29 protein-coding genes and 1 pseudogene (1 of these 30 running past the window's edge) are annotated in these 57,671 nt (G+C 73.7%); 15 read left to right on the forward strand and 15 right to left on the reverse strand.

Going from position 1 to position 57,671, the window contains the following annotated elements:
• Positions 1-293: 293 nt before the first annotated feature.
• The 3 genes from ABD126_RS30065 (at position 294) to ABD126_RS30075 (ending at position 2,868) form a co-directional block, all read left to right on the forward strand.
• Complete coding sequence (locus ABD126_RS30065) at positions 294-704, forward strand: YybH family protein (RefSeq protein ID WP_343937357.1); 411 nt, start codon at positions 294-296, stop codon at positions 702-704.
• A gap of 68 nt (positions 705-772) precedes the next feature.
• Positions 773-1,294 (forward strand): flavin reductase family protein, encoded by a 522-nt coding sequence (locus ABD126_RS30070; RefSeq protein ID WP_343937358.1) that lies wholly within the window; start codon positions 773-775, stop codon positions 1,292-1,294.
• The gene (locus tag ABD126_RS30075; RefSeq protein WP_425542904.1) at positions 1,294-2,868 is read left to right on the forward strand and encodes an acyl-CoA carboxylase subunit beta; all 1,575 of its coding nucleotides are present in this window, start codon (positions 1,294-1,296) and stop codon (positions 2,866-2,868) included. Before ABD126_RS30070 ends, ABD126_RS30075 begins: the two co-directional genes overlap by 1 nt.
• 162 nt (positions 2,869-3,030) lie before the next feature.
• Here ABD126_RS30075 and ABD126_RS30080 read toward each other — a convergent pair whose 3' ends face one another.
• Positions 3,031-4,479 (reverse strand): aspartate aminotransferase family protein, encoded by a 1,449-nt coding sequence (locus tag ABD126_RS30080; RefSeq protein WP_343937359.1) that lies wholly within the window; start codon positions 4,477-4,479, stop codon positions 3,031-3,033.
• A gap of 1 nt (position 4,480) precedes the next feature.
• Positions 4,481-4,855 carry a YybH family protein gene (locus ABD126_RS30085; RefSeq protein WP_343937360.1) on the reverse strand — a complete coding sequence of 125 codons (375 nt, stop codon included), beginning with the start codon at positions 4,853-4,855 and terminating at the stop codon, positions 4,481-4,483.
• A gap of 181 nt (positions 4,856-5,036) precedes the next feature.
• Here ABD126_RS30085 and ABD126_RS30090 point away from each other — a divergent pair, with 181 nt between their 5' ends.
• From ABD126_RS30090 to ABD126_RS30100, 3 genes and pseudogenes are all read left to right on the forward strand, one after another.
• Entirely contained in the window at positions 5,037-17,663 is a 12,627-nt protein-coding gene (locus ABD126_RS30090; protein ID WP_343937361.1) for an SDR family NAD(P)-dependent oxidoreductase, read from the forward strand.
• A gap of 8 nt (positions 17,664-17,671) precedes the next feature.
• Entirely contained in the window at positions 17,672-26,584 is an 8,913-nt protein-coding gene (locus ABD126_RS30095; RefSeq protein ID WP_343937362.1) for a type I polyketide synthase, read from the forward strand.
• Positions 26,585-26,635: 51 nt separating this feature from the next.
• A pseudogene (locus ABD126_RS30100) lies at positions 26,636-32,551 on the forward strand (thioester reductase domain-containing protein); the annotation flags it as partial.
• Between the two features lie 93 nt (positions 32,552-32,644).
• Here the strand turns inward: ABD126_RS30100 and ABD126_RS30105 are convergent.
• Entirely contained in the window at positions 32,645-35,782 is a 3,138-nt protein-coding gene (locus tag ABD126_RS30105; RefSeq protein WP_343937364.1) for a S8 family peptidase, read from the reverse strand.
• Between the two features lie 581 nt (positions 35,783-36,363).
• Here ABD126_RS30105 and ABD126_RS30110 point away from each other — a divergent pair.
• Positions 36,364-37,647 (forward strand): FAD-dependent oxidoreductase, encoded by a 1,284-nt coding sequence (locus ABD126_RS30110; protein WP_343937365.1) that lies wholly within the window; start codon positions 36,364-36,366, stop codon positions 37,645-37,647.
• Between the two features lie 137 nt (positions 37,648-37,784).
• Positions 37,785-39,242, forward strand: a complete 1,458-nt coding sequence (locus ABD126_RS30115) for a DHA2 family efflux MFS transporter permease subunit (protein WP_343937366.1) — start codon at positions 37,785-37,787, stop codon at positions 39,240-39,242.
• A gap of 35 nt (positions 39,243-39,277) precedes the next feature.
• On the opposite strand, the gene ABD126_RS30120 is transcribed toward ABD126_RS30115, so the two are convergent.
• The 5 genes from ABD126_RS30120 to ABD126_RS30140 form a co-directional block, all read right to left on the reverse strand.
• A complete protein-coding gene (locus ABD126_RS30120) occupies positions 39,278-39,811 on the reverse strand; it encodes a GNAT family N-acetyltransferase (protein WP_343937533.1) in 534 nt (177 codons plus the stop codon).
• Between the two features lie 319 nt (positions 39,812-40,130).
• The gene (gene lexA, locus ABD126_RS30125) at positions 40,131-40,781 is read right to left on the reverse strand and encodes a transcriptional repressor LexA (RefSeq protein ID WP_343937367.1); all 651 of its coding nucleotides are present in this window, start codon (positions 40,779-40,781) and stop codon (positions 40,131-40,133) included.
• Between the two features lie 112 nt (positions 40,782-40,893).
• On the reverse strand, positions 40,894-41,829 hold the full coding sequence (locus ABD126_RS30130) for an LLM class flavin-dependent oxidoreductase (RefSeq protein ID WP_425542903.1): 936 nt from the start codon (positions 41,827-41,829) through the stop codon (positions 40,894-40,896).
• 11 nt (positions 41,830-41,840) lie between these two features.
• Entirely contained in the window at positions 41,841-42,911 is a 1,071-nt protein-coding gene (locus ABD126_RS30135) for an NAD(P)/FAD-dependent oxidoreductase (RefSeq protein ID WP_343937368.1), read from the reverse strand.
• A 76-nt stretch (positions 42,912-42,987) separates the two neighbouring features.
• Positions 42,988-43,437 (reverse strand): MarR family winged helix-turn-helix transcriptional regulator, encoded by a 450-nt coding sequence (locus tag ABD126_RS30140; RefSeq protein WP_343937369.1) that lies wholly within the window; start codon positions 43,435-43,437, stop codon positions 42,988-42,990.
• 210 nt (positions 43,438-43,647) lie between these two features.
• Here ABD126_RS30140 and argG point away from each other — a divergent pair, with 210 nt between their 5' ends.
• Positions 43,648-45,093: an argininosuccinate synthase gene (argG, locus tag ABD126_RS30145; RefSeq protein WP_343937370.1), complete on the forward strand. Its 1,446-nt coding sequence runs from the start codon at positions 43,648-43,650 to the stop codon at positions 45,091-45,093.
• Positions 45,094-45,169: 76 nt separating this feature from the next.
• Here argG and ABD126_RS30150 read toward each other — a convergent pair whose 3' ends face one another.
• The 4 genes from ABD126_RS30150 to ABD126_RS30165 are packed head-to-tail and all read right to left on the reverse strand — an operon-like array spanning position 45,170 to position 46,827.
• The gene (locus tag ABD126_RS30150; protein ID WP_343937371.1) at positions 45,170-45,454 is read right to left on the reverse strand and encodes an antibiotic biosynthesis monooxygenase family protein; all 285 of its coding nucleotides are present in this window, start codon (positions 45,452-45,454) and stop codon (positions 45,170-45,172) included.
• On the reverse strand, positions 45,454-46,023 hold the full coding sequence (locus ABD126_RS30155; protein WP_343937372.1) for a DUF2867 domain-containing protein: 570 nt from the start codon (positions 46,021-46,023) through the stop codon (positions 45,454-45,456). The genes ABD126_RS30150 and ABD126_RS30155 overlap by 1 nt, the downstream gene beginning before the upstream one ends.
• Positions 46,020-46,286: a hypothetical protein gene (locus ABD126_RS30160; protein ID WP_343937373.1), complete on the reverse strand. Its 267-nt coding sequence runs from the start codon at positions 46,284-46,286 to the stop codon at positions 46,020-46,022. The genes ABD126_RS30155 and ABD126_RS30160 overlap by 4 nt, the downstream gene beginning before the upstream one ends.
• A complete protein-coding gene (locus tag ABD126_RS30165) occupies positions 46,279-46,827 on the reverse strand; it encodes a fumarylacetoacetate hydrolase family protein (protein ID WP_343937374.1) in 549 nt (182 codons plus the stop codon). Before ABD126_RS30165 ends, ABD126_RS30160 begins: the two co-directional genes overlap by 8 nt.
• Positions 46,828-46,884: 57 nt before the next feature.
• Here ABD126_RS30165 and ABD126_RS30170 point away from each other — a divergent pair, with 57 nt between their 5' ends.
• The 4 genes from ABD126_RS30170 (at position 46,885) to ABD126_RS30185 (ending at position 50,840) form a co-directional block, all read left to right on the forward strand.
• Complete coding sequence (locus ABD126_RS30170) at positions 46,885-47,451, forward strand: TetR/AcrR family transcriptional regulator (protein WP_343937375.1); 567 nt, start codon at positions 46,885-46,887, stop codon at positions 47,449-47,451.
• A gap of 152 nt (positions 47,452-47,603) precedes the next feature.
• A complete protein-coding gene (locus tag ABD126_RS30175) occupies positions 47,604-48,164 on the forward strand; it encodes a TetR/AcrR family transcriptional regulator (RefSeq protein ID WP_343937376.1) in 561 nt (186 codons plus the stop codon).
• A gap of 3 nt (positions 48,165-48,167) precedes the next feature.
• The gene (locus ABD126_RS30180; protein WP_343937377.1) at positions 48,168-50,321 is read left to right on the forward strand and encodes an MMPL family transporter; all 2,154 of its coding nucleotides are present in this window, start codon (positions 48,168-48,170) and stop codon (positions 50,319-50,321) included.
• Between the two features lie 177 nt (positions 50,322-50,498).
• On the forward strand, positions 50,499-50,840 hold the full coding sequence (locus ABD126_RS30185) for a helix-turn-helix domain-containing protein (RefSeq protein ID WP_343937378.1): 342 nt from the start codon (positions 50,499-50,501) through the stop codon (positions 50,838-50,840).
• Between the two features lie 184 nt (positions 50,841-51,024).
• Here the strand turns inward: ABD126_RS30185 and ABD126_RS30190 are convergent, their stop codons facing one another.
• Positions 51,025-53,514: an ABC transporter permease gene (locus ABD126_RS30190; RefSeq protein WP_343937379.1), complete on the reverse strand. Its 2,490-nt coding sequence runs from the start codon at positions 53,512-53,514 to the stop codon at positions 51,025-51,027.
• 3 nt (positions 53,515-53,517) lie between these two features.
• Positions 53,518-54,264, reverse strand: coding sequence for an ABC transporter ATP-binding protein (locus ABD126_RS30195; protein ID WP_343937380.1), 747 nt, complete (start codon positions 54,262-54,264; stop codon positions 53,518-53,520).
• A 131-nt stretch (positions 54,265-54,395) separates the two neighbouring features.
• Here ABD126_RS30195 and ABD126_RS30200 point away from each other — a divergent pair, with 131 nt between their 5' ends.
• Entirely contained in the window at positions 54,396-55,613 is a 1,218-nt protein-coding gene (locus tag ABD126_RS30200; RefSeq protein WP_343937381.1) for a sensor histidine kinase, read from the forward strand.
• Positions 55,601-56,245: a response regulator gene (locus tag ABD126_RS30205; protein ID WP_343937382.1), complete on the forward strand. Its 645-nt coding sequence runs from the start codon at positions 55,601-55,603 to the stop codon at positions 56,243-56,245. Before ABD126_RS30200 ends, ABD126_RS30205 begins: the two co-directional genes overlap by 13 nt.
• 392 nt (positions 56,246-56,637) lie before the next feature.
• On the opposite strand, the gene ABD126_RS30210 is transcribed toward ABD126_RS30205, so the two are convergent.
• Positions 56,638-57,671 carry the 3' portion of an AAA family ATPase gene (locus tag ABD126_RS30210; RefSeq protein ID WP_343937383.1) on the reverse strand. The gene runs 220 nt beyond the window's last position, so the window shows 1,034 of its 1,254 coding nt (coding positions 221-1,254); its start codon lies beyond the right edge, outside the window; its stop codon occupies positions 56,638-56,640.

Here is a 57,671-nt window from a genome sequence, read left to right on the forward strand (position 1 = left end):
CCGACCCCGGCAATCTGTGGTAGCCCTTCGGGCAGGTCATACGGTGGGGAACACGGAGGCCCCTTGTGGCTGGGAGCCCAGCCCGCCGCTGCGCGGCGAACGCCGCTTGCGCGGCGAAGAACGTTGTTGCGGTGGGCGTCGCCGTGGGTGGTCATTGGCTGGACTTTGTTGTGCCGACCCCGCCCATCCCGCGATGAACGTCCGATTATTCCACGATGAGAGCCCCGCGAAGCGTGGTCGATAGCGTCGGACAAGGGCACTGCCCAATCCGCTTCGAAAGCGAGGACCCGCTCATGACCGCCCAGATCGACCTGGCGAACCTGGATCTCACCGACGACCCGGAGACGCAGAACGACGTGTTCCTGGTCGCCTTCAACTCCGGGCAGGGGGCCATCTTCGACAGCCTCTACCGGGACGACTCGATCTCCAACCTCTCCGGTGGGCCGCTCACCGGGGCCGCGCGCACCGAGGCGATCACCAAGCTGCTCGCCACGAAGCCCGAGCTGCAGTCGAAGGTCAAGTCCTACTACTCCACCGGTGACACCTCTTTGATCATCGTCGACTACGACCTGGTCATCACGCTGGAGGACGGGCGCAAGCAGCGCATCCTCGGCAAGTGCACCGACGTCCTCGTGCGCGGCGAGGACGGCAAGTGGGTCATGGCCGTCGACCGGCCGGTCGCCGATGAGGTCCACGACCTCTGAACCCCGGGCGTGGGCCGTGCGCGGGCGAAGCGCCCGGCCCACGCTCCCCTGAAGGGAAAGGACGTGCGATGGACCTGGCTCCCGAACTCTCGGCCGTGACGCCGGCCGAGATGCGTTCCACGCTGGGCCGGTTCGCCACCGGTGTGGTGGTGCTCAGCGTCGGTGGTGAGCACATCCACGGGATGACCGCCAACGCGTTCAGCTCCGTCTCCCTCGACCCCCCGCTCGTGCTCTGCTGCATCGCCCGCACCGCCACCATGCACCGCGCCATCACGGCCTCCGGGCACTTCGCGACCTCCGTGCTGCACGCGGACCAGGAGGGCAGCGCCCGGCACTTCGCCGACCGCACCCGGCCCGCCGGGCGGGCGCAGTTCGACGCCGTCGACTGGGTGCCCGGCCCGCACACCGGGGCGCCGGTGCTGGCCGACGCGCTGGCGTGGCTGGAGTGCGAGTTGACCGACGTCCACGAGGCCGGTGACCACTCGGTGTTCATCGGCCGGGTGCTGGCCACCGGCAAGGGGACGGGGCAGGCGGGGCTGTTGTTCTTCAACGGTGCGTACGGGCAGGTCGGGACTACCGAAGGGCCATGATGAGCATTTCCGAGATGGAGGTCCGGCCCGCATCACGGCCGACCCCGCCGCCGCGCACGATGAGGTCGCTGCGGGACCGGCGCGACGAGCTGACCAGCCGGGTCGCGCTGGGCAACCAGAAGGCCGTGGCGCGACAGCACGGGCTGGGCAAGCGGACGGCCCGGGAGCGGCTGGAACTGCTGCTGGACGAAGGGTCGTTCGTCGAGGTCGAGATGTTCCGGCGGGGGACCACGGGCGCGCACACCGACGGCGTGGTGGCGGGATCCGGGACGGTCGACGGGCGGCGGGTGTTCGTCTACGCGCAGGACTTCACCATCTCGGGTGGGTCGCTGGGCGCGGCGCACGCCGAGAAGATCCAGAAGGTGATGGACCTCGCCGTCGCGACCGGGTCGCCGATCGTTGCGCTCAACGACAGCGGCGGCGCGCGGATCCAGGAGGGGGTGATGGCGCTCAACGGGTACGGCGGGATCTTCCGCCGGCAGGTCGAGGCGTCCGGGATCGTCCCGCAGATCTCCGTGGTCCTCGGGCCGTGCGCGGGCGGTGCGGCGTACTCGCCGGCGTTGGCGGACTTCACGTTCATGGTGCGCGAGACCGCGCAGATGTACCTGACCGGCCCGGACGTGGTGGCCGCCGTGAGCGGCGAGCGGGTCACGCACGACCAGCTCGGTGGCGCGGACGTGCACGGCGGGATGTCCGGCGTGGCCACGTTCGTGCACGACGACGAGGAGAGCTGCTTCGCCGACGTCCGCCACCTGCTGTCCCTGTTGCCCGCCAACAACCTCGAACCCGCGCCGGGCTACGAGTGGACCGCCGGTGACCACCTGCGGCCCGCGCTGGCCGACCTGGTCCCGGTCGAGCCCAACCGGCCCTACGACATCCGCGCGGTGATCGCGGAACTGGTGGACGACGAGGACTTCCTGGAGGTCCACGAGGGGTGGGCGGCCAACGTGGTGTGCGCGTTGGCCCGCATGGGCGGCCAGGTGGTGGGCATCGTCGGCAACCAGCCGTTGATCCTGGCCGGGGTGCTGGACACGGCGGCGTCGCAGAAGGCCGCCCGATTCGTGCGGTTCTGCGACGCGTTCAACATCCCGCTGGTGACGCTGGTGGACGTGCCGGGGTTCCTGCCGGGCACCGACCAGGAGTACGGCGGGGCGATCCGGCACGGCGCGAAGCTGTTGTACGCCTACTGCGAGGCGTCCGTGCCGCGGGTGCAGGTGATCCTGCGCAAGGCCTACGGCGGCGCGTACATCGTGATGGACTCGCGGTCGATCGGCTGCGACCTGTCGCTGGCGTGGCCCACCAACGAGATCGCCGTGATGGGGGCGGAGGCGGCGGTGAACGTCATCCACCGCAAGGAACTCGCCGCCGCGGCCGACCCGGCCGAGCTGCGGGCCGCGCTGGTGGTCGAGTACGCCGAAGAGCTGGTGCACCCGTACTACGCGGCCGAGCGCGGCCTGGTGGACGACGTGATCGACCCGGCCGAGACCCGGGCCGCCGTGCTGCGCGGGCTGGCGATGCTGCGCGACAAGCGCCGCCGCACGCCGGCGCGCAAGCACGGCAACGTTCCGCTGTAAGCGCTTCTACTGGGGAGTTCGAGCACCGCGCCGGTCCACTGTGGACGGCGCGGTGTTTCCGCGTGCGCCGGGCAACGGGGTGGGCGCGTGAAGCGGCCCACCGACCGGGGGGCTGGTCGGTGGGCCGCCGTGGGTGGGCTGAGCCCCTCTGGGGGTGGGGGTTCAGCCCGGTAGCAGGGTGAGCGGGTTGTCGCGCAGCGCCGTGCACACCGCGCGCAGGCCGATCACCAGCTGGTCGATCTGGGCGTCCGTGATGCCGATGGACGGTTCGAACCGGAGCGTGTGGCTGGCGCTGGCGGTCGGGAAGACCCGCACCCGGTGGTGGTTGAGCAGGTAGCCCGCCACCACGTACCCCACCAGGCCGGTCCGGGCCAGCTCGCCCACCGGGTCCGGCGCGCCGGTCTGGTCGTGGAACTCCAGGCCCAGCATCAGGCCGCGCCCGCGCACGTCGGCCACGACGGTCGGGAACTCCGCCGCCACCGACCGCAGCGCCTGCTTGAGCGCGGTGCCGCGGGCCGCCGCCCGCGCGTAGGCGTCGGAGCTCTCCAGGAAGTCCACCACGCGCGACCCGATGTGGCAGGAGAACGCGTCCTTGGCGAACGTGGAGCTGTGCAACAGCTCGAATTCCGGCACGTACGCCGACTGCCGCACCAGCAGCACCGACGTCTTGGCGATCCCGCCGCCCAACGCCTTGGCCAGCACGATGTAGTCACCGAGCAGGCCGACGTGCGAGGCCGCGTAGAACTTGCCGGTGCGGCCCACGCCGGTCTGGATCTCGTCCACCACCACGGGGAACCCGTGCGCGTCGGCCACCGCGCGGATGTCCGCCGCGACGACCGGGTCGAGCACGTGGATGCCGCCCTCGCCCTGGATCGGCTCGACGAAGAACGCCGCGACCACCGGCAGGTCCCGCTCGACCACCTGGCCGTCGTGGACGTCCAGCACGGTCACCCGGCTCTCCTCGACCGCCTTCGCGACCTCGCCACCGGACACGAACCGCGCCGGCACGGCCAGGGCCCGGAACGGCACGCGGTAACCGGGGTTGTGCGTGAGCTGCACGCTGCCGGCGAGCTTGCCGTGGAAGGAGCCTTCCAGCGTCAGGAACACCGGTGGCGTGTCGTACCGGCTCTCGTTGTGCTCCCGCACCCGCGCGGCGAGGTCGGCGGGCGCGTCCGCCAGGTGCTCCTCGATCTCCGCGCGCAGCGCGGCGACCCGTGCGCCGCGGGCCATCTCGGCGTGCTTGAGCGCGACCTCCACGGCCTCCGCGCCGGTGTTGGCGAACACCGCCGAGTACGGCTCGAACGTCCCGAACTCCCGCCACAGCACGCGGTTCAGCGCGGCGGCGAGGTCGTTGGCGTACGGGTGGTAGGAGAACTGGGCGTGCACCGGGACGCCGCCGGCGAGCAGTTCCCGGGCGTGCGCCACGATCTCGGGGTGGTTGTGGCCCAGCACCAGCGAGCCGTAGCCGCCGACGAAGTCGACCACCGGCACCTCGTCGCCGGAGGCCGTGCGCCACCACAGGGTGTCGCCCTCGCCGCGCACGTACTCCGCGTCCAGGCCGAGCTGGGCGAGCAACCCGCGCAGGTGCGCCTCGGCCAGTTCGAGCGCCATGTCAGTTGTCGCCGAACGGGTTGTCGATGGCGTAGCGCCACTTGCCGTCCTCGCCCTTGCGCAGCACGTCCAGGCCGGTGCCGGACAGCGAGCCCTCGCCCTCGATGTCGAAAGTCCAGTCCACGACCAGTAGCGCGGTGTCGCCGGTCACGTAGGACTCCTTGACCTCGGCTCGCATCAAGGGTTTTTTGGCCATGAACTCCTCCACCGCGGCCTCGTGCTCGGCGCCGCTGATCGGCTTCTCCGGGTCCCAGATGGACACCGCGTCCTCGGTGTAGAGGGACAGCACGGTGGCCACGTCGCCCGAGTTCATCGCGCGGACGTACAGCGCGGTCATCTGGGTGGCGTCCTCGGGCAGCGCGAAGTTCGTGGTCATGGCGGACCAGTCCTTTTCTGCGGGATCGGGATTCGACGGGACCGACGAAACCAGGGGGCGGTCACGCCCCGGTAATCCGGTCGCCGCGAGAACGCCCGACGACCGTTTCGTGACTGGGGAAGAACTCCCGCCGGATAGAACGGTCGGTGCGGAAGGACCCAGCTCGCGGAAGGCGTTGTCGATGACGAACCTGGACGACTCGGTCGCGGTGGTCGGCGTCTCGTGCCGGTTGCCCGGCGCGGCGGACCCGGCGGCGTTCTGGCGGCTGCTGCGCGCCGGCCGGGACGTGGTGACCGAGGTGCCCGCCGACCGGTGGGAGGCGCTGGCGCCCGGGACGAAGGCGGTGCGCGGCGCGCGGTTCGGCGCGTTCCTGGACGGCGTCGGCGACTTCGACGCCGGGTTCTTCGGCATCTCGCCGCGCGAGGCCGCGGCGATGGACCCGCAGCAGCGGCTGGTGCTGGAGCTGGCGTGGGAGGCGTTGGAGGACGCGGGGATCGTTCCGGCGGCGCTGGCGGGCACGGGCGCGTCGGTGTTCGTCGGCTCGCTGCGCGACGACTACGCCGGGCTGGTGCTCGGGCGCGGCGCGATCACCCAGCACACCAACACCGGCACGCACCGCGGCATCATCGCCAACCGGGTGTCCTACGCGCTGGACCTGCGCGGGCCGAGCGTCGTGGTGGACACCGCCCAGTCGTCGTCGCTGGTCGCCGTGCACCTGGCGGCGGAGAGCGTGCGGTCGGGCGAGTCGCCGGTGGCGCTGGCGGCGGGCGTGAACCTGAACGTCCTGGGCGAGGGCGCGCTGGGCGCGGAGAAGTTCGGCGGGTTGTCGCCGGACGGGCGGTGCTTCACGTTCGACGCGCGGGCCAACGGGTACGTGCGCGGCGAGGGCGCGGCGGTGCTGGTGCTCAAGCCGTTGCGGGCCGCGCTGGACGACGGCGACGACGTGTACGCCGTGCTGCGCGGCAGCGCGGTCAACAACGACGGCGCGACGCCCGGCCTGACCGTGCCGGACGCGTCGGCGCAGGCGGCGGTCGTGCGGGCGGCGCAGCGGCGGGCCGGGGTGGGGCCGGAGGGCGTGCAGTACGTGGAGCTGCACGGCACGGGCACGCCGGTCGGCGACCCGGTCGAGGCGGCCGGGCTGGGCGCGGTGTTCGGGTCGCGGCCCGCGCCGCTGGCCGTGGGGTCGGTCAAGACCAACGTCGGGCACCTGGAGGGCGCGGCCGGGATCGTGGGGCTGCTCAAGGCGGTGCTGGCGATCCGGCACCGGGAGTTGCCCGCGAGCCTGAACTTCGTGACGCCGAACCCGGCGGTGCGGTTGGCGGAGCACAACCTGACCGTCCACACAGGACTGTCGGCGTGGCCGGAGCCGGAGCGGCCGTTGGTGGCCGGGGTGAGTTCGTTCGGCATGGGCGGCACGAACTGCCACGTGGTGGTCGCCGAGCCGCCGGCGCGGGCGCCTTCGGTGTTCGGGGGTCCGGGGTTCGCGGTGGTGCCGGTGTCGGGCCGTGATGCCGGCGCTTTGCGGGCGCACGCGGCGTTGTTGCGGGTGACCGAGGGGTCGCCGCGTGACCTGGGGTGGTCCCTCGCGACCACCCGGACCGCGTTCGAGCACCGGGCCGCGGTCGTCGCGGAGGACCGGGCGGGTCTGGACGCGGGGCTGGACGCTCTCGCGGCGGGCATCCCGATGCCGAACGTCGTGACCGGGGTTGCCGGTGACGGCCGGGTGGGGGTGGCGTTCACCGGTCAGGGAGCGCAGCGGGTGGGGATGGGGGCGCGGTTGTCCGACGCGTTCCCGGTGTTCGCGGCGGCTTTCGACGAGGTGTGCGCGCACCTGGACCCCGGGTTGCGGGACGTGATCGCGTCCGGTGACGGGCTGGACGACACCGGGTGGACGCAGCCCGCGTTGTTCGCGGTCGAGGTGGCGTCGTTCCGGTTGCTGGAGTCGTGGGGTGTGCGGCCGGACGTGCTGGTGGGGCACTCGATCGGTGAGGTGGCCGCCGCGCACGTCGCGGAGGTGTTGTCGCTGGCCGACGCGTGTGCGCTGGTCACCGCGCGCGGTCGGTTGATGCGGGCGTTGCCGGCCGGTGGGGCGATGGTCGCGGTCGAGGCGGCCGAGGACGAGTTGGACCTGCCCGACGGTGTCGCGCTGGCGGCGGTGAACGGGCCGCGGGCGGTGGTGCTGTCGGGGGCGGAGGACGCGGTGTTGTCCTTCGTCGGATCGTTGAACAAGAGGACGAAACGGCTCCCGGTGAGCCACGCCTTCCACTCGCCGCTGATGGACCCGATGCTCGACGACTTCCGAGCGGTGGTGGCGGGTCTGACGTTCAACAATCCCACGATCCCCATCGTGTCCACGGTCGGGGCGGACGCCGAGCTGACGGACCCGGAGTACTGGGTGCGGCAGGTGCGGGAGCCGGTGCGGTTCCTGCGGGCGTTGCGGGCGCTGGAGGTCCCGACGCTGGTGGAGGCCGGGCCGGACGCGGTGCTGTCGGCGCTGGCGGGCGAGGTGGGCATCCGGTCGTTCCCGCTGATGCGCCGGGGGCACGACGAACAGGTGACCGCGCTGACCGCGTTCGCCGGGCTGCACACGCGGGGGGTGGAGCTGGAGTGGCCGGTGGGGCGGCGGGTGAAGCTGCCGACCTACCCGTTCCAACGCGAGCGCTACTGGCTGGACGAACCACAGCCCGCGCCCGCCGCCCCCGCCGCCACCACGCACGCCCCCGCCGCCCCCGCCACCACTGCCACCGCCCCCGCCGCGCCCGCCGCCGGGCTGCCCGCCGCCGGGCCGACCGCCGCCGGGCCGACCGCCGCCGGGCCTGCGAGCGCTGGGCCTGCGAGCGCCGGGTCCGGCGCACCCGCTTCCGCCGGCGTGCGTACCAATGTGGCGCAGCTCGTCGTCCGGCACGTCGCGGCCGTGCTCGGGGCCGATCCCGCCAAGGTCGATGTGCGGCGGCCCTTCCGCGATCTCGGGTTCGACTCGCTCATGGGCGTCGAACTGCGCGAGAACCTGGCCGGCGCGATCGGCCGCCCCCTGCCCACCGGGCTGCTGTTCGAGCACCCGACCCCGCAGGCAGTCATCGCGTTCCTCGAAGGCACAGCCGAGGAAGACGCGCCGGCCGGTCGACACACCGCGGCCGACCCAGCCGAACCCATCGCGATCGTCGGCATGGCGTGCCGCTTCCCCGGCGACGTGACCTCCCCCGAAGACCTGTGGCGGCTGGTCGACGAGGAGGTCGACGCCATCGGGCCGTTCCCCGCCGACCGGGGCTGGCCCGCCGACCTCTACGACCCCGACCCCGACCGGTCCGGCACGACCTACGTGCGCGAAGGCGGGTTCCTGGCCGGCGCCGGTGAGTTCGACGCCTCCTTCTTCGGCATCTCCCCGCGCGAAGCCCTGGTCATGGACCCCCAGCAACGCCTGCTGCTCCAGACCGCCTGGGAAGCCGTCGAACGGGCGGGCATCGATCCCGAGGCGCTGCGCGGCAGTCGGACCGGCGTGTTCGTCGGCGGCACGGCCGGTGACTACGGGCCGCGCATGCACGAAGCGTCCGACCAGGCCGAAGGGCACGTGCTCACCGGCGCGACGCCCAGCGTCATGTCCGGCCGCATCGCCTACCAGCTCGGGCTGGTCGGCCCGGCGCTGACCGTGGACACGGCCTGTTCCTCCTCCCTGGTCGCCCTGCACATCGCGGTCCGGTCGCTGCGCAGCGGCGAGTCGTCCACGGCCCTCGCGGGCGGCGTCACGGTGATGGCCACGCCCGGCATGTTCCTGGAGTTCTCCCGCCAGCACGGCCTGGCCGGCGACGCCCGCTGCAAGTCCTTCGCCGCCGACGCGGACGGCACGGCCTGGGCCGAGGGCGTCGGGCTCCTGGTGCTCGAACGGCTCTCCGACGCCCGCGAGCGCGGTCACCGGGTGCTCGCGGTCATCCGCGGCAGCGCCGTCAACTCCGATGGCGCGTCCAACGGCCTCACCGCGCCCAACGGCGGCTCCCAGCAACGGGTCATCCGGCAGGCGCTGGCCGACGCGGGTCTGTCCACTTCGGACATCGACGTGGTCGAGGCGCACGGCACCGGCACGTCGCTGGGCGACCCGATCGAGGCGGAGGCGATTCTGGCCACCTACGGCCAGGGCCGCGACACCCCGCTGTGGCTCGGCTCGCTGAAGTCCAACATCGGCCACGCCCAGGCGGCGGCCGGCGTCGGCGGCGTCATCAAGCTCGTGGAGGCCATGCGGCACGGCGTCATGCCGCGCACCCTGCACGTCACCGAGCCGACGCCGAAGGTGGACTGGACCGCCGGCCGCGTGGAGCTGTTGACGAGCAGGCGCGACTGGCCCGCCGACCGGCCGCGCCGGGCCGCCGTCTCGTCGTTCGGCATCAGCGGCACCAACGCGCACCTGGTGCTGGAGCAGGGTGAAGAAGCGGCGACGACGGTCACGCCGACCGCCCTGCCGGTGCCGTGGGTGTTCAGCGGGCGTTCCGTCGAGGCGGCACTGGCCCAGGTCGAGCGGGTGCGTGGGCGGCGGGACGTGGCCGAGGTGGCGCGGGCGCTGGCCGAGCGCACCCGGTTCGACCACCGGGCGGTGCTGGTCGGGGCCGGCGCCGACGAGCTGGCACAAGCGGTCCCGGTGACCGGCAAGGCGCTCGCCGGGCGCACGGCGTTCCTGTTCACCGGGCAGGGCGCGCAGCGCGCCGGCATGGGCCGCGAGCTGTACGACGCGTACCCGGTGTTCGCGCGCGGCCTGGACGAGGTGGTGGCCGCGTTCGAACCGCACCTGGAACTCCCGCTGCGGGACCTGATGTTCGGGGACCGGCCCGAGCTGCACGAGACCCGGTACACCCAGCCCGCGCTGTTCGCGTTCGAGGTCGCGCTGTTCCGGCTCGCCGAGCACCACGGGCTCAAGCCCGACCTGCTCGCCGGCCACTCGATCGGCGAGCAGGTCGCGGCGCACGTCGCCGGCGTGCTCACGCTGGAGGACGCGGCCACGCTGGTCGCCGCCCGGGGCCGGCTCATGCAGTCGGCTCGCGCGGGCGGCGCGATGATCGCCGTGCAGGCGACCGAGGCCGAGCTGGGCGAGCTGCCCGAGGGCGTCGCGGTCGCGGCGGTGAACAGCCCGAACTCCGTGGTGCTGGCGGGCGATGACCGCGCGGTGACCGAGGTGGCCGCCCGGTTCGAGCGGACCCGCCGGCTCCAGGTCAGCCACGCGTTCCACTCGCCGCACATGGACGACGTGCTGGACGAGTTCCGCGCGGTCGCCGAGACGATCGCGTATCGCGAGGCGGAGATCCCGGTCGTCTCCACGGTCACCGGCGACCTGCTCGAAGCCGACGCCGACCACTGGACGCGGCAGATCCGCGCCACCGTCCGGTTCGCGGACGCCGTCGCGACGCTCGCCGAGCGCGGCGCCGCGGTGTTCGTGGAGATCGGCCCGGACGCGGTGCTCGCGCCGCTGGCCGAGGCGTGCGGCGTCACGGCGGTGGCGTTGGGGCGCAAGGACCGCCCGGAGGCGGTGACGGCCGTGCGCGGCATGGCCCACGCGCACGCCCACGGCGCGCCGCTGGACGTGGTGTCGTTCGTGCCGGGCGCGGGCCGCGCGGACGTGCCGACCTACCCGTTCAAGCGCGACCACTACTGGCTCACCGACCGGCCGCGCGCGACCGGACTGGTCACCACGGCCGTCGAGCTGGCCGAGCGGGACGAGGTCGTGCTGTCCGGCGAGGTGTCCCTGACGGCGCAGCCGTGGCTGGCCGGGCACGTCGTCAACGGCGCGGTCCTGGTGCCGGGCACGGCGTTCCTGGAACTCGCGCTGGCGGCGGGGGAACGGGTCGGGCTGCCGCGCGTGGACGACCTGACGCTGGAGTCGCCGCTGGTCGTGCCGGCCACCGGGGCGGTGCAGGTGCAGGTGGCCGTGCGCGAGGGCCGGTTCACCGTGCACTCGCGCCAGGACGACTGGCAGCGCCACGCCTCCGGCACCCTCACGACGGGAAGCGCCGCCCTTGAGTCGTTCCCGTGGCCGCCGGAGGCCGACGAGGAGCCGCTGGACGACGTCTACGACCGGCTGTCCGCGCTGGGCTACGACTACGGCGAGCCGTTCCGCGGCCTGCGCGGCCTGTGGCGGGACGGCGACACCGTCTACGCCGAGGTCGCCGTCACCACCCCGGTGACCGGGTTCGTCGTGCACCCGGCCCTGCTGGACGCCGTCCTGCACCCGCTGGTCCTCGAACCGGCCGGGCCGGGCCGGATCCGCCTGCCGTTCGCGTGGAGCGGTGTGGAACTGACCGCCGGCGCGTCCACCCTGCGCGTCCGCGTCACGCCGAACGGCGCGGACACGTTCTCCATCGACCTCGCGGACGGCGCGGGTGCCCCGGTCGGGCGGATCGACGGCATCACGCTGCGCGCGGTCGCCCGGGACGGCCTCGCGGGCGGTTCGACCTTCACCGTGACGTGGACCGAGGTGGCGCGGGGCGAACCGGCCGGTGACCTGGTGGTCATCCCGCCCGCCGCGACCGACGACCCGAGGCTGGCCACGCGCCGCGCGCTGCGCCTGGTCCGGGAGTGGCTGGAGGAGGACCACGACCCGGCCGACCGGCTGGTCTTCCACACCCGCCGTTCGATCGCGGCCGTCCCCGGCGAGCCGGTGGACGACCTGGCCAACGCCGCCGTGTGGGGCCTGGTGCGGGTGGTGCAGTCCGAGCACCCGGACCGGGTGGTCGTGGTGGACGCGGACCACGCCGACGACGTGGCGGCGGCCGTGGCGACCGGTGAACCGCAGGTGGCGGTGCGCGAGGGCAGGTTCCTGGCGCCCCGGCTGGCCCGGACCGACCTGGGCGAGCCGGTGCGGCTGGAGGGCACGGTCCTGGTCACCGGCGGCACGGGCGGGCTGGGCGCGCTGGTCGCCCGGCACCTGCACGAGCACCACGGCGTCCGCGACCTGCTGCTGGTCAGCCGGCGCGGGCCGGCCGCGCCGGGAGCCCGCGCGCTGGCCGACGAACTCGGTGCGCGGATCGCCGCGGTGGACGTGGCCGACCGGGACGCCCTGGCGGAACTGCTCGCCGGGGAACGGCTCGGCGCGGTCGTCCACGCCGCCGGCGTCCTGGACGACGCGACCACCACGGCGTTGACCGACGCCCAGGTGGACCGCGTGCTGGAACCCAAGGCGCTGGCCGCGCGGCACCTGCACGAACTGGCCGGTGACGTGCCGGTGTTCGTGCTGTTCTCCTCGATCTCGGGGGTGCTGGGCACGGCCGGCCAGGCCGGCTACGCCGCCGCGAACACCTACCTGGACGCCCTCGCCGCCCACCGCCGCGCGCGGGGCCTGAGCGCGGTGTCGCTGGCGTGGGGCCTGTGGGACGCGGGCATGGGCGAAACCCTCGGTGACGCCGACCTCGCCCGCTGGGCCCGGTCCGGCGTCGCGCCGCTGAAGCCCGAACGGGGTCTGGCGTTGTTCGACCGGGCGCTGTCCGCCGACCAGGGGCTGTTGGTGCCGGCCGCGCTTGAACCGTCCCGTGTGGACGGTGAGGTGCCCGGTCCGTTGCGCGGCCTGGTGAAGCGGCGCACGACCACCAAGGCCGTGTCCGCGCTCACCGAGGCGCAGGCCGTGGACCTGGTGCGGTCGCTGGCGGCGGCGGCCCTGGGCCACGCCGACGCCACGGCGGTGGACCCGGAGAAGGCGTTCCGCGAGCAGGGTTTCGACTCGCTGGCGGGCGTGGACCTGCGCAACCGGCTGATCGCCGCGACCGGCCGCAAGCTGCCCACCACGCTGGTGTTCGACCACCCGACGCCGGCCGCGCTCGCCGCGTTCCTGGTGGCGGGCAACCGCGAGGCCGACCGGACCGCGGCGACCCGGACCGCGGCGACCCGGACCGCGGCGACCCGGACCGCGGCTGCCCGCGCGGACGAGCCGATCGCGATCGTCGGCATGGCGTGCCGGTTCCCCGGCGGCGTCCGGTCGCCGGAGGACCTGTGGCGGCTGGTCGCCGAGGGCCGCGACGCGATCTCGGGGTTCCCGACCAACCGGGGCTGGGACGTCGAGGCGCTCTACGACCCCGACCCCGAACGCCTGGGCGCCACCTACACCCGGCACGGCGGGTTCCTGCACGACGCGGACCTGTTCGACGCGGCCTTCTTCGGCATGTCGCCGCGCGAGGCGCTGGCCACCGACCCGCAGCAGCGGCTGCTGCTGGAGACGGCGTGGGAGGCGTTCGAGGACGCGGGGATCGACCCGGCGACGCTTCGCGGCAGCCGGACCGGCGTGTTCACCGGCGTGATGTACGACGACTACGCCTCGCGCCTGCCCGAGACACCGGAGGAGGTCGAGGGCTTCCTGTTGGCGGGCAACACCTCCAGCGTGATCTCCGGCCGCCTCGCCTACACCTACGGGCTGGAGGGGCCGGCGATCACCGTGGACACGGCGTGCTCGTCGTCGCTGGTCGCCCTGCACCTGGCGGCGCAGGCGCTGCGCTCCGGCGAGTGCGACCTGGCGCTGGCGGGCGGCGTGACGGTGATGGCCGGGCCGTCGACGTTCGTGGAGTTCTCGCGGCAGCGCGGGTTGTCGCCGGACGGGCGGTGCAAGTCGTTCTCCGCCTCCGCCGACGGCACCGGCTGGTCCGAGGGCGTCGGCCTGCTGCTGGTCGAGCGGCTGTCCGAGGCGCGCAAGCGCGGCCACCGCGTGCTCGCGGTGGTGCGGGGCAGCGCGGTGAACTCCGACGGCGCGTCCAACGGCCTCACCGCGCCCAACGGTCCGGCGCAGGAGCGGGTGATCCGGGCCGCGCTGTCCGCCGCCCGACTGTCCACTTCGGACGTCGATCTGGTCGAGGCGCACGGCACCGGCACGACGCTGGGCGACCCGATCGAGGCCCAGGCGCTGCTGGCCACCTACGGCCAGGACCGCGCCGAACCGCTGTGGCTGGGGTCGCTGAAGTCCAACATCGGGCACGCGCAGGCGGCGGCCGGGGTCGGCGGGATCATCAAGGTGGTGCAGGCGATGCGGCACGGCGTCATGCCGCGCACCCTGCACGCCGACGACCCGTCACCCCACGTGGACTGGACCTCGGGCGCGGTGGAACTGCTGACCGAGCCCCGCGAGTGGACCGCGGACCGGCCGCGCCGGGCGGCGGTGTCCTCGTTCGGCATCAGCGGCACCAACGCGCACGTCGTGCTGGAGGAGGTGCCCGAGCGGGTCGAGGCCGACCGCGTGACCCCGCTGGACGTGCCGTGGGTGCTGTCCGCGCACGACGACACGGCGTTGCGCGCCCAGGCCGAAGCCCTGCACGCCCACCTGGCCGCGCACCCGGACCTGCGTCCCGCCGACGTCGGGCTCACGCTGGCCCGGCGGCCGTTGCTGGACCGCCGCACGGTGGTCTTCGGCGCGGACGCCCTGCTCGGCGAGCTGGCCATCGGAGACGGCGGCGGGCGCGGCAAGACCGCGTTCCTGTTCACCGGCCAGGGCAGCCAGCGCGTCGGCATGGGCCGCGAGCTGTACTCCCAGCCGGTGTTCCGGCAGGCGCTGGACGAGATCTGCGCGTTGCTGGACCCGGTGCTGGACCGCCCGCTGCGGGCGGTGCTGTTCGCCGAGCCGGACAGCGCCGACTCCGCCCTGCTGGACCAGACCGCCTACACCCAGGCCGCGCTGTTCGCCGTCGAGGTCGCGCTGTACCGGTACGTGGAGCACCACGGCGTGCGCCCGGACTTCGTGTTCGGCCACTCGGTGGGCGAGGTCGCCGCCGCGCACGTCGCGGGCGTGTTCGACCTGGCCGACGCGTGCGCGCTGGTCGCCGCGCGCGGCCGGGCCATGCAGTCGGCCCGCGAGGACGGGGCCATGGCGGCGATCGAGGCCACCGAGGAGGAGGTGCGGGAGACGCTGGCCGGGGTGGTGGCGGTCGCGGCCGTCAACGCGCCGCGCTCGACGGTCGTCTCCGGCGACGAGCCCGCGGTGGCCCGGCTGATCGAGCTGTGGTCGGGCCGGGGACGCCGCACGCGGCGGCTGCCGGTGAGCCACGCGTTCCACTCGCCGCACATGGACGGGGTGCTGGCGGCGTTCCGCGCGGACCTGGACGCGGTGGTGTTCCGCGCGCCGGAGATCCCGGTCGTGTCGGACGTGACCGGTGACCTGGCCACCGACGGGCAGTTGCGCTCGCCGGACTACTGGGTGCGGCACATCCGCGAGGCCGTGCGGTTCGTGGACGGCGTCCGCACGCTGGAGGCGCTCGGGGTGACCGAGTTCGTGGAGCTGGGGCCGGACGGCGTGCTGACCGCGTTGACCCGGCAGTGCCTGACCGGTGAACCGGGGTCGGCCGTGCCGGTGCTGCGGGCGGGCCGTCCCGAACTGGCGACCGCGCAGGCCGCGCTGGGCGTCCTGCACACCCGCGGCCTGCCGGTGACCTGGGACTTCGGCGACGCCCGGCCGGTCACCCTGCCCACCTACCGGTTCCAGGGCCGCCGGTTCTGGCTGGATGCGCCCCGCGCGGCCCGGTCGGCGGGCGCGCTGGGCCTGTCCGACACCCGCCACCCGGTGCTGGGCGCGGCGGTCGAACTGGCCGGCGGCGACACCGTGGTGCTGACCGGGCGCCTGTCGGCGGGCACCGACGCGTGGCTGGCCGACCACCGGGTGCGCGACGACGTCCTGGTGCCGGGCACGGCGTTCGCCGAGCTTGCGCTGGCGGCCGGTGCGCACGTCGGCCTGCCGCACCTGGTGGAGCTGACGCTGTCCGCCCCGCTGGTGCTGGGGGTCGCGCGGCTCCAGGTGACGGTCGGTCCGGAGGAGGGCGGGCGGCGGCCGGTGACCGTGCACGCGCGGCCCGACGACGAGTCGCCGTGGGAGCTGCACGCGTCCGGCGCGGTGGGCGGCGCGGGTTCGGAGCCGGTCGGGTTCGAGGTGCCGGCCGAGGCCGTGCCGGTGGACCTCGACGGCGTGTACGACCGGTTGGCGGAGCACGGCTACCACTACGGGCCGGCGTTCCGGAACCTCGTGGGGCTGTCGCGGGTCGGCGACGAGCTGTTCGCCGAGTTGGCGGCCGTGGAGAACCGGGGCTTCCTGGTGCACCCGGCGGTGTTGGACGCGGCTCTGCACTCGTTGCTGCCCGGTGTCGCGGACGACGACGCCCCGGCGGTGCTGCCGTTCTCGTGGAGCGGCGTGACCGTGCACTCGGGTGCGCCGGCGGCGCGGGCGCGGTTGACGCGGCGCGGGTCGGCGGTGTCGATCGTCGTGGTGGACGCGGCCGGGCGGCCGGTGCTGACCGTGGACGAGTTGGCGTTGCGGCCGTTGGGCGGCAAGGCCGTGCGCGGGCTGCACGCCCTGACCTGGCGGCCGGTGGCGCCGGGCGAGCCGGGCGCCGCGGTGCCGGTGCACCGGGTGCCGGAGTTGCCGGCGCGGGAGGCCGTGCACCACACGCTGGACGTGCTGCGCGGAGCCGACGGGCCGTTGGCGGTCGTGGTGCGCGACGGGTTGGAGCACGCGGCCGTGCGCGGCCTCGTGCGGACCGCGCAGGCCGAGCAGCCGGGCCGGTTCGTGCTGGTCACGGCCGACGACGGCGAACCGCTGGACACCGCCGTGCGGCTGGGTGAGCCGGAGGTGGCGGTGCGCGGCGGCGAGGTGTTCGTGCCGCGCCTGGTCCGGACGCCGTCCGCCGAGCGCGGGATCGACTGGGGGACCGGCCCGGTGCTGGTCACCGGCGCGACCGGGGCGTTGGGCGCGGTGCTGGCCCGGCACCTGGTGCACGTCCACGGCGTGCGGGAACTGGTGCTGCTGAGCCGGCGCGGTGGCGCGGCTCCGGGCGCGGCGGAGCTGACCGCCGAGCTGGGCGTGACCGCGCACCTGGTGGCGTGCGACGCGGCCGACCGGGACGCGCTGGCCGCCGTCATCGAGCGGTACCGGCCCACGGCGGTCGTGCACACGGCCGGTGTCGTGGACGACGGCGTGCTGGCCAAGCTCACGCCCGAGCAGGTGGACAAGGTGCTGCGGCCCAAGGTCGACGCGGCCTGGAACCTGCACGAGCTGGCCGGGGACGTGTCCGCGTTCGTGCTGTACTCGTCGGTCGCGGGCCTGCTGGGCACCGCCGGCCAGGGCAACTACGCGGCGGGCAACGCCTACCTCGACGCCCTCGCCGAGCACCGGCACGCCGCCGGCCTGCCCGCGGTCTCGCTCGCGTGGGGCCTGTGGGAGACCGAGAGCGAGCTGTCCGGCGGACTGTCCGAAGTGGACCTGCGGCGGCTGGCCCGGTCGGGCCTGGAGCCGCTCGCGGCCGACGAGGCGATGGACCTGTTCGACGCGGCCCTCGCGCACGGCGCGCCCGTGCTGGCGGTGACCCGGTTCGACCAGGCCGCGCTGCGCGGCCGGGACGACCTGCCCGCCGTGCTGCGCGACATGGTCCGCCCGCGCCGGGCGGCGGCCCCGGTCGCCGCCGAGCCGACGGACCTGCCGGGCCTGGTGCGGGCCAAGGTCGCCGCCGTCCTCGGGCACGACGACCCGGCCGCGATCGACACCCGCCGGGCGTTCACCGAGCTGGGCTTCGACTCGCTGACCGCGGTCGAGCTGCGCAACCAGCTCGGCGCGGCCACCGGACTGGACCTGCCGACGACGGTGGTGTTCGACCACCCGAGCCCGGACGCGCTCGCCGACCACCTGCTGTCGCTGGCCTCGCCCGCCGACGAGCCGGTGGTGGACCGCCTGGAAGCCATGATCCGCGCCGGCGAGGTGGACGACGCCGCGCTGGACCGCCTGCGCGCCCTGCTGGGCCGCCCCGCCCTGGACACCGACCTGGACGCAGCCGACGACGAGGCGTTGTTCGCGCTGGTCGACGAGCTGGACTAGGAGAGAACGTGGCTGACGAAGACAAGCTCCGGGACTACCTGAAGAAGGCGATCGCCGAGGCGCGCGACGCCCGCCGGCGGCTCAAGGAGGTCGAGGACCGGGAGCAGGAGCCGATCGCGATCGTCGGCATGGCCTGCCGGTACCCGGGCGGGGTGGGCACGCCGGACGAGCTGTGGCGTCTGGTCGCGGAGGGCCGGGACGCGATCTCGGCGTTCCCGACCAACCGCGGCTGGCCCGCGGACCTGGTGGACCCCGACCCCGAGCGGGTCGGCCGGTCCACCAGCGGGCACGGCGGGTTCCTGCACGACGCCGACCGGTTCGACGCGGCGTTCTTCGGCCTGTCGCCGCGCGAGGCGCTGGCCGTGGACCCGCAGCAGCGGTTGCTGCTGGAGACCGGCTGGGAGAGCGTCGAGAGCGCGGGCATCGACCCGGAGTCGTTGCGCGGCAGCCGGACCGGCGTGTTCGTCGGCGTGATGTACAACGACTACGGGTCCCGGCCCGACCTGCCGCCCGACGACGTCGAGGGCTACCTGTTCAGCGGCAGCGCGGGCAGCATCGCGTCCGGGCGGCTGGCCTACACGTTCGGGCTGGAGGGGCCGACCCTGACCGTGGACACGGCGTGCTCGTCGTCGCTGGTCGCGGTGCACCTGGCGGCGTCGGCGCTGCGGCGCGGGGAGTGCACGCTGGCGCTGGCGGGCGGGGCGACCGTGATGTCCTCGCCGACCGCGTTCATCGAGTTCTCGCGGCTGCGCGGGTTGGCGTCGGACGGGCGGTGCAAGTCGTTCTCCGACCACGCCGACGGCACCGGGTGGGCCGAGGGCGTCGGGGTGCTGCTGCTGGAGCGGCTGTCGGACGCGGTGGCCAACGGTCACCCGGTGCTGGCGGTGGTGCGGGGCAGCGCGGTGAACTCCGACGGCGCGTCCAACGGCCTGACCGCGCCCAACGGCCCGGCGCAGGAGCGGGTGATCCGGGCGGCGCTGACGTCGGCGGGACTGTCCACTTCGGACATCGACCTGGTGGAGGCGCACGGCACCGGGACGACGTTGGGCGACCCGATCGAGGCGCGGGCGGTGCTGGCCACGTACGGGCGGGGCCGCGCGGAGCCGGTGTGGCTGGGGTCGTTGAAGTCGAACATCGGGCACGCGCAGGCGGCGGCGGGGGTCGGCGGGATCATCAAGGTGGTGCAGGCGATGCGGCACGGCGTCATGCCGCGCACGCTGCACGCCGCGGAGCCGACCCGGCACGTCGACTGGGCGGCCGGCGGGGTCGAGCTGTTGCAGGAGGAACGGCCGTGGCAGCGGGGCGACCGGCCGCGCCGGGCGGGCGTGTCGTCCTTCGGCTTCGGCGGCACCAACGCCCACGTGATCGTGGAGGAACCCGCTGAGGCGGACCCGGCCGGTGAAGTGGTGGCGGATGTGCCGGTGCCGTTCGTGTTGTCGGGGCGCAGTCCGGAAGCCGTAGCCGAGCAGGCCCGCCGACTGGCCGGTGTTCGGGGTCGGGATGCGGCGTTCACCCTCGCGTCACGCACGCCGATGCCGTATCGGGCGGCGTCTGTGGACCTGGCCGACATGCCGGTGGCTGTCGTGCCCGAAGGCGGCAAGGTGGCGTTCGCGTTCACCGGTCAAGGCGCGCAGCGGGTCCGGATGGGGCTGGAGCTCGCCGCGGCCCACCCGGTCTTCGCGAAGGCGTTCGAGGAGGTGTGCGCGCACCTGCCGGTCCGCGAGGTGATCGAGTCGGGCGTGGACCTCGACCTCACCGGGAACGCGCAGCCCGCCCTGTTCGCGGTCGAGGTGGCGTTGTTCCGGCTGCTGGAGTCGTGGGGCGTCCGCCCGGACTTCCTCGTCGGCCACTCGATCGGCGAACTCGCCGCCGCCCACGTGGCCGGTGTCCTGTCGCTGCCCGACGCCTGCGCCGTCGTCGCCGCGCGCGGTCGGCTGATGCAGGCCCTGCCGGCCGGCGGCGCGATGGTCGCGGTCGAGGCGGCCGAGGACGAACTCGACCTGCCGGCGGGTGTCGCGATCGCCGCCGTCAACGGGCCGCGCGCGGTGGTGCTGTCCGGGGCCGAGGACGCGGTTCTGCGGTACGTGGGATCGTTGAACAAGAGGACGAAGCGGCTCTCGGTGAGCCACGCGTTCCACTCACCGCTCATGGACCCGATGCTGGACGGGTTCCGGGCCGTCGTGGCGGGAGTATCGTTCAACAATCCTACGATCCCCATCGTGTCCACGGTCGGGGCGGACGGCGACCTGACGGACCCGGAGTACTGGGTGCGCCAGGTGCGAGAGCCGGTTCGGTTCTTCGATGCGCTGAAGAGCCTGCGGGACAAGGGTGTCCGCACGGTTGTCGAGCTGGGACCGCAGGCGGTACTCGCTGGATTGACGGCTGCCGCCTACGACGACGTGAAGGCCGTGCCGTTGTTGCGGGCCAACCACGACGAGCCGCAAACGGTCGCGCAAGCGCTGGCGGAACTGCACGTGCGGGGCGTGGACCCCGACTGGGCAGCGGTGTTCGAAGGCGCGCGGAAGGTGCCGCTGCCCACCTACGCCTTCCAGCGCAAGCGGTTCTGGCTCACGCCCGTCCGCCGCGCCGGGGACGTGTCGGCGGCCGGTCTCCGGTCCTCCGGCCACCCGCTGCTCGGCGCGGCGGTCGAACTGCCCGACGGCTCCACCGTGCTCACCGGCCGGCTGTCCCTGGCCACCCACCCGTGGCTGGCCGACCACCGCGTGCACGGCACGGTCGTCCTCCCCGGCACCGCCCTGCTCGAACTCGCCGGTGACGTCGCCGAACTGACCCTGTCCGCACCGCTCGTCGTCCCGGCCGACGGCTCGGTCACCGTCCAGGTCGTCCGCACGGACACCACGGTCGAGATCCACTCCCGCCGGGACGACGAACCCTGGACCCGCCACGCGACCGGCGTCCTCGACACCGAGCCGCTCCCGGCCGACCACCTCGCCGACTGGCCGCCCGCCGGCACCGAGACCACCGCGTCCTACGACGGCCTCGACGCGCACGGCTACGGCTACGGCTACACCTTCCGCGCCCTGCGCAAGGTGTGGCACGCGCCCACCGGCGAGCTGTACGCCGAGGTCGAGGCGGACGTGGAGGCCGGCTTCGCGGTCCACCCGGCGCTGTTCGACGCGGCCCTGCACCCGCTGCTGCCCGGCGTCGTCCAGGACGGGCCGGCGCGCATGCCGTTCTCCTGGTCCAACGCCCGCTTCCACGGCACCGCCGGCACGTCGCTGCGCGTCCGGCTCACGCCCCGGGGCGCCGACTCGGTCGCGGTCCTCCTCGCCGACGCCGCCGGCACGCCCGTCGTCTCTGCGGACTTGGCGCTGCGGCCGTTGTCCGGCCCGGTGACCGGGGTCGAGCTGCTGTTCACGCCCGACTGGCGCACCACCCCGGTCCAGGTGGACCGCGTCCTCCACGCGGACCCGGGCGAGGGCACGCTGCCCGAGCGCACCCGCCGGGTCACGCACGAAGTCCTGGCGGAGCTGCGCGCGTGGATCGCCGACGGCGAGGGCGTGCTGGGTGTCGTGGTGACCGACGACCTCGCCCACGCCACCCTGCCCGGCCTGGTCCGCAGCGCGGCGGCCGAGCACCCGGGCCGCTTCGCCGTGCTGCGCGACGGTGAGGCGGTCGAGCAGGTCCTGGTCCCGGCGCAACGCCCCGAGCAGGACGGCCCCACCTGGGACACCGTCCTGGTGACCGGCGCGAGCGGCGCGCTGGGCGGCGCGATCGCCCGGCACCTGGTCACCCGGCACCGGGCGCGCAAGCTCGTCCTGCTCAGCCGCAGCGGCGCCGCGCCGGCGGTCGAGGGCGCGGAGGTCGTCGCCGTGGCGTGCGACGCGGCCGACCGGGACGCGCTGGCCGCCGTGCTGGCCGAGCACCCGGTGACCGCCGTCGTGCACGCGGCGGGCGTGGTGGACGACGGCGTGCTGGACGCGCTGACGCCCGAGCAGGTGGACGGGGTCCTGCGGCCCAAGGTGGACGCCGCCTGGAACCTGCACGAGCTGGCCGGTGACGTCGAGGCGTTCGTGCTGTACTCGTCGATCGCCGGCGTGCTCGGCACGGCCGGGCAGGCGAACTACGCGGCGGGCAACACGTTCCTCGACGCCCTGGCCGCCCACCGCCGCGCCGAGGGCCTGCCCGCGACCTCGCTCGCGTGGGGCCTGTGGGAGTCCGACAGCGCGCTGTCCGGCGGACTGTCCGAAGTGGACCGCAAGCGCATCCGGCGGCTCGGCCTGCGGCCCATCGCGGTGGAGGAGGCGCTCAACGCGTTCGACGCGGCCGTGGCCACCGGCGCGCCCGTGCTCGCGGTGACCGGCCTCGACCGCGCCGCCCTGCGCGACAGCCCTCACCCGGCCCTGCGCGGACTCGCGCCGCGCCGGGTCACCGCCACGCCGCGCGCGGTGCCCACCGACGTCCGGGCGCTGACCGACTTCGTCCGCACGCACGTCGCCGCGGTCCTGGGTCACGGCGACCCGTCGGGCATCGAGGCCAGGCGGGCGTTCAGCGAACTGGGCTTCGACTCGCTGACCGCCGTCGAACTGCGCAACCGGCTCGCCGAGGCGACCGGGCAGCGGCTGCCCACGACCCTGGTGTTCGACCACCCGTCCCCGGTGGCGCTGGCCGAGTTCCTCGCGGGCCTCCTGGCGCCGGTCGACGCCCAAGCTACCGAGCGGGCGGTCCTGAGCGAAGACGAGCCCATCGCGATCGTCGGCATGGCGTGCCGCTACCCCGGCGGGGTCACCTCGCCGGACGACCTGTGGCGGCTGGTCGCGGACGGGGTGGACGCCATCGGCGGGTTCCCGGTCAACCGGGGCTGGGACCTCGACGCCCTCTACCACCCCGACCCCGCGCACCCCGGCACGACCTACACCCGCCACGGCGGGTTCCTGCACGACGCCGACCTGTTCGACCCCGAGTTCTTCGGCATGTCCCCGCGCGAGGCCCTGGCCACCGACCCGCAGCAACGGCTGCTGCTGGAGACCGCGTGGGAGGCGTTCGAACGCGCGGGCATCGACCCGGCGCGGGCGCGCGGCAGCCGGACCGGCGTGTTCACCGGCCTGATGTACCACGACTACGGCACGGGCGGCGCGCTGCCGCCCGAGTTGGAGGGCTACCTGGTCGGCGGCACGTCGGGCAGCGTCGCGTCCGGCCGCGTGGCCTACGTGCTGGGCCTGGAGGGCCCGGCGATCACCGTGGACACGGCGTGCTCGTCGTCGCTGGTGGCGCTGCACCTGGCGGTCAACGCGCTGCGGCGCGGGGAGTGCGACTTGGCGCTGGCGGGCGGGGCGACCGTCATGGCCACGCCCACGGCGTTCGTGGAGTTCTCGCGCCAGCGCGGGCTGTCGCCGGACGGGCGGTGCAAGCCGTTCGCCGCGTCCGCCGACGGCACCGGGTGGTCCGAGGGCGTGGGCGTGCTGCTGGTGGAACGCCTGTCCGACGCGCGGCGCAACGGGCACCGGGTGCTGGCGGTCGTGCGCGGCACGGCGGTCAACCAGGACGGCGCGTCCAACGGCCTCACCGCGCCCAACGGCCCGGCGCAGCAACGCGTGATCCGGGCGGCCCTGCACGCGGCCGGTCTCGAACCGTCCGATGTGGACGCCGTGGAGGCGCACGGCACCGGCACGACGCTGGGCGACCCGATCGAGGCCGAGGCGCTGCTGGCGGTGTACGGGGGTGAGCGGGACCGGCCGCTGGCGCTGGGGTCGCTCAAGTCCAACATCGGCCACACGCAGGCGGCGGCCGGGGTCGGCGGGATCATCAAGGTGGTGCAGGCGATGCGGCACGGCGTCCTGCCGCGCACCCTGCACGTGGACGAGCCGTCCCCGCACGTGGCGTGGACCCCCGCCGTCGAGCTGCTCACCGAGCCCCGGCAGTGGCCCGCCGACCGTCCGCGCCGGGCCGCGGTGTCCTCGTTCGGCATCAGCGGCACCAACGCGCACGTCGTGCTGGAGGAGGCTCCCGGGGCGGAGGCCGCCGAGCGGGCCGCCGGGCCGGTGCCGGTCGTGGTGTCGGCCCGCACGCCCGAGGCGTTGACCGCGCAGGTCGAGGCCCTGGCGCGCACGGACGTCCCGGTGGCCGACCTCGCGCACACTCTCGGCACCGGCCGGGCGCTGCTGGAGCACCGGGCGGTCGTCGCCGCCGAGAGCCCGGCCGACCTCGCGCACGCGGTGGTGCTGCCGCGGGCGCGCGACGGGCGGTTGGCGTTCGTGTTCACCGGCCAGGGGTCGCAGCGGGTCGGCATGGGGCTGGAGCTGGCGCGGGCGTTCCCGGTGTTCGCGCGGGCGTTCGAGGAGGTCTGCGCGCACCTGCCGGTGCGGGCGGCGATCGAGTCCGGCGCGGGCCTGCACGACACCGGGACCGCGCAGCCCGCGCTGTTCGCGGTCGAGGTGGCGTTGTCCCGGCTGCTGGAGTCGTGGGGCGTGCGGCCCGACGTCGTCGCCGGGCACTCGATCGGCGAGATCGCGGCGGCGCACGTGTCCGGGGTGCTGTCCCTGGCCGACGCGGCCCGGCTGGTCGCGGCGCGCGGCACGTTGATGCAGGCGCTGCCGGCCGGTGGCGCGATGGTCGCCGTGCAGGCCGCGCCGGAGGAGTTGGCGCCGCGCGACGGCGTCGCGATCGCGGCGGTCAACGGGCCGCGGTCGGTGGTGCTGTCCGGCGCGGCGGAGGCGGTGCTGGCCTGCGCCGAGGGCTTCAAGCACACCCGGCTGAGCGTGAGCCACGCGTTCCACTCGCCGCTGATGGACCCGATGCTGGCCGACTTCCGCGCGGTGGCGCGGGAGTTGACCTACCGGCAGCCGGAGATCCCGGCCGTGTCCACGGTGACCGGCGGTGCCGCGGACTGGACCGACCCGGAGTACTGGGTGCGGCACGTGCGGGACACCGTGCGGTTCCACGACGCCGCCACCGCGCTGGTCGAGGCGGGCGTGACGACGTTCGTGGAGCTGGGGCCGGACGCCGTGCTCACCGGTCTGCTGGCGGCCGTGCTGCCCGAGGGCGCGGCGGCGGTGCCGGCGCTGCGCCGGGACCGGTCGGAGCACCGGACGGCGGTGGAGCTGTTCGGCCACCTGCACGCGCGCGGGATCGCGGTGGACTGGTCGGTGTTCCCCGGCGACCGGGCCGAGCTGCCGACCTACCCGTTCCAGCGCGAGCGGTACTGGCTGACCACCCGGCCGCGCTCGGCGAGCGGCCACCCCGTGCTGGACGCGGCCGTGCCGGTGGCGGGGCGCGACGAGGTGCTGTTCACCGGCGCCGCGACCGCGCCGCTGGGCGGGGCGGACGTGGCCGACCTGGTGTGGCACGCGGGCCGCGAGGTCGGGTTCCCCGTGGTGGACCTGGACATCGCGGCGCTGCCCGGCGCCGGGCGGGTGCAAGTGCAGGTCGGCGAGCCGGCCGGCGACACGCGGCCGGTCGCGGTGCACGCCTGGCGGGACGGGTGGGTCGAGCAGGCCCGCGGCACCCTGCGCGCCGGACCGGCGGTGGACGCCCGCGTGGACCTCGGGCTGCTGGCCCAGGACGACGCCGACCCGGTGGTGTGGCGGGGGCTGCGCGCCACCGCGCCGGGCACGGCGGTCCGGTTCGCGGACGGCGTGTTCGCCGACGAGCGGGGGCGCGAGGTCGCCCGGGTGGACGTGGAGTTCCGCGCCCTGAACCGGGTCCCGCTCTACGAGGTGGTGTGGCAGCCGGTCGAGCTGCCCGCCGGCAGCGGGGTCGTGCCGGACGTGGTGCGCGTGACCGCCGGGCCGGACCCGGTGACCACCGCCCACACCCAGACCCGGCGAGTCCTGGCCGAGCTGCGCGCGCGGGCCACCGGCGACGCCGGGCTGATCGTGCTCACGCCCGACCCGGCCGACCCCGGGGTGGCGGCCGTCTGGGGCCTGGTGCGGGCCGCCCAACTGGAGGCGCCGGGCCGGATCGTGCTGGTCGGCGGCACCCCGGGTGACGGCGGGGCGGCGTGGGCCGGTGACCTCGACCTCGCCGCCGTGGTGGCGTCGGGCGAGCCGCAGGTGGTGTTCCGCGACGGGCGGGCGCTCGTGCCGCGGCTGGCGAAGGTCGCGGCGGACACCCGGCCGGTCGGCGACGCGGTCGTGCTGCGGCCCGAGCGGCCCGCCAAGGCCGTGCTCGCCGCGCTCACCGACGACCTGCTGGCGGACGCGCTGCGCGAGACCGTCGACCGGGCGTGGGAGCTGCACGAGTCGGTGGACGCGGAGCTGGTGTTCGTGTCCACCGTGGACGAAGTCGGGTTGGCGCACCACGCGGCCGGCACGGCGTTCATGGAGGCGTTGGCCCGGCAGCGGCACGCCGACGGCCTGCCCGGCGCGGCGGTCGTGGGCGACCTCGTGCTGACCGACCGGCCCGCCGTGGTCGCGGCGCCGCTGTCCGCCCTGCCCCGGACGGCGTTGCTGGGCGACCTCGTGCGCCCCGCCCAGCGCGTCCCGCTGGCCGAACGGCTCCTGGACGGCGACCGCGAGCGGGTCGTGGCGGACGTGGTGCGCACGCAGGTCGCCGCCGTCCTCGGGCACGGCGACCCGCGCCGGGTCGACCTCGACAAGCCGTTCAGCGACCTCGGGTTCGACTCGCTGACCGCCGTGGACCTGCGCAACCGGCTGGTCGCCGAGACCGGTGTCCCGCTGGCGGCGACGCTGCTGTTCGACCACCCGACGCCCGCCGCGCTCACCGGCGTCCTGCTGGAGCGCCTGGCGCCCGCCGCCGCGCCCGACGAGCTGGACGCGCTGGAGGCGGCGCTGGCCGACGCCGACGGCGAGCGGCGGGCCGAGGCGGCGGTGCGGCTGCGCGCGCTGCTGGCGCGGCTCGGCGAGCCCGAGCCCGAGCCGGAGCCCGTCCGCACCGAGTTCGACTCGACCGCCGACCTGTTCGACTTCATCGACCACCAGCTCGGTCGCGCCACGAGCTGAACGACCCAGGGGGAACTTGTCGTGTCCAAGCCCGTGTCCAACCCCGCCGCGACCAACGAGGAGCGGCTGGTCGACTACCTGAAGTGGGTGACCGCGGACCTGCAACAGGCCCGGCGGCGGATCGCCGAGCTGGAGACGCCCGAGCCGATCGCGGTCGTGGCCACCGCGTGCCGCTACCCGGGCGGGGTGAACTCGCCCGACGACCTGTGGCGGCTGGTCGCCCAGGGCGGCGACGGCATCACGCCTTGGCCGGCCGACCGGGGCTGGGACACCGACCGGCTCTACGACCCGGAACCCGGCGTGCCCGGCCGCTCCTACACCCGCGAGGGCGGGTTCCTCGACCACGCCACGGAGTTCGACGCCGCGTTCTTCGGCATCTCGCCGCGCGAGGCGCTGGGCATGGACCCGCAGCAACGGGTGCTGCTGGAGACCGCGTGGGAGCTGTTCGAGCGCGCCGGCATCGACCCGGCGGCGCTCAAGGGCAGCCGCACGGGCGTGTTCGCGGGCGTGGGGGAGCAGAGCTACCTGGGGCTGGCCGGGCCGGAGGAGCTGGAGGGCTTCCTCATGACCGGCAAGCTGGGCAGCGTCGCGTCCGGCCGGATCGCCTACGCGTTCGGGCTGGAGGGCCCGGCGGTCACCGTAGACACGGCGTGCTCGTCGTCGCTGGTGGCGCTGCACCTCGCGGTGCGGTCGCTGCGGTCGGGGGAGTCGGCGCTGGCGGTCGCGGGCGGGGCTACCGTGTACGGCTCGCCCACCGGGTACGTGGACTTCTCCCGCCAGCGCGGCCTCGCGCCCGACGGCCGGTGCAAGTCCTTCGCGGCGGCGGCCGACGGCACCGGCTGGTCCGAGGGCGTGGGCCTGCTCCTGCTCGAACGGCTCTCCGACGCCCGCCGCCACGGACACCCGGTGCTGGCGCTGGTCAACGGCACGGCGGTGAACCAGGACGGCGCGTCCAACGGCCTCACCGCGCCCAACGGGCCGGCGCAGGAACGCGTGATCAAAGCGGCCCTGGAGGACGCCCGGCTGTCCGCGTCGGACGTGGACCTGGTCGAGGCGCACGGCACCGGCACCCGGCTGGGCGACCCGATCGAGGCGCAGGCGCTGCTGGCCACCTACGGCCGGGGCCGCACCACGCCGTTGCTGCTCGGGTCGCTGAAGTCCAACATCGGGCACAGCGTGGCCGCCGCCGGCGTGGGTGGCGTGATCAAGGTCGTGGAGGCGATGCGGCACGGCGTCGCGCCGCGCACCCTGCACGTGGACGAGCCGACCCCGGTCGTGGACTGGACGTCCGGGTCGGTGCAGCTGCTGCGCGAGGCGCGGGAGTGGCCGGTGACCGGGCGGCCCCGGCGGGCGGCGGTGTCGTCGTTCGGGGTCAGCGGCACCAACGCGCACGTCGTGCTGGAGCACGTGCCGGAGGAGCCCGCGCCGGTCGTGCCGCACGACGGTGAGCTGCCGTTCCTGCTCTCGGCGCGCAGCGCGGAGGCGTTGCGGGAGCAGGCTTCCCGGCTGCGCGACTTCGTGGCCGGCTCGGACGTGCCCCTGGTGGACGTGGCCAACACCCTGGCCACCGGCCGGGGCGCGCTGGAGCACCGCGGCGCGGTCGTCGCGGCCGACCGGGAGGAGCTGCTGGCGGCGCTGGACGCGTTCGACGGCGGGGTCACGCCGCAGGACGGCCGGGTGGCGTTCGTGTTCACCGGCCAGGGCGCGCAGCGCGCCCGGATGGGCCGGGACCTGCACGAACGGCACCCGGTGTTCGCCGAGGCGTTCGACGCCGCGTGCGCGCTGCTCGACCCGCACCTGCCGACGCCGCTGCGGGAGGTGGTCTTCGGCTCGTCGGACCTGCTGCACGAGACCCGGTACACCCAGCCCGCGCTGTTCGCGTTCGAGGTGGCGCTGTTCCGGCTGCTGGAGTCGTGGGGCGTGCGGCCGGACTACGTGGCGGGCCACTCGCTGGGCGAGCTGACCGCCGCGCACGTCGCCGGCGTGTTCTCGCTGGAGGACGCCTGCACGCTGGTCGCGGCACGCGCGCGGCTGATCGGCGACCTGCCCACCGGTGGCGCGATGGTCGCGGTGGCCGCGCCGCCCTCGGAGGTCGAGCCGCTGCTGTCCCCGGCGGTCGGGATCGCCGCGGTCAACGGGCCCGCCGCGGTCGTGGTGTCCGGGGATGAGGACGCCGTGCTGGCGGTCGCGGCCGAGCTGCGGGCGCGGGGGCGCAAGACCAAGCGGCTCACCGTGAGCCACGCGTTCCACTCGCCGCGCATGGACCCGGCGCTGGAGCCGTTCCGGGAGGTGGCGGCCCGGATCACCTACCACGCGCCGACGATCCCGGTGGTGTCCAACGTGACCGGTGAGCCGGCGGGCAGCGAGCTGCTGCGGTCGCCGGACTACTGGGTGCGGCACGTGCGCTCGGCGGTGCGGTTCGCGGACTGCGTGCGGGCGCTGGCCAAGGAGGGCGTGACGACCTTCGTGGAGGTCGGGCCGGACGCGGTCCTCACGCCGATGGTCCGCGACACTGCGGACACGGCCGTGGCGGTGCCGTTGCAGCCCAGGTCCCTGGTGGGGGCGTTGGGCGCGCTGCACGGGCACGGGGTGGCCGTGGACTGGGCCAAGTTCTTCGCGGGCCGCGGTCGGCACGTGCTGCTGCCGACCTACCCGTTCCAGCGGCAGCGGTTCTGGGTGGAGCACGCCGAGTCGGTGGACGCCGGTGAGCTGGGCGTCGAGGCGGCGGAGCACCCGTTGCTCGGCGCGGCGGTGCCGGTGGCCGGCGCGGACGAGGTCGTGTTCACCGGTCGGGTGTCGCTGCGGTCGCACCCGTGGCTGGCGCGGCACCGGGTGCACGGCGCGGTCGTGCTGCCGTCGTCGGCGCTGGTGGAGCTGGCGATCCGGGCCGGGGACGAGGTCGGGCTGCCGCGCCTGGCGTTCCTGGAGGTGACCGCGCCGGTCGCCGTGCCCGAGCGCGGGGACGTGCAGGTGCAGGTGCGGTTGGCCGGGGGCGCGGTGACCGTCCACACGCGGGTCGGCGGCGAGTGGGCGTTGCACGCGAAGGGCGTGTTGGCGCCGGCGCGTGCGGTGTGGTCGGGTGACGGGGAGTGGACTTCCCTTGAGCCGGTGGACCCGGGCGGGTTCCGCCTGCACCCGTCGTTGTTGGACTCGGCGTTGCGGGCAGTGGGTGCCGGGGACGCGGTGGGGGCGTGGGGTGCCTGGGACGCGGTCGAGTGGCGGGACGTCGAGTTGCACGCTGTCGGCGCGTCGGCGGTGCGGGCGCGGCGGGACGGCGACGGGTTCCTGGTCGCCGATCCGGCTGGTGGGCCGGTGCTCAGCGTGGGCGCGGTGCGGCTGGCGGAGGTCGGCGCGGAGGCTGTCGCCGGAGCGTTGTTGCGTCCGCACGACGCGCTGTTGCGGGTGGTGTGGGAGCCGGTGGAGCTGCCGCCGTCGGACGTCCAGCCGCGCGTGGTGCGGTGGTCGCCGGGTGGGGACCTGCACGAGCGGGCGGCTGCCGCGTTGGCCGACCTCCAGGCCGGTGAGCCGTTCGTGGCGGTGACGCGGGGCGCGGTGCGGGACGTCGTGGACGTGGACGGCGCGGCGCTGTGGGGGCTGGCGCGGTCGGCGCAGTCCGAGCAGCCGGGGCGGGTGGTGCTGGTCGACGTGGACGACGACCCGTCGTCGGAGGCGGTGATCCCGTCCGTCGTGGCGGCCGGTGTGCCGCAGGCGGTGGTGCGCAAGGGCGTTGTGCACGTGCCGAAGTTGCGTCGGGTGTCCGGTGGGGTTGCCACGTGGGGCACCACCGCGTTGGTGACCGGTGGCACGGGCACGTTGGGCGCGGCTGTCGCCCGGCACCTGGCGCGGAACGGCGTGAAGACGCTGGTGCTGACCAGTCGGCGTGGGCCGGACGCGCCGGGGGCGGCGGAGCTGGTCGCCGAGCTGAGCGGGTTGGGGGCTCGGGTCCGGGTGGTGGCCTGCGATGCCGCCGACCGGGAGCAGGTGCGGGCGGCTGTCGGGGACTTGCGGTTGAGTGCCGTCGTGCACACCGCGGGTGTCACCGATGACGCCCTGCTGGACGCGTTGACGCCGGAACGGCTGTCCACCGTGTTGCGGCCCAAGGCCGACGCCGCGTGGCACCTGCACGAGCTGACCCGCGACCACGACCTGTCCGCGTTCGTGCTGTTCTCGTCCATCGCGGGCGTGATCGGCGGCGCGGGCCAGGGCAACTACGCCGCCGCGAACGCCCACCTCGACGGCCTGGCCGCCCACCGCGCGGCCCTGGGCCTGCCCGCCACCTCCGTGGCGTGGGGACTGTGGGCGGAGGCCAGCGGCATCACCGCCGCGCTCGGCGACGTGGACCGGGCCCGCATCGCGCGGGCGGGCTTCCGGCCCGTGGAGACCGCGCGCGGCCTGGCGATGCTGGACGCCGCCGTCGCGTCCGGGGAGCCCGCGGTGCTGGGCGCGCCGCTGGACCTCGCGGCCCTGCGGGCGCGGCCGGACCAGGTGCCGCCGCTGCTGCGCACCCTGCTGCCGACCACCCGCCCGGCCGCTCGCACGGGCGCCCCGGCCCCGGACCTCGCCGGGCTGTCGCCGGCCGAGCGGCGGCGCGCGGTGGACGAGCTGGTCCGTCGCGAGGTGGCGGCGGTGCTCGGGCTGTCGGGAGAGGTGCCCGAAAAGCCGTTCCCGGACCTGGGGTTCGACTCGCTGCTGTCGGTCGAGCTGCGCAACCGGGTGGCCGCCGCCGCGAACCTGACGCTGCCCGCGACGGTCGTGTTCGACCACCCGACACCGGGGGCGTTGGCGGCGTTCCTGGCCGGTGCGTCCGGGGACGCCGACGTGGACTACGCGGTCGAGCTGGCCGACGACGTCCGGCCGGCGGCGGAGGTCGTGACGACCGTGTCCGCGCCGGACCACGTGCTGCTGACCGGCGCGACCGGGTTCCTCGGGGCGTTCCTGCTGCGCGAGCTGCTGATCACGTCCGACGCCACCGTGCACTGCCTGGTGCGGGCGGAGGACGCCGGCGAAGGGTTGCGTCGGATCGAGGCGAACCTGCGCTGGTACCGGCTGTGGGACGGTGTTGACCCCGCTCGGTTGCGGGTCGTGCCCGGCGACCTGTCCGCGCCGCGGTTGGGCTTGTCGGAGGAGGTCTTCGACTCGTTGGCGCGCACGGTGGACGCCGTCTACCACGCGGGTGCCACGGTGAACTGGCTGCGGCCGTACGCGGAGCTGCGGGCGTCGAACGTCGGCGGCACGCACGAGGTGCTGCGGTTGGCCGCGCGGCACCGGACGGTGCCGGTGCACCACCTGTCCACGACCGGTGTCTTCGCGGGTGCGCGGGAGCCCGGGGTGCCGCTGGCCGTGGACGACCCGACCGGGCCGCCCACGGCGTTGCCCAGCGGGTACCTGCGCAGCAAGTGGGTCGCGGAGTCGTTGATCGGGCAGGCCCGCGAGCGGGGGCTGCCGGTGCAGGTGTACCGGGTGGACCTGGTGTCCGGCGACCAGGTCAACGGGGCCTGCCAGACCCGCGACTTCGTGTGGCTGACCACCAAGGGCCTGGTGCAGGCCGGTGCGGTGCCCGCGGACCTGGACGGGTCGGTGCCGATGGTGCCGGTGGACTACGCGGCGGCGGCGGTGGTGGCGCTGTCGGCGACCTCGGGCGGGGTGTTCCACGTCTACAACCCGGGCCGGGCGAGCTGGCGCGAGATCGTGTCGCGGCTGCGGGCGCACGGGTTCGTGTTGGAGGAGTTGCCGCGGGAGGAGTGGCGGCGGCGCGTGCTGGCCGACCGGGACAACGCGCTGATCCCGCTGCTGGACGCGTTCGAGCTGATGGTGGCCGACAACACCGGGTTCTACCCGCTGGTGGACGTGTCGGGGACGGAGGAGGCGTTGGCGGGGACCGAGATCGCGTGCCCGCCGATCACGGGGTCGCTGGTGGACACCTACATCCGGTTCTTCGCGGAGACCGGGTACTACCCGGCGGTGTGAGCCGGGGTGGTGTGGTGGTGGCGCGGGGGGACGCCTCCGGGCCGCGGTGCTGTGGGGACGCCCCCGGGCCGTGGTGGTCCGGGGGCGTCCTTCTCAGTTGAGGGCGTAGGCGCGGATGATGGTCTGGTGCTGGGCGTTGCCGTCCGGGTCGGTGACCTTGGAGCGCAGGGACACGAACTTCGCGTCCGCCGGGTGGAAGGCGATCGCCTGCCACTGCGCGTGGGTGCGGGTCACCGGGGCGCGGTGCCAGGTCGTGCCGTCGTCGTAGGAGACCTCGACGGTGGGGGTGTTGACGCGGCCGGTGTCGGTGGTGCCGTTGCGTTGCACGTGCAGCGGGATGGCGAAGGGGCGGCCGGCCTTGGCGGCGTTGGTGTTGTCGAGGTCGGGGGTGAAGCGGACGGCGAGTAGTGGGAGCAGGGTCGGGGTGTCCGTGCCGGTGCCCTCGGACGTGAAGGCCCACTCCGCCGTGACCTTTGTGGACAGTCGGGCGTAGGTGGAGCGGTCGGCGGTGGTGCGCAGGGTGTAGTGGGCTTTCTCCGGGCCGACCTTGAACACGCCCAGGCCGGGGCCGGGGTACTCGCCGATCGTGGTGCCGTTGCGGGAGAGGGTCGTGGTGCCCTCGGCGTTGGCCGAACCGGAGCGGCCCTTGTTGTTGTCGGTGAACATCGGCACCACGAACCGCGTGTGGTCGCCGATGCGGGCCGCGAAGTACAGCGGGCCGTCCGAGCCGGTCGGGAACGCGGGGGAGAACACGCCGGTGTTCCACCGCTCGGTGGTGGTGCGACCGCGCGGGAAGCTGCGCGGGCGGGACTGGTCGACCACGGAGACGAAGTCGAACCGGTCCGGGTCCACCATCTCGATGAACTGCCCGTCCCACGGCTCGTCCGGCGTGTAGTACTCGGTCAGCGTGCTCGGGAGGGGGACGACCAGGAAGTTCTCCCGGAAGCCGACCACGTCGGCAGTGGCCGCCGCGTGCTCGGACCTGACCTTGGCCAGGTCGGCGTCGCGGTAGCGCCACCGGAGGTCGGGCGGGATCGCGCCGTTCTCGGTGTGGCGCAGGTGGTAGAGGTACGGGCTGCCGGTGAACGTCGTGCCGTTCCACTCGCCCAGGCGGGCTTCGGCGGTGAAGGTGAAGCGGTCCCGCGCGGTGGTCGTGGACGGCTTGAAGGTGAACTGGTCGTAGTCCGGGATGTGGGTGGTGGCGCTCAGCTCGCCCCAGGCGGTCTTCATCCGGAACCGGTACTTGGCGTTGCCGGTCCTGGCGTTGGGCTGGTCGGTCTGGAATTCGACCTGCTTGGCCTCGCGGGCGTCCAGGGTGAGCTGGGTGTCGGCGGTGACGGTGAACGCGGGTTCGACGAACTCGGCGTTGGTGTACTTGTGTTGCGCTGTTTCGGTTTGCACGAAGGCGTTGAGGTAGAACTCGCCCTTGGCGACCCGGGTCGTCACGGTGCCGGACGGGTCGTGGGCGTTGTGCGCCTTGCGGTTGTTGACGTCTACGAAGCTGAAGAAGTACTTGTCGGTCGGGGAACCGTTGTGGTCCAGGACCTTGACGGTGACGTTGTAGCTCTCGACCTCGCGGGTGATGGTGATGGGTGTGCGGGTGGTGTGTCCGTTGCCGGTTGCGGTGATGGTGCCGCTGTAGACGCCGTCTGGTGCGTTGACGCTGGTGTCGGTGGTGGCGGTGGTGGCGGCGCTGCCGCCGGCGGGCACCGTGAGGCGGGCGGGGGAGAAGGTGAACATGGCGGGTGGGGCCGGGGTGCCGTGCGGGTCGGTGACGTCGGCGGTCAGGTCGAGGGTGATGGGGTGTTCGCCCGTGTTGGTGTAGGTGATCGTTCTGGTGATCGGCTGGTCGTCGTGGTGCGGCCACTGGGCCGTGCCGAGGCTGAGGCTGCCCACGTCGGCGGTGAGGTCGGTGGTGGCGGCGGTGCCGAGGTCCACGCGGCCCGCGCCCTGCTCGAAGATGCCGCCGTTCGGCTCGGCCGTGCCCATGAGAGCGGCTTTGAGCTGGTCCGGCCGCCAGTCGGGGTGCTTCCCGGCCAGGACCGCCGCCGCGCCGGCGACGTGCGGGGTGGCCATGGACGTGCCGGAGAGCGTGACGTGCCCGCCGCCGGCCTTGGCGGCCGTGATGTCCACGCCCGGGGCGGTGATGTCGGGCTTGATCACGCCGTCCACGCGGCCCCGGCTGGAGGTGGCGGCGAGCTTGTCGCTCTTGTCGACCGATCCGACGGTCAGCGCGGCGTCGGCGGCTCCCGGGCTGCCGATCAGGCCGCCGGTGTTGCCGGCGGCGATGACGAAGAGAGTGCCGTGTTCGGCGGTGATCCGGTTGACCGCTTGGGAGAGCGGGTCGGTGCCGTCGCTGGGCATGGGCGAGCCGAGGCTCATGTTGACCACGTCCGCGCCGTTGGCGGCGGCCCACTCCATGCCGGCGATGATCCAGGAGTCCTGGCCGTAGCCGCGGTCGTCGAGGACCTTGGCGTTGAGCAGCTTGGCGTCTGGGGCTACGCCGCGGTAGGTGGTGGTGGGGTTGGTGGTGGTAGTGGTTGTGGTTGTGGGGTTGCTGGTGGTGGAGGAGCCGCCGGTGATGGTGGAGGCTACGTGGGTGCCGTGGCCTACGCGGTCGTCGGCGGTGTCGGAGTCGGTGAAGTTGTGGGCGTTGCTCACCGCGTCCTGGAGGTCGGGGTGGGTCGCGTCGATGCCGGTGTCCAGGACGGCGACCGTGGTGCCCGCGCCGGTGTGGCCGGCGGCCCAGGCGGTGGGTGCGTTGATCTGCGGGACCGAGGTGTCCAGGTGGGCTCGGACTCGGCCGTCCAGCCAGATGTGCTCGGCGTCTTGGGTGGTGGCCCAGAAGGTGGGGTCGCGTGGGATGGACAGCGCTTCGGCGTTGAGGGCGCTGAGTGCGCGGCCGTTGGCGGTTCGGGTGCCGGCGGCTTTGGGGTGCTGGACGATCAGGGGGAGTTCGCTGCGGGAGGCGTCGTCGTAGCCCGACCGTAGGAGTTCGCTGACGTTGAACAGGCGCGGGTCGAGTTGGTTGCGGGTCAGGCCCGTTACGGCGTCGTGGGGGATCACGTGGACGTCACCCCGGACGTCGGTTCGGGAGGTGAAGCCGATGTGCTCGCGTCCTCGGGCGGCTTTGACGATCACGCCGTCGGGGCCGGTGCCGAGGGTGACTCTGTCGCCGGTGATGAGGGTGATCGTGGGGCCGAGGGGTTCGGCGGTGACTGGAGTGGCCACGGCTGTGCCGGTTGTGCCACTTGTGCCGGTTGTGACCGCTGTGACTGCTGTGGCGGGTGTGAGTGTCGTGGCTGTTGTGGCGACGGCGGTGGTTAGTGCGGCGGTTAGCAGGGTGAGCCTGGTCCCCCAGTGGGACATCAACCCTCCAGAAGTGGTGCGGCAACACCTGGGCGGTCGCCGCTTCTGGAGAGCTGTACGGGGTGGGTGGGCTTGGGCGTTGCCTTTCGGGGAAGCGAGAGGCGAGAAGCGAGAAGCGAGAAGGAAAAGCGAAGAGCTTAAAAGCGGCGCTCGCCGCGCGGCAGGCCCCCGGGGGGTGGAAGGGCGTCGGTTCGTTCCCCGTACGGCCTGCCGGAGGCAACCACCCTTCAGCCTCCTTTGCAACCGGTGAAGCGTGGTTGCAAAGGAGGCTGAAGCGCGGTTGGGCTTCGCCCAGGCCGTACGGGGAACGAACCGAGGCCCTTCCTGTGGCTTGGCAGCCCTTCGAAGAGGCGCGCCTGCGGCGCGGAAGTGGTGTGGCGGGGTTGGGCAGGATGGCAATCGGGGAGAAGCGGCCTGTCCCCTTGTCGTGGGACGGTCGGTCGATGGGGAGCCATGCGGTGGTGCTCGGCGGGAGCATGGGTGGGTTGCTTGCCGCTCGGGCGTTGGTGGGGCACTACGAGCGGGTCACCGTCCTCGACCGGGACAGCTTGCCGGCCGGGGCCGAGCACCGGCGGGGTGTGCCGCAGGGCAAGCACTTCCACACCGTGCTGTTGGCCGGTGCCGAGGTGCTGGGGCGGATGTTCCCGGGGCTGGTGGAGGAGTTCGTCGCCGAAGGGGTTCCCCGGTCGAACTTCACGCGTGAGGCGACCTTCGTGCTCAACGGGCACCGCATGGTGCGCACGGACACCGGCGCGCAGGCTATCCAGCTCACCCGGCCCATGCTGGAGGGCACGATCCGGGCGCGGGTGGCCTCCTACCCCGGTGTGAAGGTGGTGGACGGGCAAGAGGTCGTGGGACCCGTGTTCGACGGTGAGCGGGTGACCGGGGTGCGCACCTCGACGGGTGTGCTGGACGCGGATCTTGTCGTGGACGCCTTGGGGCGTGGGGGCCGGAGCCGGCGGTGGTTGGCCGAGTGGGGGTTCCCCGTGCCGGCCGAGGACACGATCGAGATCGACACCATGTACGCGAGCCGGCTGGTGCGGCCGAAGGCGCCGTACCGGGACAAGCTCGTGCTCGTCGGGCCGGTGCCGGGGCGGCCGAACGGGTTCGCGTTCGCCGCGCAGGAGGGCGACCGGTGGATGCTGACCGTGGTCGGCATGGCGGGCGACCACCCGCCCACCGACGAGGACGCCTTCCTCGCGTTCCTGCGCCGGTCCGCGCCACCGGACGTGTTCGATGCCATCGCCACCGCCGAGCCGCTGACGCCGTTGCGCACGCACCGGTTCCCCGCCAGCCTCCGCCGCCGGTACGAAGGGCTGACCCGGTTCCCCAAGGGGCTGCTGGCGTTCGGTGACGCGGTGTGCAGCTTCAACCCGATCTACGGGCAGGGCATGACGGTCGCGGCGCTGGAGGCGGAGGCGTTGCGGCGGTGCCTGCGCGACGGCGGCGAACGGGACCTCGCACGCAGGTTCTTCCGCGCCGCCGCCAAGATCGTCGACCCGGTGTGGCAGCTCAACGCGGGCGGCGACCTGGCGTTGCCCGAGATCCCCGGCCACCGGCCGCTCGCGACGCGCGTGGTCAACCGGTACGTCGCGCGGTTGCAGCGCGTCGCCGAGCACGACCCAGTGGTGGCGACCGCGTTCGTGCGCACGATCGGCCTGCTGGACCGGCCGTCGGCCATGTTCGCCCCGCGTGTGCTGGTCCGGGTGCTGCTGGGCGGTCGCTAGGGGGTGCTGGAGATCGCGGACCTGGTGAGCCGGCGGGAAAATGAGGCCCGGACTGTCGGGGTGCGCGGGTAGGGTTGACCCCGTCCGGGGTGCCGATGGCTTTTTCGCGCGCCCGTTTTCTTTCTGGGGGACCTCGCATGACTTCCGCAGGTGTGTCCGACGCCGTGGCGCCGCCACCCGTGCTCAGCCGCGCCGACCGCACGGTCATCGGCGTGCTTCTGGTGGCCACGTTCGTGGTCATCCTCAACGAGACCATCATGGGCGTCGCGCTGCCGGTGCTGCTCGACGAGCTGAAGGTCACGGCGGCGGTGGGGCAGTGGCTGACGGCCGGCTTCCTGCTCACCATGTCCGTGGTGATCCCGATCACCGGCTTCCTGATCCAGCGCTTCTCGACCAAGGCGTTGTTCGGCGCGGCGATGGGCCTGTTCAGCGTGGGCACGTTCATCGCGGCCGTCGCGCCCGGGTTCGAGGTGCTGCTGGCGGCGCGCGTGGTGCAGGCGTCCGGCACGGCGATCATGCTGCCGCTGCTGATGACCACGGTCATGACGCTGGTGCCCGCCGAACGGCGCGGCGCGGTGATGGGCAACATCTCCATCGTCATCTCCGTGGCGCCCGCGATCGGCCCGACGGTGTCCGGCGTGGTGCTGGACCTGTGGGGCTGGCGCGCCATGTTCTGGGTCGTGCTGCCGATCGCGCTGGCCGCGATGGCGCTGGGCCTGAGGTTCGTCTCGCCGGTGGGTGAGCGCAGCGACGCGCCGATCGACCCGGTGTCGGTCGTGCTGTCGGTGTTCGGCTTCGGCGGCCTGGTCTACGCGCTGTCCAGCATCGGCCACTCCGGCGGCTCGGCGTCGGTCACGCTGTGGGTGTCGCTCGCGGTCGGCGTGGTCGGCATCGTGGCGTTCGTGCTGCGCCAGGTCTCGCTGCAGCGCGCCGACCGGGCGCTGCTGGACTTGCGCACGTTCGGCGTGCGGACCTTCACCATCACCAGCGTGCTGATGATGGTCATGATGGGCCTGCTGCTGGGCGTGGCGACGATCCTGCCGATCTACATCCAGAACGTGCTGAAGCTGGAGCCGCTCACCACGGGCCTCCTGCTGCTGCCGGGCGGCCTGCTGATGGGTCTGCTGTCGCCGTTCGTGGGCCGGCTCTACGACAAGGTCGGCCCGCGCATCCTGCTGATCGTCGGCACGGTGGCGACCAGCGCGTCCCTGTGGTTCGCCACGACCTTCACCTCGACCACGGCGGCCGGGTTCGTCCTGGCCTTCCACCTGCTGCTGAGCCTGGGCCTGGCGTTCTCGTTCACGCCGCTGTTCTCGGCCGGCCTCGGGTCGCTGCCGATGCGGCTGTACTCGCACGGCAGCGCGGTCTTCGCGACCACGCAGCAACTCGCGGCGGCGGCCGGTGTGGCTCTGCTGGTGAGCGTGATGAGCGCCCGCGCGGCGGGCCTGGCCGCGTCCGGTGACGCGGCGGGCGCGGAGATGGGCGGCATCCACACGGCGATGCTGCTCGCGGCGGCGCTGTCGCTGGTCGCGGTGGTCGGCGCGTTCGTCATCAAGGGCGGCAAGGCCGAGACACCGGCCGGGGCCGCGCACTGAGGTCGATTGTGCGCACCGTCGTGTAGGGCAATGCCCTACACGACGGTCGCGGTCCCCAGCGTGCGGCGGTAGCGGACCTCGGCCAGCTCCACGGTCCCACCGGCGATCGTCTCGACCCTGCTAGTGCCATCCGGCGACCAGCCCGCCCGCTCGTAGAACCGGCGGGCGCGGGCGTTGGCGGCCAGCACCCACAGCGTGGCGTCGCGGTGACCGAGGTCCCGGAGCGCGGTGACGGCGTGGTCCAGCAGGGGACGGCCCAGGCCGCTGTGCCAGTGCGCCGGGTCGAGGTTGATCGCGTGCAACTCGCCGGTACCCGGCCCGGCGTCGTCGTCCCGGCTAGCCCCGACGATCGCGAACCCGGCAACCCCGCCGCCAGCCAGAACCACGAAGACGGTGGCCGTACCCGCCGCGAGGGTGCGCTCCCACGCCTGCCGACGCTCCGCCACGGACAGAGCGCGCAGGAACTCGTCGGGCATGTGCCCGGCGTACGCGGCCTGCCAGGCCTCGACGTGGATGCGCGCGATCTCGGCAGCATCGGCGATGGTCGCGGGTCGGATGACAGACGGCATGGACACGCCCGGAACATCGCACGCCAATCGAGGAACCCGCAACTCACCCACACCCCACCGCCAGAGCGCCGCAGGCGCGCGCTCTTCGATGGGCTATCAGCCACAGGAAGGGCCTCGGTTCGTTCCCCGTACGGCCTGGGCGCAGCCCAACCGCGCTTCAGCCTCCTTTGCAACCAGCTTTTCCGGTTGCAAAGGAGGCTGAAGGGTGGTTGCCTCCGGAAGGCCGTACGGGGAACGAACCGACGCCCTTCCACCCCCGGGGGCCTGCCGCGCGGCGAGCGCCTCTTTTCAGCTCTTACGCTTTCCGCTTCGCTTCTGCTCAGACACTGCGCAGCACCGAAACAACGACCCCGAGGATCGAAGCCCCGTCCCCGTCGATGTCCTGGTAAGCGGGGTTGCGGGCCTCCAGCACCACATGCCCGCCCCGCCGCCGGAACACCTTCACCGTGGCCTCGCCGTCGATCATCGCCGCCACGATCTGCCCCGAGTGCGCCTCCGGCTGCTGCTTCACCACCACGATGTCGCCGTCGCAGATGGCCGCGTCCACCATCGAGTCCCCGCGCACCCGCAGGGCGAACACCGTGCCCCGGCCGGTCAGCTCGCGGGGGAGCTTCAACACGTCGTCCACGTGCTCGTCCGCCGCGATCGGGACACCGGCGGCGATGTCACCCACCACCGGCACGGGGACCGAGTCGGTGCCGGCCGTCGGCGCGCCCGTGCCCGCCAGGAACATCCGGACGTCGATGGGCCTGGTCATGGTGTCGCTCCGGCGCAGGAAACCCTTGTCCTCCAACGCCGCCAGGTGCTTGGACACCGACGAGGACGACCGGAGCCCCACGGCGTCGCCGATCTGCCGGGTGCTCGGCGAGTAGCCGTGGGCGCTCACCCAGTCCCGGATGGCCACCAGGATCCGTTGCTGGCGCTCGGGCAGGGCGGAGGCGTCGAGGTCGAACTCGTCGTAGGGGTTCACCCGGCGAATCTTAAGCCGCCCTCCCCTCCAACCCCCGCCGCCCTCGCCGCTCACACCCCCGCTCCCCGCCGCTCGCCCCACGCCGCTCGCCCCCGCTCACCCGCCCCGCCGATCACGCCCGCCGCTCCCGGGCGACCGCCTCCCGCACCGCCGGCACCACCTCACCGGCCCACCGCGCCAACGTGTCCGCATCCGGTGTCCCACCCCGCGGCGAGAACAGGATGAACCCGGACGCGCCGTGCTCCAGGACCGCCCCGGTCAACTCCTCCACCCACTGCTCCACCGAGCCGCCGATCCACCGCCCGTCCCCACCCCGCGTCGCGGCCAGCGGCGATTGCGTGATCCGACCCGGGAAGTTGTAGATCGTCCGCACCTCCCGGGGATCCCGCCCGACCGAAGCCGCGGCCTCGTCCACCACCGGACGGGACGTGCGGTAGCGCTCGCTGAGCCAGTCCGCCGCGTGGCCCGGGAGCCAGCCGTCGGCGACCCGGCCGGTGGCGGCCAGGGACTTCGGGCCCACCGAGCCGGTCCACACCGGCGGGGCCGGAGCAGGTGCCGGCTCGATGTTGTTCACTCGATAGTGATCACCTTCATGGGTGACGGCCGGTCCGCCGCCCGAGAGCTTGCGCACCAGGACGATCGCTTCCTCGAACGCGTCCACCGCGTCGCCCGCCGACAAGCGCTCCACGCCCATGTCGGCGATGCGGTCCCACAGCCCTCCCGCGCCCATGCCCAGCACGACCCGACCGCCGGACAGCGCGGACAGCGTCGTCACGGCGCGGGCGAGCATCGGCGCGGGTCGGGTCGGGAGGTTGGTGACGTTGGCGAACCCGGCCAGGCGCTGCGTCTGGCCCAGGATGAACCCGATCGTGGCGTACGCGTCGAGGCGGTCGCCGATGTACGGGTGGTCCGACAGCGAGAAGACGTCCAGCCCCTCGCGGTCCGCGCGCTGCGCCATCCGCAACAGCTCCGGGCCTTCATCGACAACGCTGTGCGCGCCGAACCCGAACACGACCTCCGGCAGTGACATGGTGGTGCTCGTCGGCATGGTGGTGCCCCTCAACGCTCGATGCCGAACTGCGCGGCGAAACGACTGGTGAACAGGTCCGCGCCCTTGTACTCCACGACCGTCTCGACCGGGACGGCGAACGGCCCCTCCGGCGAGGGGAACTGGCCGACGCCCCCGCGCGGCCCCAGGGGCAGCAGGATCATCGGGTGCGGCGCGGGGTCGTAGGTCGCGGTCGGGTCTTCACCGCGCAGGCGGGCGCTGATGTTGGTCGCGACGACCTCCGCGTGCTGCATCGCGTACCCGGCCATCTTGGCCTCGGGCAGGTCCGTGATGTCGCCCAGCGCGTAGACGTGGTCGTAGCCGACGACGTTGAGCGTGCCGGTGACCGGGACCGTGCCGCGCGGGCCGGGGGTGGTGAGGCGGCCGTCGGCGAGGTAATCGCTGTTGACCCTGACCCCGTGCGCGCGGAACCAGATGTCCGCGGTGACGCCGTCGGCGGTGAACGCGCCCAGGCGGCCGGGTTCGACCGGCGGGGACACCGTCGTGCCCAGGCGCAGTTCGACGCCCAGCGCGTCCAGGGCCCGGTGGAGGTCGGCGCGGACCTCGGGCAGGAAGCCGGGCAGCAGCTCGGTGCCCGGATCGACCACGGTGACCCGCTTGTCCGGCCAGACGTCCTTGATCTCGCCCGCCAGTTCCAGGCCGACCGGTCCGGCGCCGGCGATCAGGACGTGCCCCGCGTCGGCCAGCTCCTTGTGAGTGCGGCGCAGGTGGTCCAGTGCGTCGGCGGTGGACTCGGCGGCGGGCTTGCCCGGGTAGCTGTAGCTGGACCCGGTGGCCAGGACGATGTGGTCGGCGTCGATCCGCGCGCCGGAGGCCAGGGTGACGCCGTGCGGGTCGACCGACGCGGCCCGGTCGCGGACGACGCGGCCGCCGGCCAGCAGGCCGTCGTAGGGGAAGAACAGGTTGCCGGCCCAGTCCGGGCGGGTCAGGGCCCGCAGCGAGCCGGCGGCGTTGACGAACGCGTCGCGCGGTTCGACCAGGACGACGTCCGCTTCGGCGTCCAGCGCCTTGGCGACGGCGGAACCCCCGTAACCGCCGCCGATGACGACCACAGTGCTCATGTCCAACACGCTCCCCAGTAGTAGTTCGTGCCACGAACCATAATGGTTCGTGGCACGAACTACAAATCGCTGCGGCTCACGTCATGAAGACCACCGGCACCTCGTTATCCGTGACGACGCGGCCGAGCAGGTCGGCGAGGGCGTCGCGCTCGGCGGGGTCGAGGCTCGCGGGGAGGAGGTCGACGCGGCGGCAGGTCTCGGCGTAGAACTCCTCGGCGAGCCTGCGGCCCTCGTCGGTGAGGCTGACCTGGATCGCCCTGGTGTCCTGGGGGTCGTGGTCGCGGCGGACCAGGCCGTTGCGCTCGGTGCGGTCGACCAGTCCGGTGACGCTGGACTTGGCCAGCCGCAGGACCGCGCCGAGTTCGCCCATGCCGTACGGCTGCGCCATGAGGACGCACAGCAGTTGGCCCTGTTGGGACGTGATCCCGAATTCCCGGCTCGATTCCGCGTAGACGGCGTTGACCAGGAACGCCGACCGCACAAGCGCCGCCACGACCCCGATCCGGCCATCACCCTGATTGCCCATTTCCGCAGCCTAACAGCTGGTTCGCGCCACGAACTTTCCATCGCCCGCCGCCGCACTCGTCCGCTCGCACCCACCCACCCGCCCGCCCGCACCCGCCCGCTGTGCCCGCCCGTCCGCTCGCACCCGTCCGCTTCGGGTCGCCGGAGTGATGCCGGACTCATCGCCGGCCCAGCTATGCATGACCATACGTCGTCGTGCATAATTCGAGTCGTGTCCAAGGTGCTCACTTCCCTCCCCGCCGGCGAACGCGTCGGCATCGCCTTCTCCGGCGGCCTCGACACTTCGGTGGCGGTCGCGTGGATGCGTGAGAAGGGTGCGGTGCCGTGCACGTACACCGCAGACATCGGCCAGTACGACGAGCCGGACATCGCCTCGGTGCCCGGCCGCGCCGCCAGCTACGGCGCGGAGCTGGCCCGCCTGGTCGACTGCCGGGCGGCCCTGGTGGAGGAGGGGCTCGCGGCGCTGGCCTGCGGCGCGTTCCACATCCGGTCCGGTGGCCGGGCGTACTTCAACACCACCCCGCTGGGCCGGGCGGTCACCGGCACGATGCTGGTGCGCGCGATGCTCGACGACGACGTCCAGATCTGGGGCGACGGCTCGACCTACAAGGGCAACGACATCGAGCGGTTCTACCGCTACGGCCTGCTCGCCAACCCGTCGCTGCGGATCTACAAGCCGTGGCTGGACGCCGACTTCGTCAACGAGCTCGGTGGCCGCAAGGAGATGTCGGAGTGGCTGCTGGCGCGTGACCTGCCCTACCGCGCGAGCACCGAGAAGGCCTACTCCACCGACGCGAACATCTGGGGCGCCACGCACGAGGCGAAGTCCCTGGAGCACCTCAACGCCGGCATCGAGATCGTCGAGCCGATCATGGGCGTGAAGTTCTGGGACCCGTCGGTGGAGATCGAGGCCGAGGACGTCACCATCGGGTTCGAGCAGGGCCGGCCGGTCACCATCGACGGCAAGGAGTTCGGCTCCGCCGTGGACCTGGTGCTGGAGGCCAACGCGATCGGCGGCCGGCACGGCCTGGGCATGTCCGACCAGATCGAGAACCGGGTCATCGAGGCCAAGAGCCGCGGCATCTACGAGGCGCCCGGCATGGCGCTGCTGCACGCCGCCTACGAGCGCCTGGTCAACGCCATCCACAACGAGGACACCCTCGCCGCCTACCACAACGAGGGCCGCAAGCTGGGCCGCCTGCTCTACGAGGGCCGCTGGCTGGACCCCCAGGCGCTGATGATCCGCGAGTCCATCCAGCGCTGGGTCGGCATGGCGATCACCGGCGAGGTCACGCTGCGCCTGCGCCGCGGCGAGGACTACTCCATCCTGGACACCACCGGCCCCGCGTTCAGCTACCACCCGGACAAGCTGTCCATGGAGCGCACCGAGGACTCGGCGTTCGGCCCGGTGGACCGCATCGGCCAGCTGACCATGCGCAACCTCGACATCGCCGACTCGCGCGCCAAGCTGGAGCAGTACGCGGGCCTGGGCATGGTCGGCAGCAGGCACTCGTCGCTGATCAGCGCCGCGCGGGTGGAGCCGACCAAGCTCATCGGCGCGATGCCCGAGGGCGGCGCGGAGGCGATCGCGTCGCGCGGCAAGGGCGTGGACGACGAACTGCTCGACCACGCGGCCCTCGAAGCCGGCAACGACTGACCGGGTGCGTGCACCGCCTCACGCGAGGCGGTGCACGCCCAACCTCTTCCGGGTGACCGACCCGCGCCGCACCTGATCAGGCCGACACCAGGCGGTGGATCTCGCGCGGCTTCGACTCGCGGTCGTCGAAGGCCACGTCCACGTCCGCCGTCCGCACGGCCGCGAACCCCGCCTGGAACGCCTCCTCCGACTCCCACCGCACGACCGACACCACCGCGCCGCTGTCCGGCGCGAACCAGCCCTCCGCCGACAGGCACCCCGGCACCGCCCGGAACACGTCGGCGACCTGCCGGACGCGGCCCAGGAAGTCCTCGCGGTGGGCGGGGTGCGGGTAGTGGAACGCGACCATCCCGTACTGCATCACGTGCTCCTCTGCTGCCAGCCGCGCCCGATCATGCGGATCAGCGCGGGGTCCACGACGTGGTGGCGCAGCGGCCGGATCGCGGCCATGTAGGCCCGGCCGAACCACCCGTTGGGCTTGACCAGCACGGCCATCTGCGCGCGGTGGCCGGACCCGTCCCGGACCCAGCCGATGTGCATCACGGTGTGCACGGTCCGGTTGGCCAGCTCGGCGGCCCACTCGTCGCCGGTCAGGTACACCGTCGTCAGCGGCACCGCCCGGAACCCCGGTCGGGGCGTCTCGCGCAGGTCGGCCGGCAGCCGGTGGCGCAGCGACCGCACCCGTGCGCCGAGACCCTGCTTCTCCGCGTCCCAGCCCAGCAGGGCGCCCAGCTTCCACCGCAGGGCGAACAACAGGCGGGACGCGCCGGAGAACCGGCCCTCGCCGGTGGTCATGTTGCGCACCAGGCGCGGGAAGTCGTCGGGACCGCCGGGCGTGGGCAGCGCCCACACGTCCTCGACCCGGAAATCCGGTGCCACCTCGTGGATGCGCCACGGCAGGTCCGTGTGCGCGCTGTCGGGCAACCTCACGACCACGCCCTCCTGTCCCATTCGGCCATCAACCCGAACAACGCCAACCGGTCCAGCACCGGTTGGTCGGGGTCCAGCTCGCGGTAGCGCTGGTAGACGTTCACCACGACCCGTTCCGCGTCGAGCCAGTCCCGGTACCCGGCGAGGTCGATGGAGAACGCGGCCTCGCGGAAGTCCCTGTCGGCGGCGAAGAACTCGTCCGCCTGCGCCACGACGTGCCGCAGGTACCCCTGCACGGCCCGGACCCCGCCGACGTCAGTCACCGGGCCGTGCCTCGGGCAACGGGTGCGCCTCGACGCCTTGCAGGTCACGGGCGCTCCAGTCGCACAGGATCGTGTAGCCCGCGATGTGGTCCGCGGCCCGCTCGGGCGTGAGGTCGCGGCCCGGGACGCCGATGACCGCGCCGATCTCCAGCTCGAAGTCGAACCAGGCGCTGCCGGGGGAGATCGGGACGTCGTCGTGCGGGCCGATCACCGTGGCGGGGTTCGCGAAGTAGAACGCCGGGACGCGGTACCAGGCCGAGTCCAAAGTGGATGGTTGGCCGAACGCCTTCTGGCAGTTGCGCATGTGGTCCAGGAAGCACAGGCAGTCCCGGATGGACGGTGGACGTGGAACCGGGGCCTTCAGCCGGGCCTCGGCGAGCGCGACCACCTCGTCCGGCGCGGCGAGGGCCCGCGCGCCGACCTCCGGTAACCGGTCGAGCACGTCGAGGAGGGCGGTCCCGCGCGGCAGCGCGTGGATGAGGTCGTCGCGGAGCACGCCGGCCCGGTCGCCGTCAGCGGTGGCGTAGGTGACGAAGCGCAAGATGATCTCCTGTGTTGGTCAGCATAGGCTATTATCGCTAGCACAGGAGGAGGTGGCGTGACAACACGGCGGGAGCAGACCAGCGGGGAGAGCCGGGAGCTGATCCTGGGCGCGGCGGCGGCGTTGTTCGCGGAGAAGGGCTACCGGCAGACGACGTTCGCCGACGTGGCGGAGCGGTCGGGGATCAGCCGCGGGTCGATCCCGTGGCACTTCGGCAGCAAGGAGGGGTTGCTGCTCGCGGTCCTGGAGCGGTCGGTGGAGGTGGTGCGCACGGGGTTGCCGGAGGAGGCCGACCTCGACGTGCTCACCGTCGGGCTGGAGGGCCTGTTCGCCCAGCCCACCACCAAGCTGTTCGTGACGCTGCTGGTCGAGGCGCTCGAACCCGGCTCGCCCATCCACGACCGGTACGCGGCGATCCACGAGGCCCTGCGCGAGCAGTGCCGCCGCTGGCTCGCCCGCTTCCCGCTGCCCGCGGGGCTGCCGGTCGACGCGCTGGCGGTGGCGTTGATCGGCGCGGGCATCGGCATCCACCAGCAGTGGCTGGTGGCCCCGGACAAGGTGGACATGACGGGGGCGTTGGCCGCTGTGCGCTTCCTGGTGGCGGGCGCGGTGTCGGAGGGCTGAGGTCGGGGCGGGCGGTGCCCGGGTGCGCTCGAAATCCTCGCCACCAACACCGCCACCGCCACCGCCACCGCCGGCACCGTGCGGTGAGTGTCACAGACCGATCCGGTCGGTTTGCCTACCGAATCGGTCGGTCCGTCCGTACCGTCGAGTGCATGAGCCGTTTCCGGCAGGAGGCCGACGACCGGATCATCGACCTCGCGGCGGGCCTGTTCGCCCGCCACGGGTTCGAGCACACCTCGCTGCGCGCGCTCGCCGACGCCGTCGGGCTGTCCAAAGCCGGGCTGCTGCACCACTTCCCGAGCAAGGAAGCGCTGCACGCGGCGGTCGAGGCGTCGTGCCGGGACCTGGAGCGCCGGGTGGCCGACGCCGCCGCCGCGCTGCCGCCCGGACCCCACCGCGACCGGCGGACGCTCGAACTGCTGGTCGACCTCGCCCTGGACCGGCCCGGCCTGGTGGCGCTCGCCCTGACCGCCGTCAACGGCACGGACCCGTTGCCCGAGGGCGGCGTCGGCGAGGTCATCGTGCACGAGGCGTTCGGCGTCGAGCGGGAACCGGTGGACCCCGAGCGGGCCATCCGGGTCGTCGGCGCGCTCACCGCGCTGGCCGTGCTCACCCTCCTGGCCAACGGCGCCGACCAGAAGACCGCCTGGCGCCCGCACATCCTCTCGACCTGTTTCGACGCGCTCGGACACCGCGCACCCGTGGAGGCCTGACCGATGGCACGACTGTTGTACCGACTCGGCTTCGGCGCGCACCGGCGCCGCCTGGTGGTGGTCCTGCTGTGGCTGCTCGTCCTCGCGGGCACCGCCGTGGGCGCGACCACGCTGGCCGGCGAGACGTCCAACGCCTTCTCCATCCCCGGCCAGGAGTCCACCACCGCGCTGGACAAGATCAAGGAGCAGTTCGGCACGGCCGGCGGCGCGACCGCCCGCGTCGTGGTGGCGGCGCCCGAGGGCAGGAAGTTCGTGGAGCCCGAGCAGGCCAAGGCGCTCGCCGACCTGGTCGCGAAGCTCGACGCGCTGCCCGGTGTGACCGGTGCCGCCAACCCGCTCGACCCCGCCGCGCCCGCGGTGAACAAGGACCTGGACGTCGCCTACAGCACGGTCACGTTCGAGGCGAAGCCCGGTGACGTGACCCCGGAGCAGCGGACCGCGTTGCTCGACGCCGCGCGGGCGCCGGGCTTCACCGTCGAGGTGACCGGTGACGCCGTGCAGGCCCCGCCGCACGTGGGCGGTGTGGTCGAGGGCATCGGCGTGGTCGTCGCGCTGCTCATCCTCGCCATCACCTACGGCTCGCTGGTGATGGCCGGCATGAACCTGCTCACCGCCGCCGTCGGCGTGGGCATCGGCGCGCTCGGCGTCACCATCAGCACCGGCTTCCTGGACCTCCAGTCCACCACCCCGATCCTCGCCACGATGCTGGGCCTCGCGGTCGGCATCGACTACGCCCTGTTCATCATCAACCGCTACCGGCAGGAACTGCGGCGCGGCGCGGACGTCGGCGAGGCCATCGGCATCGCGGTGGGCACGGCGGGTTCGGCCGTCGTCACCGCCGGTCTGACCGTGGTCATCGCCCTGGCGGGGCTGGCCGTTGCGGGCATCCCGTTCCTGACCCAGATGGGCATCGCGGCGGCGGCGACCATCGTCGTGGCCGTCCTGATCGCCATCACGCTCGTGCCCGCCGTGCTGAGCTTCGTCGGCCGCCGCGCCCTGCCGCGCAAGCAGCGCACGGCGCCGACGGCCGAGGTCCGCGACCGCGGCTTCTACCGGGGTTGGGTCGGCGCGGTCACCCGCCACCGCCTGCCCGCGCTGCTGCTGACCGTCCTGGGCCTGGGCGTGATCGCGATCCCGGTGGCCTCCATGCAGACCACGCTGGTCCCGATCCCCGCCGCCGACAGCACGCAGGCACGCGCCGAACGCATCCTGGCCGACGGCTTCGGCGAGGGCTTCAACGGCCCGCTGGTGGTGCTGTTCGAGGGCGGCGACGCGGTCGGCACGGCGACCCGGCTCAAGCCCGAGATCGCCGCGATGGACGACGTCGCCACGGCCGTGGACCCGCGTCCGAACGCCGACGGCACCGCCGCGCAGCTGGTCGTCATCCCCGACTCCGGCCCGACCACCGAGGCCACCGAGCGGCTCGTGAGCGACCTGCGCGCCAAGCTCGACTCGTTGGACGGCACCACCGCCTACGTCACCGGCCAGACCGCGGTGAGCGTGGACGTGGCCACGACGCTGGACCGCGCGTTGCCGGTGTACCTGGCGGTCGTGGTGGGCCTGGCGCTGGTCCTGCTGGTGCTGGTGTTCCGGTCGTTGCTGGTGCCGCTGGTGGGCGTGCTGGGCTTCCTGCTCACCGTGGGCACGTCGCTGGGCGCGACCGTGGCGGTCTTCCAGTGGGGTTGGCTTGCCGACGCGGTCAACCTCGACACCACCGGCCCGCTGATCAGCCTCACGCCGATCATCGTCATCGGCATCCTGTTCGGCCTGGCGATGGACTACCAGGTGTTCCTGGTGTCCCGGATGCACGAGGCCCACCACCGCGGCGCGGACCCGCGCACGGCCATCACGACCGGGTTCCGCCAGGCGGCGCCGGTGGTGGTCGCGGCGGCGCTGATCATGTTCTCGGTGTTCGCGGGTTTCGTGCCCTCCGGCGAGGCGACGATCAAGTCGATCGCGTTCGCGTTGGCCATCGGAATCCTGGTGGACGCCTTCGTGATCCGCATGGTCGTGGTGCCGGCTGCGTTGGCGTTGCTGGGGAAGAGCGCTTGGTGGCTGCCGAAGTGGTTGCGGTGGTTGCCGGAACTCGACGTCGAAGGCGCGGCGTTGACCACGGAGACCGACGCCGAACGTCCGCGTGTGGGCGCCAACGCCTGAGCCCGCGCACCGCGAAGCCCGACCGGGAAACCCTTGCCCGGTCGGGCTTTGTGTTGTGCGCGTCTTTGTCCTGTTTGGTGTGAAGCACGCGAAAGTGTTTGGTGCGTAAGGCAAACGATGTCCTGTGCGGGAGGCGTACGCATCACCCGTTTGGTGTGCGCAACTAGCATTGTCGGCATGACTGACCCCGGGCGCGCGCAGGCGTCGCAGTTCTGGAGCTACCTCGAAGCCCGGATGGAGGAAGCGGGGCTGAGTACCAGCGATCTCGTCCGCGCCGTCGGCGTGCACCGCAGCCGGCTCACCGACTGGCGGCGCGGCAAGTCGCTCAGCATGGACACCGCCCGAGCCCTCGCCCGGCTGTTCTCGGTGCCGCTGTTGGAGGTCATGGTCGCCGCCGGCCAGCTGACCGACGACGAGGCCAACGCCCGGCCGCTGCGCAGCCCCTCCTCCCTCAGCGACGCGGTGCTGCTCTACGAGTTGCGGCGGCGGCTCGCCGGGGACGACGAGGAACCCGAGTGACGCCCCCGGCGTAGGTGGCGGACGGCGGGTTGTCCGCCGAGCTGGACCGCACCAGCCGGCCGGAGGCCCCGGCGCGCCGGGTGGTCGTGGACGGGGACGGCAGCGGCGGCGCGCCGGGCCACCAATGTCGGCGTCGCCCTCGCGGGCGCGGGCCTCCGCGTGAAGCGGGAGCCCGCGCTGAGGGCTATTCGCGCGGGCCGAGGCCGTCCAGCGGCCGGGTGCGCAGGGCCAGCCGCGTCGGCACGCCCAGGGCGAGGAAGCCCAGCAGCGCGGTGAACCCGACGATCCCCAGGTAGACCCCGACCGGGCCGGTGGGCAGCGGCGAGCCGGCCAGCGCGATCCCCAGCAGCGCGAGCGGCACCGCCGGGACCAGCGTCCCCACCGCGACCGCGATGCCCACCACGGTCGCCGCCTCCGCCCGCACCATCCGCACCACGTGCCGCCGGTCCGCGCCGACCAGTCGCAGCAGCGCGAACTCCCGCCGTCGCTGCACGGTGGTCAGCACGAGCGTGTTGGCGACCGCGATGGCGATGTACCCGAGGATCACGCCGACGGCCAGCAGGTTCACCCAGAACTGCGTCCGCCGGTCACCGTGGTCCGCCGCCAGCCCGGACGCCACGGTCAACCCGGGGTACTCCTTCGCCAGCGCGGCCAACGCCCGCGTCGCCGCGTCCCGGTCCGCGTCCGGCGCGAGGCGCACCAGCACCGACGAGTCCGTGCGCCCCGCCGTGTGCGCCCGCGCGTCCCCGACCGGCAGCACGTACCCGCCGAACGCCAGACCCCGCGCGAACGTGGCCACCACCCGCAGCTTCACCGGCGTGGTGTCGTCCAGGTGCAGTTCGACCTCGTCGCCGACGTCCGCGCCGGAGGCCTCGCGCACCGCCACGGTGCCGGCGCGCAGGTCGGCCAGCGACCCCGCCGTCACGTCCAGGTCGAGCGTGCCCCGCACGTCCCCGACGCCGAGCGCGGGCACCCGTTCCACCTGCACCGTCTCGCCGGACCGGCTCGTGGTCACCACGCTGGTCCGCACGACCGGGGTGGCCCCGGCCACGCCGGGCACCCGCCGGGCCGCGTCGGCGACCTCGGGGGACAGGCCGCCGGGCGCGGACAGGACGTGGTCCGCCGTCACCGCCGCGACCGCTTCCGCCCGGGTCGCGGACTCCACGGCGGTCTGGCTGTAGAAGTTCACCACGGCGAACGCGATCGACAGCATCAGCGGCGTGAGCGCCGAGGACAGGCGGCGGGCGTTGGCGCGGTTGTTGTGCGCGGCCAGGTAGCCGCCGACCCCGAAGCGCCGCAACGGCACCGACGCCAGCCGGACCAGCGGCTGCACCGCGAGCGGCCCCAGTAGCGCCAACCCGACCACGGCGAGCAGCACCGACATGGTGGTCATGGCGAACGCGACTTCGTTGTGCAGGAACAACGGCAGGGTCGCGAGCGCCGCGCCGAGGCCCAGGAAGGCCGTCCCGGCGACGACCCGCCACCGCCCCAGGTCGCGGGGTTCGACGGCGGCTTCCGCGAGCGCCTCGGTCGGCGGGATGCGGGCCGGCCGCCGGGCCGCGACCCACGCGGCGAGCCGGGCCGCGCCCAGGCCGAGCAGGAACGCCGCGACCACCGGGATCGGCCCGATGGCCAACGCGAGGTCGTCGGGGATCACACCGATCCGCGCGAACCCCCGCCGCAGCAGGTCGGCCACCAGCAGTCCCGCGAGCGAGCCCACCGCGGCGGCGGCCGACGCCACCAGGGTGGTTTCGGCGCCGATCAGCTTGCCGACCTGGCGCGGGGTCGCGGCGATCGCCCGCAGCAGCGCCAGTTCGCGCCGGCGCTGGTCGATCGACAGCGTCAACGTCCCGGCCACCACGAACACCGCCACCAGCACCGCGATGCCCGCGAACGACCCGGCGATCGCCATCAGCACCACGCGGGACTGCCCCACGGCCGCGAACTCGACACCGCCCCGGTCACCGCCGGCCGCGACGAAGACGTCGTCCCCCAGCGCGTCCCGGACACGGTCGGTCACGTCCTCGGACGCGAACACCCCGATGGCGTGCACCCGACCGGGTGTGCCGGACAGCGCCTCCGCCCGCGCGCTGGTGAAGTACAGGCCGAACTGCTTGGCGAAACCGTCCTTCCCGGACGGCGCCGCCAGCCCGGTGACGGTGAACTCGGTCGGCGTGGACGTGGTCATCACCCGCACCCGGTCGCCGACCCCCACCCCGGGCACGCCGGCGACCACGACCTCGTCCGCCGCGGCCGGCGCACGTCCCCGCCGCACGTCCAGGGGCGTCAGCACGGCGGCGTCCCAGTTGTGCCCGAACGCTTCCAGCACCCGGCCGTCGGCCGTCACGGCACGCGCGGGGAAGGACACCTCGCCCACCGCCGAGGTCACCCCGGGCACCGCCGCCACCCGGCCCACCAGGTCCGCCGGGAGGCTCGGCGCGGTGCCGACCTGCTGGAACGCCAGCGGGTCGCCGCCCTCGGGCCGCACGACCTGGTTGCCGCCGACCACCACGGCCGCCGCCGCGTAGCGCTCGGTCGGCACCCCGGACCGGATGCCCGACTCCATGAGCACCCCGCACGCCGCCACCACGGCCGTGCCGCACAGGATCGCGAGGAACGACCCGACGAACGCGAGCTTGCGCGCCTTCACCAACTGCCACGCGAGGGACCGCACGGCTCACCACTCCCCGAGGCGGGTCATGCGCTCGACCACCTGCGCGGGCGTGGGCGCGACCAGCTCGCCGGCCAGCCGCCCGTCGGCCAGGAACAGCACGTTGTGGGCGTGGGAGGCGGCCACCGGGTCGTGGGTGACCATCAACACGGTCTGGCCGACGGAGTCCACGAGGTCGCGCAGCAGGCGCAGGACGTTGCCGCCGGTGCGGGTGTCCAGCGCGCCGGTCGGTTCGTCGGCCAGCAGCACGTCGGGCCGGGTGACCAGGGCGCGGGCGATCGCGACCCGCTGTTGCTGGCCGCCGGACAGCTCGGCCGGCCGGTGGTCGAGCCGGTCCGCGACCCCCACCCGGTGCACGACCTCACGCAGCCACCCCTGGTCCGCCTCCGCCCCGGCGAACTCCAAGGGGAGCGTGATGTTCTGGCGGACGGTGAGCGACGGCAGGAGGTTGTAGGCCTGGAAGACGAACCCGATCCGCTGCCGGCGCAGCTCGGTGAGCGCGTTCTCCTTGAGCCGCGACAGGTCCGTGTCGCCGAGCAGCACCCGGCCCGACGTGGGCCGGTCCAGGCCGGCGGCGCAGTGCAGGAACGTGGACTTGCCCGACCCCGACGGCCCCATGACGGCGGTGAACGCGCCCCGGCGCAGGCTCACCGTGACCCCGTCCAACGCGGTCACCGCGCCACCACCCGACCCGTACACCTTGCGCACCGCCTCCAGCCGCACCGCGTCGGCTGTCACCGTTCCCGCCACCATCGACTTCCCTCTCCCTCGTGTTGGCCTCGACGCTATTTCCGCGCCGGGCGGCGTTCGATCCCGCTGGTGGGCGGACGGTGGTGGTGCTGGCACTACCGTGTTCCGGCGGCGGGTCGGGGAGAATCGGCGGCATGGTCCCTCGCTTGTGGACCGCGGTGCGCTACCTGGTCGTCGGCGCCGGCACCGCGTTCCTGTCCCTGCTCGCCGTGGGCGCGTTGCTCATCGTGGGCACGCTGTGCCTGATCGGCGTGGGGTTGCCCGCGCTACCGGAGGTGCTCCGGCTGGTGCGCCGGCTGCTCGCGGTGGAGCGGCGGCGGGCCGGGGCGCGGCTGGGGGTGACCATCCCGGAGGCGTACCGCGTGCTGGACGGGCCGTGGTCGAAGCAGATGGTGACGGCGCTCACGGACCCGGCGACGCGGCGCGACCTGGCGTGGCTCGGGCTGCACGTCCTGGGCGGGGTGGTGTTGGGCGGGATGGCGATCGGTCTGCTGCCGGCGGCGGTGCACCAGGTGTTGATCCCCGCTTACTGGTGGTTGGTGCCCGGTGGCGTGGAGACGTCGTTCGGGTTCGTCGTGGACTCGTGGAGCACGGCACCGGTCGCCGTGGTGGGCGGTCTGGTCTACGGCGCGTTGTTCACGCAGGTGCCCCGGCTGGCGGATGCCCAGGCGCGGCTCGCGCGGTGGCTGCTGTCGCCCGCGCCCGGGGTTCGGCTGACCGACCGGGTGGCGGAGCTGACCGCGTCGCGGGCGGGCGCGTTGGAGGCGCACGGGGCGGAGCTGCGGCGGATCGAGCGCGACCTGCACGACGGGGCGCAGGCGCGGATCGCGGCCGTGGTGATGCAGTTGGGGATCGCCGGGCAACTGCGGTCGCGGGACGCGGACAAGGCGTTCGAGTTGGTGCGCAAGGCGCAGGACACGGCGATCGACGCGCTGGCGGAACTGCGGGACGTGGTCCGCAGCATCTACCCGCCGGTGTTGTCGGACCGGGGGTTGGACGGGGCGGTGTCGGCGCTGGCGGCGCGCTGCCCCGTGCCGTGCACTTTGGACGTGGCGCCGATCGGCCGGAAGCCGGCCGCGATCGAGGCGGCGGCGTACTTCATCGTCGCGGAGGCGTTGACGAACGTCACGAAGCACTCGGGTGCTTCCCGTGCGGCGGTGTCGTTGTCGGCGTCGGACGAGGCTCTGGTCATCACCGTGCGGGACGATGGCAAGGGCGGGGCGGACGAGAGCGTGGGCACGGGTATCGTCGGGATCCGGAAGCGTGCGGACGCGTTCGACGGGCGCGCTTCGCTGAGCAGCCCGCCCGGCGGGCCGACCGTGTTGCGAGTGGAGCTGCCGTGCGGGTCGTGATCGCCGAGGACGATGTCCTGCTGCGCGAGGGGTTGTCGTTGCTGCTGGGGACCGCCGGGGTCGAGGTGGTGGCGGCGTTCGACAACGCGGTGGAGTTCCTGGCTTTCGTGCGCGGGGACCGGCCCGATGCCGTGGTGATGGACGTGCGGTTGCCGCCGTCGTTCCGGGATGAGGGGTTGCGGGCGGCGGTGGAGGCGCGTCGGGTGCATCCCGGGTTGCCGGTGCTGGTGTTGTCGGCGTACGTCGAGAACAGTTATGCGGCGGAGTTGCTCGCGGACGGTGTCGGTGGGGTGGGGTACCTGCTGAAGGAGCGGGTGGGCAAGGTCGAGCAGTTCCTGGACGCGCTGCACCGCGTGGCCGACGGTGGGACGGCCATGGACCCGGAGGTCATCTCGCAACTGCTGGTGCGCCGCAAGGCCGACGACCCGCTGTCCACTTTGACCGGTCGGGAGCGGGAGGTGCTGGCGCTGATGGCGGAGGGGCACAACAACGGGACCATCGCGGAGCTGTTGGTCGTTAGTGAAGGGGCTGTGCACAAGCACATCCGGAACATCTTCGCGAAGTTGAACTTGCCGAACGACGAGGCCGGGCATCGGCGCGTACTGGCGGTCTTGGCCTACCTGAACGCCTGAACGCGCTGAACGCCTGGACGCGCTGGACGGCGGCAGATCGCGCTACGAGCCGACCGGTCACTACCGCCCCGCTAGCCGCCGCCACCGCGCCGCTCGCTACCGCCGCTCGCCACCGCGCCGCCTGCCGCCGCCACTCCCACCGCCGCTCGCCGCCGCGCTGGCTGCCGCCGCCGCGCCGCTGGCTGCTGCCCGCTCGCCGCCACTCACCTTCGCCGCGCCGCCCACCCCCACCCAGGCCACCTCGCACAAGCCCCAACTGCATCCGCCTGCGGCGGGGCCGCCTGCGGCGGGGCCGCCTGCGGCGGGCCGTGTGCGGCGGCTGGCGCGCGAAGCGTCGCCGTACTAACCGACCGGTCAACTACCGCTGCCGGCCGCCGCGCCGCCACGCAACCTCAACGACGGCGCTTCTTCAGGTAGGCCGCGAGTTCGTCGTACGCGCCGGCATCATTGCCGTACAGCGCATAATTGCGCGCCGTCTCCATCCACTCCCCGATGCTCGGCCGCACCGACCGAGCCGCCTCCGCCAAGTGCCGCTGCGTGATCGGCGAGTGCCGCCCCGACGACATGGTCTCGTCCAGCGCGCTTTCCGTCGCCTGCTCGCACACCAGCGCCAGGTCCGCGCCCGACATCCCCTCCGTCGCCTTGGCGATCTTGCCCAGGTCCACCCGCTCGACCGGCCGACCCCGCAGGTGGAACCGCAGGATCGCCTCCCGCGCCTCGACGTCCGGCGGCAGCACCAGCACGCTGCGGTCGAAGCGGCCCGGTCGGAGCAGGGCCGTGTCGATGTCCCACGGGTGGTTGCTCGCGGCGAGGACGAAGACGCCCTCGTTGTCCGTGCTCGCGCCGTCCAGTTCGGCCAGCATCTGGTTCACCACCCCGCGCATGGACGACCCGCCGCCGCGCAGGTTCGAGCGCTTCTGCCCCAACGCGTCCATCTCGTCGAAGAACAGCACGCACGGACGGTTGCGGCGCGCCGTGTCGAAGATGCCGTGCAGGTTGCGCTCGCTGCTGCCGATCCACATGTCCAGGACGTCGTTCAGGCCGATCTCGTAGAAGTTCGCCCCGAGTTCACCGGCCAGCGCCCGCGCGATCAACGTCTTCCCGCACCCGGGCGGCCCCCACAGCAACAGCCCGCCGCGCAGCGACTTGCCGAACCGCAGGCTCAGTTCCGGGTTGCGCAACGGCGCGAGGAACGACAACTCCAGGCGCTTCTTCACCTCCGCCAACCCACCGATGTCGGCAAGCGTCACACCGGACGGACCGATGTCGCCCAACGGCTCGGTCATCGGCTCGCTGGCCGACCACTGCTGAAGGATTTCGTCCGCGGTGTCGGGGACCGTCGACGCCCGCACCGGAGCCGGCGCGGGGGCAGGCGCAGGGCCGGGCGCGGGGTCCAGTGCGTCCGCGAGTCGCCCGTAAGAGGCGG

Source organism: Saccharothrix mutabilis subsp. mutabilis, assembly GCF_039521145.1.
In the GTDB taxonomy this organism is placed as follows: Bacteria; Actinomycetota; Actinomycetes; order Mycobacteriales; family Pseudonocardiaceae; genus Actinosynnema; species Actinosynnema mutabilis.

What these genes read in the sequence shown, in the direction of transcription:
- ABD126_RS30065 (WP_343937357.1), top strand. Translation starts at nt 294, where the DNA reads ATGACCGCCCAGATCGACCTGGCGAACCTGGATCTCACCGACGACCCG.
- ABD126_RS30070 (WP_343937358.1), top strand. Translation starts at nt 773, where the DNA reads ATGGACCTGGCTCCCGAACTCTCGGCCGTGACGCCGGCCGAGATGCGT.
- ABD126_RS30075 (WP_425542904.1), top strand. Translation starts at nt 1,294, where the DNA reads ATGAGCATTTCCGAGATGGAGGTCCGGCCCGCATCACGGCCGACCCCG.
- ABD126_RS30080 (WP_343937359.1), bottom strand. Translation starts at nt 4,479, where the DNA reads ATGGCGCTCGAACTGGCCGAGGCGCACCTGCGCGGGTTGCTCGCCCAG.
- ABD126_RS30085 (WP_343937360.1), bottom strand. Translation starts at nt 4,855, where the DNA reads ATGACCACGAACTTCGCGCTGCCCGAGGACGCCACCCAGATGACCGCG.
- ABD126_RS30090 (WP_343937361.1), top strand. Translation starts at nt 5,037, where the DNA reads ATGACGAACCTGGACGACTCGGTCGCGGTGGTCGGCGTCTCGTGCCGG.
- ABD126_RS30110 (WP_343937365.1), top strand. Translation starts at nt 36,364, where the DNA reads ATGGGGAGCCATGCGGTGGTGCTCGGCGGGAGCATGGGTGGGTTGCTT.
- ABD126_RS30115 (WP_343937366.1), top strand. Translation starts at nt 37,785, where the DNA reads ATGACTTCCGCAGGTGTGTCCGACGCCGTGGCGCCGCCACCCGTGCTC.
- ABD126_RS30120 (WP_343937533.1), bottom strand. Translation starts at nt 39,811, where the DNA reads ATGCCGTCTGTCATCCGACCCGCGACCATCGCCGATGCTGCCGAGATC.
- ABD126_RS30130 (WP_425542903.1), bottom strand. Translation starts at nt 41,829, where the DNA reads ATGCCGACGAGCACCACCATGTCACTGCCGGAGGTCGTGTTCGGGTTC.
- ABD126_RS30135 (WP_343937368.1), bottom strand. Translation starts at nt 42,911, where the DNA reads ATGAGCACTGTGGTCGTCATCGGCGGCGGTTACGGGGGTTCCGCCGTC.
- ABD126_RS30140 (WP_343937369.1), bottom strand. Translation starts at nt 43,437, where the DNA reads ATGGGCAATCAGGGTGATGGCCGGATCGGGGTCGTGGCGGCGCTTGTG.
- ABD126_RS30150 (WP_343937371.1), bottom strand. Translation starts at nt 45,454, where the DNA reads ATGCAGTACGGGATGGTCGCGTTCCACTACCCGCACCCCGCCCACCGC.
- ABD126_RS30175 (WP_343937376.1), top strand. Translation starts at nt 47,604, where the DNA reads ATGAGCCGTTTCCGGCAGGAGGCCGACGACCGGATCATCGACCTCGCG.
- ABD126_RS30180 (WP_343937377.1), top strand. Translation starts at nt 48,168, where the DNA reads ATGGCACGACTGTTGTACCGACTCGGCTTCGGCGCGCACCGGCGCCGC.
- ABD126_RS30185 (WP_343937378.1), top strand. Translation starts at nt 50,499, where the DNA reads ATGACTGACCCCGGGCGCGCGCAGGCGTCGCAGTTCTGGAGCTACCTC.
- ABD126_RS30195 (WP_343937380.1), bottom strand. Translation starts at nt 54,264, where the DNA reads ATGGTGGCGGGAACGGTGACAGCCGACGCGGTGCGGCTGGAGGCGGTG.
- ABD126_RS30200 (WP_343937381.1), top strand. Translation starts at nt 54,396, where the DNA reads ATGGTCCCTCGCTTGTGGACCGCGGTGCGCTACCTGGTCGTCGGCGCC.